General features: G+C 73.7%; 48 protein-coding genes and 1 pseudogene (2 of these 49 running past the window's edge). 22 read left to right on the top strand and 27 right to left on the bottom strand.

The window, feature by feature from the left end:
• Together ACZ7HQ_RS13160 and ACZ7HQ_RS13155 are read right to left on the bottom strand one after the other, a co-directional pair.
• Positions 1 to 1,057: the 5' portion of a S1 family peptidase gene (locus ACZ7HQ_RS13160; RefSeq protein WP_470988039.1), read on the bottom strand. The gene continues 326 nt to the left of window position 1, outside the view; the window shows 1,057 of its 1,383 coding nt (coding positions 1–1,057); its start codon is at positions 1,055 to 1,057; the stop codon falls past the left edge of the window.
• A 140-nt stretch (positions 1,058 to 1,197) separates the two neighbouring features.
• Positions 1,198 to 2,028 carry an SAM-dependent methyltransferase gene (locus tag ACZ7HQ_RS13155; RefSeq protein ID WP_470988952.1) on the bottom strand — a complete coding sequence of 277 codons (831 nt, stop codon included), beginning with the start codon at positions 2,026 to 2,028 and terminating at the stop codon, positions 1,198 to 1,200.
• Positions 2,029 to 2,173: 145 nt separating this feature from the next.
• On the opposite strand from ACZ7HQ_RS13155, the gene ACZ7HQ_RS13150 reads away from it, so the two are divergent.
• Positions 2,174 to 3,352, top strand: a complete 1,179-nt coding sequence (locus ACZ7HQ_RS13150) for a MalY/PatB family protein (RefSeq protein WP_470988037.1) — start codon at positions 2,174 to 2,176, stop codon at positions 3,350 to 3,352.
• A 43-nt stretch (positions 3,353 to 3,395) separates the two neighbouring features.
• Positions 3,396 to 3,782: a PPOX class F420-dependent oxidoreductase gene (locus ACZ7HQ_RS13145; protein WP_470988034.1), complete on the top strand. Its 387-nt coding sequence runs from the start codon at positions 3,396 to 3,398 to the stop codon at positions 3,780 to 3,782.
• A gap of 97 nt (positions 3,783 to 3,879) precedes the next feature.
• Here ACZ7HQ_RS13145 and ACZ7HQ_RS13140 read toward each other — a convergent pair whose 3' ends face one another.
• Both ACZ7HQ_RS13140 and ACZ7HQ_RS13135 read right to left on the bottom strand, forming a co-directional pair.
• Positions 3,880 to 4,299, bottom strand: a complete 420-nt coding sequence (locus ACZ7HQ_RS13140) for a Zn-ribbon domain-containing OB-fold protein (protein ID WP_470988032.1) — start codon at positions 4,297 to 4,299, stop codon at positions 3,880 to 3,882.
• Positions 4,300 to 4,459: 160 nt separating this feature from the next.
• A complete protein-coding gene (locus ACZ7HQ_RS13135; RefSeq protein ID WP_470988029.1) occupies positions 4,460 to 5,227 on the bottom strand; it encodes a TetR family transcriptional regulator in 768 nt (255 codons plus the stop codon).
• Positions 5,228 to 5,564: 337 nt separating this feature from the next.
• On the opposite strand from ACZ7HQ_RS13135, the gene ACZ7HQ_RS13130 reads away from it, so the two are divergent.
• The 4 genes from ACZ7HQ_RS13130 (at position 5,565) to ACZ7HQ_RS13115 (ending at position 8,118) form a co-directional block, all read left to right on the top strand.
• Positions 5,565 to 6,407 carry an ATP-grasp domain-containing protein gene (locus tag ACZ7HQ_RS13130; RefSeq protein WP_470988027.1) on the top strand — a complete coding sequence of 281 codons (843 nt, stop codon included), beginning with the start codon at positions 5,565 to 5,567 and terminating at the stop codon, positions 6,405 to 6,407.
• 154 nt (positions 6,408 to 6,561) lie between these two features.
• Complete coding sequence (locus ACZ7HQ_RS13125) at positions 6,562 to 7,206, top strand: peptidoglycan-binding domain-containing protein (RefSeq protein ID WP_470988024.1); 645 nt, start codon at positions 6,562 to 6,564, stop codon at positions 7,204 to 7,206.
• A gap of 212 nt (positions 7,207 to 7,418) precedes the next feature.
• Positions 7,419 to 7,892, top strand: coding sequence for a flavin reductase family protein (locus ACZ7HQ_RS13120; protein ID WP_470988947.1), 474 nt, complete (start codon positions 7,419 to 7,421; stop codon positions 7,890 to 7,892).
• Between the two features lie 61 nt (positions 7,893 to 7,953).
• Positions 7,954 to 8,118, top strand: a complete 165-nt coding sequence (locus ACZ7HQ_RS13115) for a hypothetical protein (protein ID WP_470988021.1) — start codon at positions 7,954 to 7,956, stop codon at positions 8,116 to 8,118.
• Positions 8,119 to 8,194: 76 nt separating this feature from the next.
• Here the strand turns inward: ACZ7HQ_RS13115 and ACZ7HQ_RS13110 are convergent, their stop codons facing one another.
• The 5 genes from ACZ7HQ_RS13110 to ACZ7HQ_RS13090 form a co-directional block, all read right to left on the bottom strand.
• Positions 8,195 to 10,630 (bottom strand): SpoIIE family protein phosphatase, encoded by a 2,436-nt coding sequence (locus ACZ7HQ_RS13110; RefSeq protein WP_470988018.1) that lies wholly within the window; start codon positions 10,628 to 10,630, stop codon positions 8,195 to 8,197.
• Between the two features lie 178 nt (positions 10,631 to 10,808).
• A complete protein-coding gene (locus ACZ7HQ_RS13105) occupies positions 10,809 to 11,189 on the bottom strand; it encodes a hypothetical protein (RefSeq protein WP_470988015.1) in 381 nt (126 codons plus the stop codon).
• A 448-nt stretch (positions 11,190 to 11,637) separates the two neighbouring features.
• Positions 11,638 to 12,555: a MurR/RpiR family transcriptional regulator gene (locus tag ACZ7HQ_RS13100; RefSeq protein ID WP_470988012.1), complete on the bottom strand. Its 918-nt coding sequence runs from the start codon at positions 12,553 to 12,555 to the stop codon at positions 11,638 to 11,640.
• A 78-nt stretch (positions 12,556 to 12,633) separates the two neighbouring features.
• Positions 12,634 to 14,361, bottom strand: coding sequence for an ArnT family glycosyltransferase (locus ACZ7HQ_RS13095; protein ID WP_470988009.1), 1,728 nt, complete (start codon positions 14,359 to 14,361; stop codon positions 12,634 to 12,636).
• 92 nt (positions 14,362 to 14,453) lie between these two features.
• Positions 14,454 to 14,822, bottom strand: coding sequence for a hypothetical protein (locus ACZ7HQ_RS13090; RefSeq protein WP_470988006.1), 369 nt, complete (start codon positions 14,820 to 14,822; stop codon positions 14,454 to 14,456).
• Here ACZ7HQ_RS13090 and ACZ7HQ_RS13085 point away from each other — a divergent pair.
• Positions 14,784 to 15,658: pseudogene (locus ACZ7HQ_RS13085) on the top strand (hypothetical protein); the annotation flags it as partial. The gene ACZ7HQ_RS13090 and the pseudogene ACZ7HQ_RS13085 overlap by 39 nt on opposite strands.
• A 6-nt stretch (positions 15,659 to 15,664) precedes the next feature.
• Here the strand turns inward: ACZ7HQ_RS13085 and ACZ7HQ_RS13080 are convergent.
• On the bottom strand, positions 15,665 to 16,327 hold the full coding sequence (locus ACZ7HQ_RS13080) for a nucleoside/nucleotide kinase family protein (RefSeq protein WP_470988003.1): 663 nt from the start codon (positions 16,325 to 16,327) through the stop codon (positions 15,665 to 15,667).
• An 85-nt stretch (positions 16,328 to 16,412) separates the two neighbouring features.
• On the opposite strand from ACZ7HQ_RS13080, the gene ACZ7HQ_RS13075 reads away from it, so the two are divergent.
• Positions 16,413 to 17,153 carry an HAD family hydrolase gene (locus ACZ7HQ_RS13075; protein ID WP_470987999.1) on the top strand — a complete coding sequence of 247 codons (741 nt, stop codon included), beginning with the start codon at positions 16,413 to 16,415 and terminating at the stop codon, positions 17,151 to 17,153.
• A complete protein-coding gene (locus tag ACZ7HQ_RS13070; protein WP_470987996.1) occupies positions 17,150 to 19,504 on the top strand; it encodes a glycoside hydrolase family 65 protein in 2,355 nt (784 codons plus the stop codon). The genes ACZ7HQ_RS13075 and ACZ7HQ_RS13070 overlap by 4 nt, the downstream gene beginning before the upstream one ends.
• 37 nt (positions 19,505 to 19,541) lie before the next feature.
• Here ACZ7HQ_RS13070 and ACZ7HQ_RS13065 read toward each other — a convergent pair whose 3' ends face one another.
• Positions 19,542 to 20,435, bottom strand: coding sequence for a M48 family metalloprotease (locus tag ACZ7HQ_RS13065; RefSeq protein WP_470987993.1), 894 nt, complete (start codon positions 20,433 to 20,435; stop codon positions 19,542 to 19,544).
• Positions 20,432 to 20,815 (bottom strand): BlaI/MecI/CopY family transcriptional regulator, encoded by a 384-nt coding sequence (locus ACZ7HQ_RS13060; protein WP_470987990.1) that lies wholly within the window; start codon positions 20,813 to 20,815, stop codon positions 20,432 to 20,434. Before ACZ7HQ_RS13060 ends, ACZ7HQ_RS13065 begins: the two co-directional genes overlap by 4 nt.
• A 211-nt stretch (positions 20,816 to 21,026) precedes the next feature.
• Between ACZ7HQ_RS13060 and ACZ7HQ_RS13055 the strand changes: the two genes are divergently transcribed.
• The 3 genes from ACZ7HQ_RS13055 (at position 21,027) to prcB (ending at position 24,385) form a co-directional block, all read left to right on the top strand.
• Positions 21,027 to 22,511, top strand: a complete 1,485-nt coding sequence (locus ACZ7HQ_RS13055; RefSeq protein ID WP_470987987.1) for a hypothetical protein — start codon at positions 21,027 to 21,029, stop codon at positions 22,509 to 22,511.
• Complete coding sequence (locus tag ACZ7HQ_RS13050; protein WP_470987984.1) at positions 22,508 to 23,455, top strand: lysylphosphatidylglycerol synthase domain-containing protein; 948 nt, start codon at positions 22,508 to 22,510, stop codon at positions 23,453 to 23,455. Before ACZ7HQ_RS13055 ends, ACZ7HQ_RS13050 begins: the two co-directional genes overlap by 4 nt.
• 75 nt (positions 23,456 to 23,530) lie before the next feature.
• Positions 23,531 to 24,385, top strand: coding sequence for a proteasome subunit beta (gene prcB, locus ACZ7HQ_RS13045; protein ID WP_470987981.1), 855 nt, complete (start codon positions 23,531 to 23,533; stop codon positions 24,383 to 24,385).
• 95 nt (positions 24,386 to 24,480) lie between these two features.
• Here the strand turns inward: prcB and ACZ7HQ_RS13040 are convergent, their stop codons facing one another.
• The 5 genes from ACZ7HQ_RS13040 to ACZ7HQ_RS13020 all read right to left on the bottom strand — a co-directional run bounded on the left by ACZ7HQ_RS13040 (position 24,481) and on the right by ACZ7HQ_RS13020 (position 28,558).
• Positions 24,481 to 25,812, bottom strand: a complete 1,332-nt coding sequence (locus tag ACZ7HQ_RS13040; protein WP_470988944.1) for a sensor histidine kinase — start codon at positions 25,810 to 25,812, stop codon at positions 24,481 to 24,483.
• Between the two features lie 101 nt (positions 25,813 to 25,913).
• Positions 25,914 to 26,579 carry a response regulator transcription factor gene (locus tag ACZ7HQ_RS13035; RefSeq protein ID WP_470987978.1) on the bottom strand — a complete coding sequence of 222 codons (666 nt, stop codon included), beginning with the start codon at positions 26,577 to 26,579 and terminating at the stop codon, positions 25,914 to 25,916.
• Positions 26,533 to 27,288 carry a phosphatase PAP2 family protein gene (locus ACZ7HQ_RS13030; protein ID WP_470987975.1) on the bottom strand — a complete coding sequence of 252 codons (756 nt, stop codon included), beginning with the start codon at positions 27,286 to 27,288 and terminating at the stop codon, positions 26,533 to 26,535. The genes ACZ7HQ_RS13035 and ACZ7HQ_RS13030 overlap by 47 nt, the downstream gene beginning before the upstream one ends.
• Positions 27,285 to 27,896: a phosphatase PAP2 family protein gene (locus ACZ7HQ_RS13025; RefSeq protein ID WP_470987972.1), complete on the bottom strand. Its 612-nt coding sequence runs from the start codon at positions 27,894 to 27,896 to the stop codon at positions 27,285 to 27,287. Before ACZ7HQ_RS13025 ends, ACZ7HQ_RS13030 begins: the two co-directional genes overlap by 4 nt.
• Positions 27,893 to 28,558: a DedA family protein gene (locus tag ACZ7HQ_RS13020; protein ID WP_470987969.1), complete on the bottom strand. Its 666-nt coding sequence runs from the start codon at positions 28,556 to 28,558 to the stop codon at positions 27,893 to 27,895. Before ACZ7HQ_RS13020 ends, ACZ7HQ_RS13025 begins: the two co-directional genes overlap by 4 nt.
• Positions 28,559 to 28,803: 245 nt before the next feature.
• Here ACZ7HQ_RS13020 and efeU point away from each other — a divergent pair, with 245 nt between their 5' ends.
• The 4 genes from efeU (at position 28,804) to ACZ7HQ_RS13000 (ending at position 33,996) form a co-directional block, all read left to right on the top strand.
• Positions 28,804 to 30,834, top strand: coding sequence for an iron uptake transporter permease EfeU (efeU, locus tag ACZ7HQ_RS13015; RefSeq protein ID WP_470988941.1), 2,031 nt, complete (start codon positions 28,804 to 28,806; stop codon positions 30,832 to 30,834).
• A 56-nt stretch (positions 30,835 to 30,890) separates the two neighbouring features.
• On the top strand, positions 30,891 to 32,162 hold the full coding sequence (efeB, locus tag ACZ7HQ_RS13010; RefSeq protein WP_470987966.1) for an iron uptake transporter deferrochelatase/peroxidase subunit: 1,272 nt from the start codon (positions 30,891 to 30,893) through the stop codon (positions 32,160 to 32,162).
• 206 nt (positions 32,163 to 32,368) lie between these two features.
• Positions 32,369 to 33,436, top strand: a complete 1,068-nt coding sequence (gene nicT, locus ACZ7HQ_RS13005; protein ID WP_470988938.1) for a Nickel transporter NicT — start codon at positions 32,369 to 32,371, stop codon at positions 33,434 to 33,436.
• A gap of 83 nt (positions 33,437 to 33,519) precedes the next feature.
• Positions 33,520 to 33,996, top strand: a complete 477-nt coding sequence (locus tag ACZ7HQ_RS13000; RefSeq protein WP_470987963.1) for a DUF5709 domain-containing protein — start codon at positions 33,520 to 33,522, stop codon at positions 33,994 to 33,996.
• 58 nt (positions 33,997 to 34,054) lie between these two features.
• On the opposite strand, the gene sthA is transcribed toward ACZ7HQ_RS13000, so the two are convergent.
• Positions 34,055 to 35,440, bottom strand: a complete 1,386-nt coding sequence (gene sthA, locus ACZ7HQ_RS12995; protein ID WP_470988934.1) for a Si-specific NAD(P)(+) transhydrogenase — start codon at positions 35,438 to 35,440, stop codon at positions 34,055 to 34,057.
• Between the two features lie 154 nt (positions 35,441 to 35,594).
• On the opposite strand from sthA, the gene ACZ7HQ_RS12990 reads away from it, so the two are divergent.
• Positions 35,595 to 36,725 (top strand): molybdopterin-dependent oxidoreductase, encoded by a 1,131-nt coding sequence (locus ACZ7HQ_RS12990; protein ID WP_470987961.1) that lies wholly within the window; start codon positions 35,595 to 35,597, stop codon positions 36,723 to 36,725.
• A 102-nt stretch (positions 36,726 to 36,827) separates the two neighbouring features.
• On the opposite strand, the gene ACZ7HQ_RS12985 is transcribed toward ACZ7HQ_RS12990, so the two are convergent.
• Positions 36,828 to 37,034 carry a hypothetical protein gene (locus ACZ7HQ_RS12985; RefSeq protein ID WP_191874455.1) on the bottom strand — a complete coding sequence of 69 codons (207 nt, stop codon included), beginning with the start codon at positions 37,032 to 37,034 and terminating at the stop codon, positions 36,828 to 36,830.
• Between the two features lie 153 nt (positions 37,035 to 37,187).
• On the opposite strand from ACZ7HQ_RS12985, the gene ACZ7HQ_RS12980 reads away from it, so the two are divergent.
• Both ACZ7HQ_RS12980 and ACZ7HQ_RS12975 read left to right on the top strand, forming a co-directional pair.
• A complete protein-coding gene (locus ACZ7HQ_RS12980) occupies positions 37,188 to 39,035 on the top strand; it encodes a glycoside hydrolase family 15 protein (RefSeq protein WP_470987958.1) in 1,848 nt (615 codons plus the stop codon).
• 90 nt (positions 39,036 to 39,125) lie between these two features.
• Positions 39,126 to 39,359 (top strand): hypothetical protein, encoded by a 234-nt coding sequence (locus ACZ7HQ_RS12975; protein WP_470987956.1) that lies wholly within the window; start codon positions 39,126 to 39,128, stop codon positions 39,357 to 39,359.
• 15 nt (positions 39,360 to 39,374) lie between these two features.
• On the opposite strand, the gene ACZ7HQ_RS12970 is transcribed toward ACZ7HQ_RS12975, so the two are convergent.
• From ACZ7HQ_RS12970 to ACZ7HQ_RS12960, 3 genes are all read right to left on the bottom strand, one after another.
• Entirely contained in the window at positions 39,375 to 40,694 is a 1,320-nt protein-coding gene (locus ACZ7HQ_RS12970; protein ID WP_470987954.1) for a tetratricopeptide repeat protein, read from the bottom strand.
• 52 nt (positions 40,695 to 40,746) lie between these two features.
• Positions 40,747 to 43,485 (bottom strand): SpoIIE family protein phosphatase, encoded by a 2,739-nt coding sequence (locus ACZ7HQ_RS12965; RefSeq protein ID WP_470987951.1) that lies wholly within the window; start codon positions 43,483 to 43,485, stop codon positions 40,747 to 40,749.
• Positions 43,486 to 43,568: 83 nt separating this feature from the next.
• Positions 43,569 to 46,076, bottom strand: a complete 2,508-nt coding sequence (locus ACZ7HQ_RS12960) for a SpoIIE family protein phosphatase (RefSeq protein ID WP_470987948.1) — start codon at positions 46,074 to 46,076, stop codon at positions 43,569 to 43,571.
• A gap of 228 nt (positions 46,077 to 46,304) precedes the next feature.
• On the opposite strand from ACZ7HQ_RS12960, the gene ACZ7HQ_RS12955 reads away from it, so the two are divergent.
• Positions 46,305 to 47,663, top strand: a complete 1,359-nt coding sequence (locus tag ACZ7HQ_RS12955) for a hypothetical protein (protein WP_470987946.1) — start codon at positions 46,305 to 46,307, stop codon at positions 47,661 to 47,663.
• A gap of 1 nt (position 47,664) precedes the next feature.
• On the opposite strand, the gene ACZ7HQ_RS12950 is transcribed toward ACZ7HQ_RS12955, so the two are convergent.
• The 3 genes from ACZ7HQ_RS12950 to ACZ7HQ_RS12940 form a co-directional block, all read right to left on the bottom strand.
• Positions 47,665 to 48,393, bottom strand: coding sequence for a 2-phosphosulfolactate phosphatase (locus tag ACZ7HQ_RS12950; protein WP_470987943.1), 729 nt, complete (start codon positions 48,391 to 48,393; stop codon positions 47,665 to 47,667).
• A gap of 29 nt (positions 48,394 to 48,422) precedes the next feature.
• On the bottom strand, positions 48,423 to 48,719 hold the full coding sequence (locus tag ACZ7HQ_RS12945; protein WP_470987940.1) for a DUF1232 domain-containing protein: 297 nt from the start codon (positions 48,717 to 48,719) through the stop codon (positions 48,423 to 48,425).
• Positions 48,720 to 48,823: 104 nt separating this feature from the next.
• Positions 48,824 to 50,059 (bottom strand): hypothetical protein, encoded by a 1,236-nt coding sequence (locus ACZ7HQ_RS12940; protein WP_470987938.1) that lies wholly within the window; start codon positions 50,057 to 50,059, stop codon positions 48,824 to 48,826.
• Positions 50,060 to 50,374: 315 nt separating this feature from the next.
• Between ACZ7HQ_RS12940 and ACZ7HQ_RS12935 the strand changes: the two genes are divergently transcribed.
• Complete coding sequence (locus ACZ7HQ_RS12935; RefSeq protein WP_470988930.1) at positions 50,375 to 50,764, top strand: PadR family transcriptional regulator; 390 nt, start codon at positions 50,375 to 50,377, stop codon at positions 50,762 to 50,764.
• Entirely contained in the window at positions 50,761 to 51,762 is a 1,002-nt protein-coding gene (locus ACZ7HQ_RS12930) for a hypothetical protein (RefSeq protein ID WP_470987935.1), read from the top strand. Before ACZ7HQ_RS12935 ends, ACZ7HQ_RS12930 begins: the two co-directional genes overlap by 4 nt.
• 109 nt (positions 51,763 to 51,871) lie before the next feature.
• Here ACZ7HQ_RS12930 and ACZ7HQ_RS12925 read toward each other — a convergent pair whose 3' ends face one another.
• Both ACZ7HQ_RS12925 and ACZ7HQ_RS12920 read right to left on the bottom strand, forming a co-directional pair.
• Positions 51,872 to 53,236, bottom strand: a complete 1,365-nt coding sequence (locus ACZ7HQ_RS12925) for an FAD-dependent oxidoreductase (protein WP_470987932.1) — start codon at positions 53,234 to 53,236, stop codon at positions 51,872 to 51,874.
• 399 nt (positions 53,237 to 53,635) lie between these two features.
• Positions 53,636 to 55,118, bottom strand: partial view of a C40 family peptidase gene (locus ACZ7HQ_RS12920; protein WP_470987930.1) — the 3' portion only. Its footprint extends 173 nt past the window's final position; 1,483 of the gene's 1,656 nt are visible here — the last part of the coding sequence; the start codon falls outside the window, past its right edge — the gene reads right to left on this strand; its stop codon occupies positions 53,636 to 53,638.

Here is a 55,118-nt window from a genome sequence, read left to right as displayed (position 1 = left end):
TCGTCAGCGGCTGGAAGAACGTCGTCCCGCCCGCCGTGCAGTCACCGCTGCCGCCGGAGGTGACACCGAGCGCGATCCCGTCGGAGAACAACGGCCCGCCGCTGTCGCCGGGTTCGGCGCAGACATTGGTCTGGATGAGTCCGGTGACCGTGCCCTCGGGATAGTTGACGGTCGCGTTCAGCGCGGTGACCGTCCCGTCGTGCAGGCCGCTGGTGCTGCCGCTGCGGAACACCCGCTGCCCCACCGCCGCATCGGCCACCCCCGTGATCCGTACCCCGTTGCCGCCACCGATCGCGACCACGTCGGCGCCGTCACCGGCCTTGCCGGAGGCGTACTGGACGAGAGAGAAGTCATTGCCCGGGAAGGTGCTGCTGACCGTCCGGCCCAGCTGCTGGTTGCCCTGGTTGTCGGCGAACCAGGTGGATCCCGCGGGACCGCAGTGACCGGCCGTGAGAATGAAGTCGCTCTGCCCGTTGGTCACATTGAACCCCGCCGAGCAGCGTCCGCCGGTCGAAAGGATCGGCTGGGCGCCGTTCAACCGCGTGGTGAACGTCCCCTTCATGCGCTCCATCCGCACAAAGCCGCCGATCTTCGCGGCGACATGGCTCATCCGGGACCAGTCGCCCGTGGACACCGTGCTGTCCGCGCGTACCACCACCCGGTTGGTGCGGTAGTCCACCGCCCACGCGGTGCCCGCCACACGCGGCGCCGCACGCAGAGCGGCCGTGGCCGACCTCAACTCGTTCATGCTGTGCGACACGATCTTCGGCTCGGCCCCCGCGCGCCGTACCTCCCGCGCCGCCCCCGCGTCGGTCACCGCCACGACCGGCCGGCCGTCGGTGCCGATCCAGTCGCCCGCCGTCCGTGCCGTGCCGAGCCGCGCCACCAGCGCGCCGCCGGTGTCCTCGCCGCCGGCCGCGGCGAACGGTCTCGCGGCAGCCGGAGGCGTCTCACTCGCCATGGCCGCCTGGGCGACCATCGCGCCCCCCAGGAGGAGTCCGCCGACCGCCGCCAGGCGTGTCACCCGCCTGACGATCCGTCGTCGTGCGTGCCGCATGCAGGGCTCCCGAAGCCGAACCGAACGCGCCCCGCCGGTCACCGGCGGCGCGAGACCCTCGGGTCGTCGAGGGCCCGCACCTCCATACGCGGCCAACGGCCGCGGCGTTCAGCTTCGGCGGTGATCCCCGCCGACCGGGCTCAGTTCTTGCGGGCCACCCCGCCGAACATCGCGACCTCCTCCGGCTCGGCCCCGTGGCCGTGCTCGGGGCGCCAGCGCGAGCAGGACACGACCCCCGGCTCCAGCAGTTCCAGTCCGTCGAAGAATCGTGCCACGTCCTCGGGGGTGCGCTGGGTCAGCCTCGGCGTGCCGTGCTCGTTCCAGAACTTCACCGCCTCGTCCACGTCCGGCATCGACGGGTGGGTGACGGTGTGCGACAGCACCAGGTGACTGCCCGAGGGCAGCCGGTCCGTCAACTGCCGTACCAGGCTGTACGGGTCCTCGTCGTCACCGATGAAGATGACCACCCCGAGCAGCATCAGGGCCACCGGCTCACTGAAGTCCAGGCTCTTCGCCGCGTGTTCGAGGATCGCGTCGACGTTGCGCAGATCCTCGTCCAGGTAGTCCGTGCGGCCCTCGGGCGTGCTCGTCAGCAGGGCGCGCGCGTGCGCGAGGACCAGCGGGTCGTTGTCGACGTACACGATCCGTGCCTCGGGCGCGATGCGCTGGGCTACCTCGTGCGTGTTGTCGGCCGTGGGCAGCCCGGTGCCGATGTCCAGGAACTGCCGGATGCCGACCTCACCGGCCAGGTGGCGTACGGCCCGGCCGAGGAACAGCCGGTCGGCGCGCGCGTACTCCCCGATGCCCGGGTGCAGTTGGCGTATCTGGTCGCCGGCCGCGCGGTCGACCTCGTAGTTGTCCTTGCCGCCGAGCCAGTAGTTCCAGATCCGGGCGGTGTGCGGCTGGCTGGTGTTGATACGGGCACGCAGCGACACGGCCACGTCGTCGGTGGCTGCCGGGTTGTCGGTCACGTGGGTCAGCTCCTGGTTGCGGATGGGGTGCCGGACGAGGGATACACCGTGCAAGACGCAATCTAGACGCCCGAGTTGACCTCCGCCGCGCCTCTCCGGTTTTCCGGCCGCACCCGCTGCCGCCACAGCCCTTATCGTGAGCCCCATGACCAGCATCCCGCACGACACCCCCGGCGGACCCGACCCGCTGCGCGCCCTCGGTCTGGAGCAGCTGCGCCGTCGTACGAGCATGAAGTGGCGCACCTACCCCGAGGACGTGCTGCCGCTGTGGGTGGCCGAGATGGACGTACCGCTCGCCGCGCCCGTGGTCCGCGCCGTGACCGACGCCCTCGCCCTCGGCGACACCGGCTACCCCGCCGGCACCGCCTACGCCGAGGCGCTCGCCGCGTTCGCCGCCGAACGCTGGAAATGGGACGGGCTCGCCGTCGAGCGCACCGCGATCGTGCCGGACGTGATGCTCGGCGTGGTCGAGATGATCAAACTGGTCACCGGTCCGGGCGATCCGGTGATCGTCAACCCGCCGGTGTACCCGCCGTTCTTCCAGTTCATCACCCACATGGACCGCCGGGTGGTCGAAGCCCCGCTCGGCGCCGGCCTGCGCCTCGACCCGGCCGCGCTGGAGGAGGCGTTCCGGCAGGCGACCGAGGGCTTTGGCCGCGCGGCCTTCCTGCTGTGCAGCCCGCACAACCCCACCGGCACCGTCCACACCGCGGCTGAACTGGCCGCCGTGGCCGTCCTCGCCGAGCGGTACGGCGTCCGGGTCGTCGCGGACGAGATCCACGCCCCGCTCGTCGCCCCCGGCGTCACCTTCGTGCCGTACCTGAGCGTGCCCGGCGCCGACCGCGGCCTGTCCCTGATGTCGGCCTCCAAGGGCTGGAACCTGGCCGGTCTCAAGGCCGCCCTCGCCCTCGCCGGACCGGGTGCCGCCGCCGACCTCGACCGGCTCCCCGAAGAGGTCGGCCACGGGCCCAGCCACGTCGGCGTCATCGCCCACACCGCCGCCCTGCGCGAGGGCACCGGCTGGCTGGACGCCCTGCTGGCCGGGCTGCGGGCCAACCGGACCCTGCTCGCCGGCCTGCTCGCCGAGCACCTGCCCGCGATCCGCCCACAGCCCGCCGAGGCCACCTATCTGGCCTGGCTCGACTGCCGCGCCCTCGGCCTCGGCGACGACCCCGCGCAGGTCTTCCTGGACCGCGGCCGGGTCGCCCTCAGCTCGGGCCTGCCCTTCGGCACCGGCGGCGCGGGGCACGTACGGCTGAACCTGGCGACCTCGCCCGAGATCCTCACCGAGGGCGTACGGCGCATGGCGGCGGCCCTCACCTGACCGGGCCGGTGCCGCCGGCGGACGGCCTCCTACACTGCCGGACATGGACGACACGCGGCTGGACCGGCTCGGCTCTGGGAAGTACCTGCTGGTGACCAGCTACCGCAAGAACGGCACCCCGGTCGCCACCCCGGTGTGGGTGGTCCGCGACGGCGGCGGCCTCGGTGTCTGGACCGCCGCCGACAGCTTCAAGGTCAAGCGGATCCGGCGCCGCCCCGACATCCTCGCCGGCCCCTGCGACCTGCGCGGCAACCCCACCGGCGAGCAACTGCCGGCCACCGCGGAGATCGCCGACGCCGCCACCACCGCCCGCTACCGGGACCTGATCGCCCGCAAGTACGGCGTCGTCGGCCGCCTCACCCTGCTGGGCAGCCGGCTGCGGCGCGGCGTGGACGGAACGGTCGGGATCCGGGTGACCCTCGCCGACTGACCGGGCACGGACCGCGGGACAGGCGATCGCACACGCGCTGCGACCGGGCAACGGCGGCCGGAGTCAGCCCAGTTGCGTGGCGGGGCGCCGGGTGGCCTCAGGTCCAGGCGCCCCGGTACGACTCGTCCAGCAGCTGGAAGACCGGCTCGCCGCGCACCGGGTCCTGGGCGGTGGACAGCCTGACCCGGTCGCCGCTGTGGATGCCGACCGGCGGACCCATGACCCGGCCCCGCACGACGAACCCCTCGGCCATCTCCACCAGCGAGACATTGCGTGCCGCGGGAGTGTTGCGGTGCACCACGGTGGAGTGCCGGACCGTACCGACGCCCTCGCTGCACTCGGTGCGCAGCTCGCTGCCCTGGCACACCGGACACAGCAGCCGGTGGTACATCGCGGTGCCGCACCACGTGCACCGCTGGAAGAGGATGGCGTCCCTGGAGTCCGCGGAGACGGGATCGAGAACTCCCGCCGCGGAGCCGGCCGCCGGATGCGAGGCGTTTGCTGAGTGGTGGTACACGCTGGTCAACTCCCTGCGCTCGGCCGGAATCCCGTGTGTCCGGCGCGCACCGTGCACACGAGTGCGCGGCAGCCGTGCCACCGTGCACGCCGACAGAGTATGGCACTGAGTGTCACTCGTAAAGGCACTCCGTACCCCTATTTCGTGGACCCGTGCCCCGTCAGGCGCGACCGAGTGCCGCCTCCAGCTCCTGCACCACCCGCCACAGCGGGGCGTCCCGGCGGGAGACCAGCACCACGACGTCGTCGGGACGGCCCTCCGGCTCACCGGCCGCCGGCGCAGCGGTCCGGGCGGGGGCCGTGGCGATCCGGGCAGGCGCCGCGGCCGGCTCGGCCCCGTGCCCGAACGCCCTCTGTACGTAGCCCAGCGCGTGGTCCACCGCCGCGCCCGCGTCCCCCAGCCCGTCCGAACGCAGCCAGGAGCGCAGGGCGTTGTTGTGCGCGGCGACGACCGCGGCGGCGACGACGTCGGCCCGCAGCGTCCCGTCGGGCCGGCCCGCGAACCGCCCGCGCAGATACTCGGCGAGCGCGCGCTCGTAGCGCCACACCACGGACAGTTCGTAGGCCCGCAGGCCCGGCACCTGCTTGGTGAGGCGGTAGCGCTGCACGGAGAACGTCGGGTTCTCCGCGTACATCCCCAGCACCAGACGGGCCGCGTCGCACACCCTGCGCACCGGTTCGTGCTCCTCGCCGCTCGCGGCGAGTAAGGCGGTCATGTCGGCCAGGCAGCGCTCGTGGTCGGGGAAGACCACGTCCTCCTTGGAGGGGAAGTAGCGGAAGAACGAACGCCGGCCGACCCCGGCCAGGGCCACGATGTCGTCCACGGTGGTCTGCTCGTACCCGCGTTCCAGGAAGAGCTGGAAGGCCGCCGCGACGAGGGCCTCCCGCATCGGCGGCTTCGCGGCCGGCGCCGCGCTGCTGGAGCTCATGGAGGGGAACGTAGCACCCGGACGGGCAGGGTGACACTCAGTGCAGCGTGAGTGGGCTAGTGGGGGAACTGAGTGCTTTGTGAGTACGCTCCGAACACCGGAGCGATCGAACTACGGGGAGCCCCATGCGACTGCGGCACATCGCCGGTTCCCTCGGCACCGAGGAACGGTGGGCGGCCGGCCTCCGACACCGCTCCGGACCCCTCCGGCACCGCGCGCCCCAGGCGGCGTAACCTTTTTCCACCGTGCCGGGACCGGCCCGCGTCGGCAGGCCCCCGCCTCCGGGCGTCGGGGGACCGGCCACCCCGACACCGGCGCACCGTCCGAGGAGACCTCCATGCCCGCCGCCCGCCCCCGCCTGCTCTACGTCACCGACCTGGCGTACGAGGCGCGCGGGCGCCGCTACTGCGACGAGGACATCTTCCTCACCTCCCGGCTCCGCGCCCGCTTCGACCTCGCCCTGTGCCATCCGCGGGACGCCGTGGCGCTGATGGACGGCTTCGACGCCGTCGTCGTCCGCAACAGCGGGCCCGTCCTCGCCCACCAGGGCGCGTACGACGCCTTCCGCGCGCGAGCGCTCAGCACCGGGGCCCGTGTGTACAACCCGCTCACCGGCAAGGCGGACATGGCCGGCAAGCAGTACCTGCTCGACCTGAGCGCCGCCGGCTTCCCCGTGATCCCGACGGTCGGCCGCGCCGAGGACCTGCACCTGCTGCCGGCCGCCGAGCGGTATGTCGTCAAGCCGATGCTCGGCGCGGACTCCGTCGGCCTGCGGATCGTCCCCGCCGGTCAGGTCGCCGCGCGCGCCACCGGCCGGGTACTGATCCAGCCCTGCGTCGACTTCGTCCACGAGGTGTCCTTCTATTTCGTCGACGACGACTTCCAGTACGCCCTGTACGCGCCCGACCCGGAGCGCCGCTGGGAGCTCGAACCCCATGCGGCGACCGCCGCCGACCTGGAGTTCGCCCGTCGCTTCATCGACTGGAACGACCTCGGCACCGGCATCCAGCGCGTCGACGCCTGCCGCACCCGCGACGGCGGCCTGCTGCTGGTCGAACTGGAGGACCTGAACCCCTACCTGTCCCTCCAGGCCCTTCCGGAGGAGGGCCGGGACGCCTTCGTCACCGCGTTCACGGCGTCCCTGGGCCGGTTCGTGCAGGGAACGCTCAACCCAGCCTGACGGTGACGCGCTGGGACGCGCCCGCGGTGCCCGTGAACCCGAGCGACGTCATGACGGCGCTTTCTGGCATGCGCTTGCGGTGGGCGCGGTCACGCCTGAACGGCGCCGCGCCGACCGTCGTATCTCAGCACGGGGACGACGGAAGGAGAGCCAGGTGCCGACACCGCCCGATCGCGAACGGCCACACTCCGGGCCGGTTCTGGAACCCGTCCGGGTTCTCAGGCCCCGCCGTTTCGACGCGCTCGCCGACCTGATGCGCGAGATGGAAACCGCCCCGGCACCAGCGGCGCACCCGGACGAGGACGAGACACAGGAACTGCCGACCGTACCGGCGCCACCCCGGACCACTTCCGTGCTGCGCCGGACGGCTGTCGCCGGGGCCGTGGCCGCCGCCGCGCTCCTCGGCTTCGGCTGCGCCCTGCTGCTCCCCGCACGTCAGGAGGCCGCCGCGACCGAGCGTCCGTCCCGGCCGGCGGCCACCGCCCCACCGCCCGCCACCACGCCGGCCCCGGCCCCCACCCCGTCCCTCACACCCACCGCGACCACCGATCCCGACGGGCCCGGTACCCTCCGCCAGGGCGACACCGGACCCGAAGTCACCGAGTTGCAGCAACGCCTGCAGCGCGTCCCGGACGTCTACCCCGGCGGCTCGGTCGACGGCACCTACGACGCGACCCTCACCGCGGCCGTGGCCCGGTACCAGCTCTGGTACGGCATCAGCGGCGACGAGACCGGCGTGTACGGCGACGACACGCGCCGCGCGCTTGAGTCGCGGACCGGCCCCGGCGACGATTCGTGAGCGGCACGCGGGGAACACCGGGGAGGCGCGGGCCGCAACGGGCCTCCCGGCGTGCGCCGGGGCCGGGCCGGAACGGCGGACGGGAGCGCGGTGCGATGACGGACGAGGACGGTACGGCGAACAGCGGTCAGGACGCGGACGGCGGTGCAGGCCCGGCGAGCGGGGGCCCGGAGACCGGGGCGAGCCCGGCGAGCGGCTCCCCCAAGCCCGGCATGGACGGCTTCTTCGTGCGGCTGGACCCCGACATGTGCGTGGTCACGGCCGTGGCCGACGGTGAGCGGGCCGGGTGTCTGGTCGGTTTCGCCTCCCAGTGCTCGATCCGGCCGCCCCGGTTCGCCGTCTGGCTGTCCAAGGTCAACCACACCTACCGGGTCGCCCGAGCCGCACAGCACCTCGCCGTCCACCTGCTCACCCGCGACCAGTCGCAGCTCGCGGAACTCTTCGGCGGTGAGACCGGCGACGAGATCGACAAGTTCGCGGGTCTGGACTGGGCCGAGGGGTACGGCGGCGCGGTGGTCCTGCGGGACGCGGCGGCCTGGTTCGTGGGCACCATCCTGCACCGCACCGACGGTGGCGACCACGTCGGCTTCGTCCTGGACCCGGTGGAGTGGGGCGAGGAGCGGGGCGGCCCGCTGCTGCGGCTGTCCGACGCGGCCGGCATCGACGCCGGTCACCCCGTGGACTGAACGGGATCGAACGCCGGGCAATGTTTCAGAAAGTCGCTGGCGCGAGCGGGGCCCCGGCCGCATGCTGATCAGCCCGCGGCCGACGGTCGCGGGCCGCACCGCACCACGACCGAAGGCCAGCCCGATGACCGGCTCCCGCATCCCGGGCCTGCTCGTGCCCGCCGTGTTCCTGTTGGCCCTCGTCGTCGGCGTGTGGTGGTACTGGCGGCACCGGGACGACGACTGACGCGGCCCGGTTGCCCCGCGACCGGTCCCGCCCACCCCTGACGCCGGGCAGACGCCGCGCGGACCGTCCCCGCGCCCTACGCCTCCGTGTCCGCCTCGTCCGCCCCGTCGGCCACGCCCTCCAGCGGCATCCTGATGTCCAGTACGCACACGTCGTCCCGCCGCTCGTCCGCGAGCAGCGTGGCGAGCAGCGCGTCCAGGGAGCCCGACTCGCCGCAGCCGTGCGAGCGCGCCGCCTCGGCCAGTCGCTCCAGGCCCACATCGAGGCTCTCGCCGGGGCGTTCGACCAGGCCGTCGGTGTACAGCAGCAGCCGGTCCCCCGGCTCCAGGCGGAGCTCCGCCGACTCGTAGGAGGGAGCCGCGGTCGCGCCGAGCAGCATGCCGCCGGGCCGGTCGAGGTAGCGCGCCTCGCCGCCGCGTACGAGCAGCGGCGGCAGATGACCGGCCTGCGCCCAGGCGAACACCCGCCGGCCGGGGTGGTAGCGGGCGAGCACGATGGTGGCGGTGGTCTGGCTGTCGCGGGAGTGCAGCAACAGGTAGTTGAGCCGCGCCAGCGCCCCGGTCAGCGAGGAGCCGGTGGTGACCATGCCCTTCGCCGTGAATCTGAGCTGGGCCATCGTGGCCACGGCGTCGATGCCGTGGCCCGCCACGTCACCGACCACGAACAGCGCGTCGTCGTCGGGCAGTTCGATGGCGCTGAACCAGTCGCCGCCGACATGGATGCCGGCCTGCGCGGGCAGATAGGCGACCTCGATGCGCAGCCCGGCCAGCCGCCGGGGCTTGCGGGGCAGGGGCAGCAGGGCGTGCTGCAGCCGGGTGGCCAGGGCCCGTTCGGCCTGCAGGATCCCGCGCTGCAGCAGCATCGCCCGCTCGCTCTCCACCAGCGCCAGTTCCGCGCTGCGCTGCGGGGTGAGGTCCTGGACGAAGCCGTGCACCTCGACGGTGGTGCCGTCCGGCGCGGTGCCGGCCTCCGCGACCAGCCGCAGGTGCCGTACACCCGCGGGCGCCTCGATGCGGAACGGCACGTCCAACGGCCGGGCGTGGCTGATCAGTTTGCCGATCGCGTGGGCGAGCGGGCCCGCGTCCTCCGGCAGGGCGAGGTCCGGCAGCTCTTCGAGACCGAGCGGCCGCCCGGCGCCGCTCCGGCCGAGCACGGCGTACGTCTGCTCGGACCAGGAGATCTCCTGGGTGGTCAGGTTCCAGTTGGCCCAGCCGAGGTTGCCGAGCCGCTGCACGTCGGACAGGCGCTGCTCCTGCCGGTCCGCCGGGTCGTGCCGCAGCCAGGTGACCAGCAGGCCCTCGCCCAGCCGCGCGGCCCGCACCGAGTAGACGGCGGTCACCGGCACCTCGTCGGCCATGTCCTGGTAGACGAACGGCTCGCTCTCGTACGGCCTCCCGGTCTCCAGGGCCTCGAGGTAGCCGTGCCACAGCGGCTCGCCCGCCACGGACGGGTAGCTCTCCAGGACCTGTCTGCCGACCATCTCCCGGCCGGTCCGGCCGAACACGTCGACCGTCTCGGCGGTGGCGGCCTCGATGCGGTAGTCCTCCACCTCGCCGGAGGCGGCGCGCAGCGGAGTCAGCAGGATCGCCGCGCCCGGCAGCGCGTCGAACACCGCCTGGACGGTCCGGGCGATCCCCTCGGCGGCCTGATCCTGGGAGGAGTCGAAGGCGCGCAGCCGGCCCGCGCACAGCCGGGCCACGGCCCGCAGCAGCTCGCGTTCTCGCGGCACGAACGGCCCGCCGCGCCGGCGCAGCACGCCGAGGGCGACGCGGGCGGTGTCCCCGGCCGGAACGGGCAGCCAGGCCCGGCTGGGCCAGCGCTCGGGCGACTCCCCGAACAACAGGAACCGGTCGCCCTCCGCGGCGAGGTCCTCCAGCCACCGGGGCTCGCGCGAGAGCAGGGCGTCGAGCGGGACCATTCCGGTCACCGGGGGCACGTACCGCCACTGGGCGGCGAGGGTCGCGTCGACGCCGGCGTGTCCGATCAGTTCGAGGCCGCCCTCGGGCAGCCGCTCGTAGAGCATCACGGCGTCGGCGTCCGTCTCGGGCGCCACGTGGTCCAGCAGGCACTGGGCCAGCTCGTGCGGTGTCCCGACGCGGAGCAGGTCGCGGCCGATGCGCCCGAGTATCTTCGCCAGCTCCCTCGTGCCGGCGGGCGCGGTCTGAGGGATCCCGGCAGCCGGCGGTCCGGCGGGGGCCGGCGGGTCGGCGAGTGGCTGCTCGCTCGGCGGCAGCAGGGCGCCCAGGGTGAGCCAGCACTGTTCGAGGAGCGTGCGGTTGCCGTCCTCGGCGCGGTGCAGCAGCTCGTCGTGCGCTGCTTGCGCGGTGCACCCGGTGACGGCCATCAGCACGCCCTTGGCCCGCTCCAGGACCGCCGACGTGGCGGCCAGATCCCGAAGCCGTTCCATTTCCGCGCGCTGCCGGGCCACGACCTTGGCCAGCGCCGCCAGATCGGCGCCGGCGGGGTCAAGCGGGTGCACGGGCTCGCTCGTCACGCGACGAGCATGGCACATTCGGGTCCGTTCGATCACTCGTCTGCCGGGTCAGGATTCATCTGAGCTTGACACGGGACCCGTACCGACCGTTCACACGACGCCGCGGTGAACGCCGGTCGGCGCCCCGCAGCCGTCCGCCCGAAAGGAGGCGGACCGTGCCGCGCCGTTGACCGGCGGGCCGGGACGGGCGGGCGGATCAGCGGCCCGCGCCCCGGCCGGCGAGGGCCTCGCTGACCGCGCGGACACTGCGGGCGATGTGCTGCAGCTGCATGATCTCGGCGGCGTAGAGCTTGATCGTGTGCTCGATGACCGACTCGGGCAGGCCGAGCATCGGCAGCTCGGCCCGTGCGGTCTGCAGCGCGGTCCGGGCCACCCGGATCTCCTGCTGGACCTGCAGCTGTGCGTGCCGGGCGAGCAGGACGGGGTGCCGGATGAGGGCCGGATAGCTGGCGTAGCGCGAGGGGATCAGCTCGCGCAGCCACTTGGCAGCCGAGCGCTCCCAGTCGTACGAGCCCGGCGTCTTGACCTGGCAGGGCCAGTCGGGGCTGATGCGCGTACTGGTCAGAGGCATGTTCATCGCTTCCGTGGGCGGCGTCGTGAGGGTGTCCGACGGGTGCGGGGCGGCCCCGGCCTAGGGGATGGCCGGGGCCGCCACGGGCGCGTCGCGCAGACGACGCGCCCCGGTACACCCCGCGCGCCGACGTGGGTAGGGGACGGCGGCTGGGGGTGTCCGTGCGGGAGCCCCGGGCGTCGGGAACCGGCATTGCGTGAGGACGTGCGTACGCATGGGCGGTCCGTCGGCTTTCTCGGGGCGTTGTGCGAGCGGTGAGTCCGCAGGTGCGGAACGTGCCTGGAGTGGGCCGGGCGCGATCCGTGAGCAGTATTTATATATGCCGTCCGCTTTGCAAGACGTATGAAAACATTCATGCGTGATTTGTCGTGGATGATCCCTGTCCATGGCAGGGACGACCGCAGAATTTTCACGTGCCCGGCGTACGGGCGCGCGAACCTGGCGGATTCGGGCCTCAATCCCTCATGAAGAACTGGTGCTGCTCGGAGAGCTGCTCGTACTTCTCCAGGCGGCCCTGGGTGCGCTCCGGATCGGCGTCGGTCATGGCCTGCAGCAGTGCGGCGGCCATCATGCCCGGCGCGGCGTAGGAGTCGAACACCAGCCGTGAGCCGGTGCCGGTGGCGAAGGTGACGTCGGCCTCGTCGGCCAGCGGCCCGAGCGCCAGGTCGGTCACCAGGGCGACCTTCAGACCGGCACCGCGCGCCACCCGGACGGCCTGCAGCGTCTCCTGGGAGTGCCGGGGCATGGCGAAGGCCAGCACCCAGGTGCCGCCGGCCTCACGGCACTGCAGCAGCGCGTCGTAGGCCACGCTGCCGCCCCGGGTGACCAGCCGCACGTCGGGGTGGATCCGGCGGGCGGCGTAGCCGAAGTACTCGGCGAGCGACTCCGAGATGCGCAGGCCCAGCACCGTCAGCGGGGTGGAGCGGGACAGCGCGCGGCCGACCCGGATGACCCGGTCGGGGTCGGCGAAGTCGCGCCGCAGGTTCTCCAGGTTCTCGATCTCGGCGTCGACGGCCGCCTGCAGCTCGTTGGCCCGGTTCTCCTCGCCCGGCCCGCCGGCGAGCGTGCTCAGCGCTATCGACTGGAGCTTCTCGCGCAGCGCGGGGTAGCCGCTGAAGCCGACGGCGCCGGCGAAGCGGGTGACGGAGGGCTGGCTGACCCCGACCCGGTCGGCCAGTTCGGTGATGGACAGGAACGCGGCCTCGGTGATGTGCTCGATCAGGTACTGGGCGATGCGCCGCTGCCCCGGCGACAGACGCGGGCCGTCGAACAGTTCCCTGAGCCGGGAGGTCGGTGCGGCCTCGGCCTCGGGCACGGCCTTGCCCGAGGTGATCGCCGACGCCTGTGCGCGGGCCTGCTGCGGCGAGGGCACCCCTTCGCCTCCTTTGTCTGCCACAAGCACTCAACATAGCTCACCCACCGTGGTGAACAGGGGCGTGAGCAGGAGGTTTCAACGGCGGAAGAGGCTGATGGAACGGCCCACGTCACCGGCCGGACGGCTGCTCCGGACCAGCTCGGCGAGCCGTCCGCGGGCCTTCGCCAGCGCGGAGTCGGACACCACCAGCAGCCCGTGCACCCGCTCCGGCGGCACCGTGCGCGGATCGGCGGCATGGATGCCGTAGTACGACGGCACGCCGCTGCCCTTGTACACCAGCCACACCCGCTCGCCCGGGTACCGCTGCCGGAGCCGGTCGGAGAGCCGGCCCAGGTCCTGTCCCCAGTCGACGTTGGAGTCGTGCAGCAGCCGGTGGGTGTGCGCCGGGCCGCCGAACGCCTCGTTGGAGTACGGCAGGTAGTACGGGAACGTCCGCACCGAACTCACGGCCGTGAACAGCACCAGCGCGGCCGTCGCGGGTGCCGTCCACCGCCGGCCGGGCCGTGGCACACAGGCCGCCGCCACCGCGAGGAACATCGGCACGAACAGCGCGTACCTCGTGCCGAAGTCCCGGGAGCCCGTCATGGCCGCCGCGAGCAGCACAGCCGGCGGCAGCAGCAGATACGGCGCGGCGGGCCGCAGCCGGCGCACCACCACGGCCGTGACGGCACCGGCCACGCCCAGCGCGAGCAGACCGAGCGGTGTCTTCACCAGCAGGGCGGCCGGCAGGTAGTACCAGAGCGCGCCGGTGTACAGGTGCCCGAACAGATAGCCCTGCCACGGCTGGTTCTCCAGCCCGAACTGCACCCGCATCCCGGCCCGGTACGCGTCGGGCACCGGCAGCAGGTCCACCAGGCGACCGCGCAGCCCGTGGAGGGCCGGCACGGGCTCGGCCGGGGTGAACCGCAGACGCGGATCGACGGCCAGGTACACGGCCCACACGACCCCGACCGCCACCAGCCCCACGACAGCGGCCCCGGCGAACGCCGACAGCGCTTTCCGGCGCCGGCCACCGACCGGTCCCGTGAGCGCGCGCGGAGCGTCGCGCGTGCGGTGCGCCGCGAGGACGGACAGCGCGGCCAGTGCCATCAGCACGGCAACCGCCGGCAGTGCGCTCATCTTGGTGGCCACGGCCGCGCCGAGAAACGCCCCGGCGAGCGGCAGGTGCGGCAGGGGGCGCCGTCGTGCCCGCCACACCAGCCAGGCCGACGTGAGCACGAACCCGGCCATCGGCACGTCGAGCGTGGCCAGCGAACCGTGCGCGATCAGGTCGGGTGAGAAGGCGTACAGCGCGAGCGCGACCAGACCGCCCGCCGTGCCCGTCAGCTCGCGTGCGAACGCGAACGCGACCAGCCCGAACAGCAGTGTCAGCACGATCACCGGGAGCCGTGCCCACAGCATCACACGCCAGGGATCGTTGCCCGATTCGTACAGCAGGTGCCGGCCCACGTCCCCCTGTGTGCCGGTGTACGACGGGTCGTAGTGCGGGCCGGCCACCGCCACACCGGCGGCGATCAGCAGCTTGCCGAGCGGCGGATGCTCGGGGTTGTAGCGGATCCGGTGCTCGTGCAGATAGTCGGTGGCCGTCGCGACGTACACCGGCTCGTCGATGGTCGGCGTCTGCTGGACGGCCGTTGTGACCATCGCCGTGGCCATCTGCGCGAGCAGCAGCGCGGCCAGCAGGGGCACCAGCCACCGCCGGTGGCGGCGCAGCCCGGCGTACGGGCGGCCGGGGACCGGCCGTGGCGGCGCCTCGGCGGGGGCCGCACGGGTGAGGACCTGGTGCTGTGCGCGCGCCATCATCCGCCCCGCGGTGACACCGGCCGGGGCACGGCGGGAACGGTCGCGGGCCGGATCATGGCCCTACTGTCGCACCGCTCCCGCCGCCGGGGGAGTCACCGCTGCTCGAGTCGTACCGACAGACCTTCTGCCGTGTACACGGGTACGGCCCGCAGCCCGCCGGGGTTCAGCTCGATCCGGGTGAACCGGCCGCGCAGCCGCGGCACGTCCAGCACCGGCAGCACGCTGCCCGCCGTCGGCGGTCGCTCGGTGTCGAGCCGCAGCGACAGCACCGCCGAACCGAGCACGGCCGGCTGCCGGACCGTCAGCGGCGCTTTGCGGCCGGCGCGCAGGGTGACCTGGAGCGTGCCCGCGTCCTGGGCGTACCCGCCGCGCACCCGCAGCCGCTCGGTCACCGTCAGCGTGCCGCCCGCGACCCGCACGTCCGGCACGCGGTCCAACGGGACGGCCGGATCGACGGGCACTTCGCCTTCATGCTGGTCTGGCAGATCCAGAACGGCACCCGCTGGCACCGCACCCCGGCACCGGCTCCCGTCCGTCACCAACTGCGCTCCGGCACGGTCTCGGTGGCGTTCGACAGCCGGATGACCCCCTCGCTGATCGAGGCGGCCGGCACCTACTACCTGCCCGCGGCCGTGCACGCCGGCATGGCTTCGGCCCGGTCACGGACGGCTTCCTGCTGTGCCGCCCGATCGGAGAGGTCCGGGTCGCCGACGTCCGCGCCGACGGGCTCGCGGCGAAGCTGGTGACCAAACCGGTCGTCGGCCAGGACCATGTCCTGCGCCATGTGCGCTCGCTGTACGTCACCGACGGCACCGGCCTGTGGGTGACGGTCGCCGTGGAGCGGCTCGACGGGGCGCCGTACCTGCTGTGCGGGCTGCCGTACGCCGCCGACGACGGGGACCGGGTGCGCCGCGTCGCCGAGGGCGAGGTCACCTCGGCGGGCGGTCTGCGGCTCACCCACCCCGCGGCCACCGGCCCCGACCACTTCGACGCGCGTGCCGAACTCACCCAGGAGCAGGCGGCGTTCGCCCTCGCCGCCGACCCGCGGGGCTACGGCGACCCCGACGAGGGCTGGCGCCACCTGGTGTCCTCCACCGCCCTGGAGGCCGGCCCGGCACCGGGCGCGCCGGACGGGCTGCACGTGTTCGCCGTGCGGTACGGGCCGGGCGGGGCGTTCGAGCCGGCGTTCGAGGAGGGCGCGGACGGGCTCACGGTACGCACGGAGGCGTTCACGGCCACCCTCGGCGCGGTGGCGGGCGACAGCCGTGGGGAGCCCACCCTCACCCTCCACCGCTGAGCGTCGTCAGCGCTCGGGGAGCACCGGTGCCGGCAGCACACCCGCCGGCACCACCAGGTCCGCCCGCCCCCGTGTCGCCGCCACCAGCTCGGCGTTGCGCTGGTCCGTGCCCCGCACCCAGGCCACGGCCGTGGCGTGGTCCTTGCCGAACTCCTCGTGCCGGGCGATCAGCCGGCGGATCCGCTCGTCCTCGTCCGCCACACAGAACCACACCTCGTCCAGACACGGCCGCACCCGCGCCCACGAACCCTCCGTCACCAGCAGGTAGTTGCCCTCGGTCACCACCAGCCGGGCGGCCGGCGGCACCGGGATCGCGCCCGCGACCGGCTGCTCCAGCACGCGCTCGAACCCGGGCGCGTACACCACCTCGTCGCTGTCCTCACGCAGCCGCCGCAGCAACGCCGCGTACCCGGCGGCGTCGAAGGTGTCCGGCGCGCCCTTGCGGTCCCGGCGGCCGAGCCGGTCCAGCTCGGCGTCCGCGAGGTGGAAGCCGTCCATGGGGACGTGCGCGGCCCAGGGCGGCCCGTCGGCGTTCAGGGCCCGCACCAGATGCTCGGCGAGGGTCGTCTTGCCCGCACCCGGGCTGCCCGCGACACCCAGCACGGCACGCCGGCCGTCCCGGACGAGGCCACGGGCACGCGCGAGGAGGTCGTCGAAAGTCAGCGGCACACAGGAGAGTGTGTCACCCGTAGTTTGCAAAACGTGTGGCGTGCGCCACCCACTGGAGTGCGTCTCCCGGGGAAGAGTGCAGGGTATGACTCAGCTCGGTCTTCCCGACGGAATCCAGGCCTGTCTCTTCGACCTCGACGGGGTCGTCACCAAGACGGCCGTCGTACACGCGGCCGCCTGGAAGGAGACCTTCGACGCGTTCCTGCGGGACTACGCGGGAGAGCAGGGCCGGCCCTTCGACCCGGTCGCCGACTACGACGAATACGTCGACGGCCGCCCCCGCGCCGACGGCGTCCGCGCCTTCCTCGGCTCACGCGGCATCCACCTGCCCGAGGGCAGTCCCGGCGACCCGCCGGACGCCCGCAGTGTGCACGGCCTCGGCAACCGCAAGAACGTCCTGCTGCTGGAGAAGATCCGCACCGGCGGCGTCGAGGCCTACGACGGCACGCTGCGCTATCTGGAGGCGGTTCGCGCCGCGGGCCTGCGCACGGCGATCGTCTCCTCCAGCGCCAACTGCAGGGACGTGCTGCGCTCCGTCGGCGCCGAGCACTTCTTCGACGTACGGATCGACGGCGTGGTCGCCGTGGAACGGAACCTACCGGGCAAGCCGCACCCCGACACCTTCCTCGCCGCCGCCCACGAACTGGGCGTGGCGGCGTCCCGGGCGGCCGTCTTCGAGGACGCGCTGGCCGGCATGGACGCGGGCCGCGCGGGCGGCTTCGGGTATGTCGTCGGCGTGGACCGCGTGGGCCAGAGCGACGCGTTGTACGCGCACGGCGCGAGCACGGTCGTGAAGGACCTCGCCGAGCTGGGAGGCAAGCAGTGATCACCGACCGGTCGTACGCCGTCGAGCCCTGGGCCGTCCGCGAGACCGCCCTCGACCTCGACGTCCTCGCCCAGAGCGAGTCGGTGTTCGCGCTGTCCAACGGGCACGTCGGCTGGCGCGGCAACCTCGACGAGGGCGAACCGCACGGCCTGCCCGGCAGCTACCTCAACGGCGTGCACGAGGTGCACCCGCTGCCGTACGCCGAGGCGGGCTACGGCTATCCGGAGTCGGGCCAGACGGTCATCGACGTCACCAACGGCAAGATCGTCCGGCTGCTGGTGGACGACGAGCCGTTCGACCTGCGCTACGGGCGGCTCGTCTCGCACGAGCGGGTCCTGGACCTGCGCCGCGGCGTGCTCGAGCGGACCTGCGAGTGGACCTCACCGGCGGGCTCCACGGTCCGGGTGCGCTCCACCCGGCTGGTGTCGCTGACCCAGCGCGCGGTGGCCGCGATCGCCTACGAGGTGGAGGCCGTCGGCGACCGCAGCCGGGTGGTGATCCAGTCCGAGCTGGTCGCCAACGAGTCCCTGCCGGAGTCGAACGGCGACCCCCGCGCGGCCATGGCGCTGCAGTCGCCGCTGGAGCAGGAGGACCACCTCGCCTCCGGCAGCCGGCTGCGGCTGGTGCACCGCACCAGGCGCAGCGGTCTCCGGGTGGCCGTGGCCGCCGACCACGTGGTCAGCGGCCCCGAGCGCACCACCACCCGCAGCGAGAGCGGCACCGATGTGGCCCGCCTCACGGTCACCTCGGTCCTGGAGCCCGGGCAGACGCTGCGGGTGGAGAAGCTGGTCGCCCACGGCTGGTCGGGCACCCGCTCGCTGCCCGCGATGGCCGACCAGGTCGACGCCGCGCTCGCCGCCGCCGCGCACGACGGCTGGCAGGGCCTGCTGACCGACCAGCGGACCTGCCTCGACGACTTCTGGGCCCGCGCGGACGTCGAGGTGGAGGGCGACGAGGAGGTTCAGCAGGCGGTCCGCTTCGCCCTGTTCCACGTCCTGCAGGCCGGCACCCGCGCCGAGCAGCGCGCCATCCCGGCGAAGGGCCTGACCGGCTCCGGCTACGACGGGCACGCCTTCTGGGACACCGAGATGTTCGTGCTGCCGGTGCTCACGCACACCGCACCGGCGGCCGTCGCCGAGGCGCTGCGCTGGCGGTACAACACCCTGGACGAGGCCCGGGAACGCGCCGCCCAGCTGGGGCTCGGCGGTGCCGCCTTCCCCTGGCGGACCATCGCCGGGCCCGAGGGCTCGGCGTACTGGCCGGCCGGCACCGCCGCCTTCCATGTGAACGCGGGCATAGCCGACGCCGTGACCCGGTACGTCGAGGCCACCGACGACACCGTCTTCGAGCGCGAGGTCGGCGTGGAACTGCTGGTGGAGACGGCCCGGCTGTGGCGCTCGCTGGGTCACCACGACACCCGGGGCGTCTTCCACGTCGACGGGGTCACCGGCCCCGACGAGTACAGCGCGGTCGCCGATGACAACACCTACACCAACCTCATGGCCCGGAAGAACCTGCTCGCCGCGGCCGACGCCGTCGAACGCCATCCGCGCGAGGCGGCTCGGCTGGGCGTGGACGAGGAGGAGACCGCGTCCTGGCGGGACGCCGCCGAGGCCATGCACATCCCGTACAACGACGAACTGCGCGTCCACGAACAGCACGCCGGTTTCACCCGCTACCAGCGCTGGGACTTCGCCGGCACCCGCGCCGACCAGTACCCGCTGCTGCTGCACTTCCCCTACTTCGACCTCTACCGCAAGCAGGTCGTCAAGCAGGCCGACCTGGTACTGGCCATGTACACCTGCGGTGACTATTTCGAAGCGGAGCACGACGAGGAGCAGATCGCCCGGAACTTCGCCTACTACGAGCCGCTGACCGTCCGGGACTCGTCCCTGTCGGCCTGCTGCCAGGCCGTCATCGCCGCGCAGGCGGGACATCTGGACCTCGCCTGGGCCTACACCACCGAGGCGGCCCTGATGGACCTGCAGGACCTGGAGCACAACACCCGCGACGGGCTGCACATCGCCTCGCTGGCCGGTACCTGGATGGCACTGGTGGCGGGCTTCGGCGGGATGCGCCGCGACGGCGAACGCCTGAGGTTCGCGCCGCGCCTGCCCGAGCGGCTCAGCAGGCTCGCCTTCAACGTCGAGTTCCGGGGCCGCCGGCTGCGGGTGGACATCGGCGCGGACAAGACGACGTACGCGCTGCTGGACGGGCCGGCACTGACCCTGCGCCACCATGGTGAACCGGTCACCGTGAGTACGGACGGCCCGGCCGTACGGGCGGTGCCACCGGTCGTTCGCCGCCCTGACCCCGAGCAGCCGCTCCATCGCGCGCCGAACGGCGGCTGACCGCTCTGTCTGCGGGGCGCTGTGCGGTCGGTGCCGTTCAGTCCAGGACGCCTGACAGTTGCCGCAGCAGGTCGCCCGTCGCGTCGGCGGCGAGGAGGGCGGAGAGGGTGCCCAGGAGGAGGACGGCCAGAGCGACCGGCCACAGCTGCGGGGGCGGGCTGGTCTGCAGGGCCGCGATCCGCCGCGTGACCGCCCGGTCGGTGAAGTGCAGGGCGCAGGCGGTGGCCGAGCGGCCCGCGGTGAGGGCGGCCCGGGCCAGCGCCCGCGCGGTGGCCCGACGGTCACCGACCGTGGCCGCCGCCTGCTCGTCGGCCCACCGCTCCACCAGGAAACCGACGGCCGTGCGCACCGGGCCGAGCAGCGGGTTGGCAGCGACGGCGAGCGTCGCCGCCGTGACCAGCGGACCGTGCCGGTGGGCCAGATGGGCCCGCTCGTGCGCGAGGAGCACCCGCCGCTCGGCGGGCTCAAGGGCGCTCAGCATGGCGGAGGTGACCAGGATCCGGCCCGGCCGGCCCGGTATCGCGAACGCCTGCGGGGTGTCGGACGCGGCGACGATCAGCTCGGTGTCCGCCGGGTGCCCCGCGCACAGCCGGCGCAGGGCCCGCCGGGTGCACCGTTCGGCGCGCACGGCCCGCCACAGCCGCAGGGCGATCGCCGCCAGCGCCAGGCACGCGGCGAGCCCGATCGCCTCGGGCACCGGAGCGGTGACCGGATGCCCGTCCTCGCGGGCCTCGCGGATCACCGGCGGCACGTCTCCGAGGAGCGTGGCGGCCAGCAGGACCAGCGACCACGTGGTGGCCACGGCGGTCAGTACGGCGGCCGAGGTCAGCACGCGGGCCGCGAGCGCGGGAGCGACCCGCCGGGCGATCACCGGGCCGGCCGCCGACAGCAGCAGCGACAGCACCAGCGGGCTGTACACGTCGAACTTCATGAGCCGCCTCCGGCGAGCAACTCGCGCAGCGCCCGCTCCTCCTCGGGGCTCAGGCCGGTCACGAACTGCTGGAGCGTGGCGATCGGGTCCGGGCCCCGGTCCAGGGCCTCGTGCATCGCCTGGGCGGTCAGCTCGGCCGCGTTCTTCGCCGGCCGGTACGCGCCGCGCCGCCCGTCGGCGTCGCGCAGCACCAGTCCCTTGTCGTAGAGGCGTTTGAGGATCGTGTGCACCGTGTTGTAGGCGAGTGCGCCGTCGATCTCGGCCTGGATCTCCGCCGGCGTCAGTGGCCGCTCGGTTGCCCAGAGAGCGGCCAGTACCTCGCTCTCCAGCGCACCGGCGCTGCGCCGCTCCGCCCTGCCGCGGGCCCCTGTGCCAGCCATACCCCAACCTTACAGCGCGTAGTGCCGTCGGCCGGATGGCCCCGTCCGCTCGGCAGAGCGGAGAGATTTGGGATAGTTTGGCCGCGTTTCCCGTCCATATGGACGACTTGACGGCGTATCACCGTGCTCGGCAGGGTCTGCCGCACTCCGCTCGGCCCTACAGGCTGTAGGGTGGCAGGGGTCCGCACGCCGAGGGGGCAGAGGGGTGACGATGGCCGGCAGCGCGCACGCCGCACCCGCCGGACTGCGGCGCGAACGCCCCCACCGCGCGCCCGGCGGCGCCCGGCGCACGCGGGGCACGGCCGCGCTCGCGGCCGTGGCGGCGGCCTTCACCCTGGCCCAACTGCTCCTGGTCCGGCCCGGCATGGGCCTCGGCTGGGACGAGGTGGTGTACGTCAGCCAGGTCAGCGCGCACGCCCCCGCGGCCTTCTTCAGCGCACCCCGCGCCCGGGGCGTCTCCCTGCTCGTCGCGCCCGTGGCCTCCTGGTCGTCCTCCACCGCACTGCTGCGGATCTACCTCGCGGTCCTGTCCGGCCTCGCCCTCTTCCTGGCCCTGCGCGCCTGGCACGGCCTGTTCCGGGACCGCGTCCTCGCTCTCGCCGGCGCCCTGTTCGCCTCCCTGTGGGTGACCCTGTTCTACGGCCCGCAGGCCATGCCCAACTACTGGGTCGCCGTGGGCGCCCTGAGCGCCGTCGGCTGCTTCCTGCGCGCAGCCGCCGGCCGGGGACGTTCGGCCTACCGGGGCTTGGCGGCCAGTGCCGCGCTCATGGCCTGGATGCGGCCCATGGACGCGGTCTGGGCGGTGCTGCCCCTGCTTGTCCTCGGCCTCGCGCACCGCCGCCGCCGGCCACTGGCGGTGCTGCTCGCCGGGCTCACGGCCGGCGCCGCCGAGTGGGTGGTCGAGGCGTACCTCCGCTACGGCGGCCTGGTGCACCGCCTGGCCGAGGGCGCGGCGATCCAGGGCGGCCTCGGCGGGCACCTCGCCGTCGTCGACCAGCTGCGCAGTCTCGGCGGCCGCACCCTGTGCCGGCCCTGCACCGGCGACCTGCCCCACCCGGTGGTCACCGTCTGGTGGTTCGTCCTGCCCCTGCTCGCCGCGCTCGGTCTCACCGTCGCCGTACGCGCCCGACGCACGGCGGCCACGCTGCTGCCGCTCGCCTGCGCGGCGACCGCCGCGTTCCCCTACCTGTTCCTGATCGACTACGCGGCCCCGCGCTTCCTGCTGCCCGCCTACGCCCTGCTCGTGCTCCCGGCCGCCGACGCGCTGGTGTACCTGGTCGGCGCCCCGCCCCCGCGCCGGCGCCCGGCCGTCGCGACGCTGGTCTGCCTCGGGCTCGCCGCCCACCTCACGGTGCAACTGGCCGTCCTGGTCCACACGGTGGACGCCACCACCGCGCAACACCGCGGCTGGTCCCGTACGGCCGCCGCCCTGCACCGGCTCGGCGTCCGCCCGCCCTGTCTGCTCACCGGGGACGAGGCCATCCCGATCGCCTTCTACACCGGCTGCGCCTCGGCCGCGACGAGCGGGCACAACGCCAACAGCACCGAGCACGGCATCGCCGGCACCGCCCGGCGGATCCCGGTCGCCGTACTGGTGACCGCCGGCTCCCGGCCGCCCGGTTACGCCCACGACTGGCCGGCCCGGTCCTACGACGGCGGGCGGCTGTACTACTCCGTGCCGGGGAGCGGCCGATGACGTCACCGGCGGACCTCACCGCCTCCCTCGGCCGGCGCCGCGCCTGCTGGCACGCCGGCGTTCTCCTCGCCGTCCTGCTCGGCGGGCTGTACCTGGCCCGCCGGCACTGGCCCGCGGTCGAGAGCGGAGCCTGGCGGCTGGCCGGCGCCGACCAGGGCTGGCTGCTGGCCGGCGCGGCAGCGGCCGTCGGCACCTGGGCGGCCTCCGCGGTCGCCCAACAGGGCGCGGTCGTACGAAGGCTGCCCGGACCCCGGCTGGTCGCCGCCCAGTTCGCCGCCTCCGCCGCGGGCCACCTGCTGCCCGCGGGGCTCGGCGCGGGCGCGGTGAACCTCAGGTTCCTGATGCGCTGCGGACTGCCCGCGGGCCGCTCGGCCAGCGCCGTCGCCGTCAAGGCCGCCGCCGGCGCCACCGTCCGCCTGGCGCTGATCGCGGTGCTCACCCCGGCCTGCCCGGGACTGCTGCGCCTGCCGCGCCCGACACCGGCGACCCTCGCCGCCGCCCTGGGCGGTCTCGTCCTGCTCGCGGCCCTGTCGGCGACCCCCTGGTGGGGACGCTTCCGGCGGGCCCTGTCGGCCGTGCTGAGCGACATCCGCGCCGTGCACCTCAGCCCCGGGCGGGCCGCGGCCCTGTGGGGCGGCTCCCTCGCCTTCGCCGCACTGCACAGTCTGGTGCTCATCGCCGTCACCCGGGCGGTCTGTCTGCCGCTGCCCCCGCTCCAGGTGGCCCTGCTGTACCTCGCCGCGAGCAGCGCCGCCGCCCTGCTGCCGACCCCGGGTGGCCTCGGCTCCCTGGACGCGGCACTCGCCCTCGCGCTCACCGCCTCCGGCGCCCCCGCGGCGGCCGCCGCATCCGCCGTGCTCGGCTACCGGCTGCTGACCGTGTGGCTGCCGCTGCTTCCCGGGCTGCTCGTGCTCGGGATGCTGGTGCGCCGCAAAGCCCTGTGAGGGACGGGGAGTTTCCCGCGCGCCCGGCCCAGGTAGGAGTCGGATGTCAGGTGCCGCGACACGAGGGGGAGAGCCATGCCGGGGAACGACACAGCGGGGCTGCCGAGCGAGGCGTTCTTCACGCCGGGGACGTCGTCCTTCACGGAGTTCCTGGCCGCGCACCGACCCGGTCTGCTGCCCACCGCGCGTTCGCTGCCCGACGGCGTACGGATGGCCCCCGACCGGTTCCCGCACGGCACCACCGTGCTGGCCCTCACCTACCGCGACGGTGTGCTCATAGCCGGCGACCGCCGGGCCACCATGGGCAACCTCATCGCCCAGCGCGACCTGGAGAAGGTGCATCCCGCCGACGACTTCACCGCCGTCGCCTTCGCCGGCACCGTCGGCCTGGCCGTCGACATGGTGCGGCTCTACCAAGTCGAACTCACGCACTTCGAGAAGATCGAGGGCACCCCGATGACCCTGGCCGGCAAGGCGACGCGCCTCGCGGCCATGATCCGGCAGAACCTCGCCCAGGCCATGCAGGGCCTCGCCGTCGTCCCGCTGCTCGCCGGGTACGACCTCACGGCACCCGAGGGCGGCCGCGGCCGCGTCTTCGGCTTCGACGCGGCCGGCGGTCTCTACGAGAAACAGGACTTCTACGCCGAGGGCTCCGGCTCCCCGTACGCCCGGGGCGCCCTGAAGAAGCTGTACCGCACGGGCCTCACCCGCCGCGAGGCCGCCCTGACCGCGCTCCAGGCGCTGTACGACGCGGCGGACGACGACTCGGCCACCGGCGGCCCCGATCTGAACCGCCGTATCTTCCCGGTCCTCTGCGTCATCACCGAGGACGGCTTCGAGCGGCTGCCGGAGCCGGAGACCGAGGAACTCAGCCGGGAGATGCTCGAACAGCGCACCGGCCGCCCGGACGGACCGTACGCCACGCCCTGATCCCCTCCCACGCGGCGCGCTCCCCGGCCGGCGGCCACCTCACCGACAACATGGGCGTGGCCGCCGGCCGAGGTGACCGCCTGACAGCAGTCGCCTCACCCGGTGGGCAGGGTGACCACGAACCGCGCACCGGGCCCGTGCCCGGGATCGTGGGCCACCTCGCCGCCCGCGGAGCGGGCCAGGCGCCGCGCGAGCGGCAGCCCGAGGCCCGCACCGCCGTGTCCGTCGTCGGGCTCGGCCCGCCGGCCGGGCTGGAAGAGCTGGTCCATGAAGGCCTCGGGCACGCCCGGGCCGTCGTCGGTGACGTCGACCCGTATGCCGTCGGCCGCACGGCGGGCGGTGAGCGTGACCGTCGTACGGGCGTAGCGGACGGCGTTGGCCAGCAGCGGGCTGACGATCCGTTCCAGGAGCGCCGGCTGGACCCCGGCCGTGAGCGGCGCGGGACCGGTCGCGACGACGACCCGCACTACGTCCGGGGCGTCCAGGGCAGTGGACAGGTGGTGCAGCACCGCCGGTATGTCGGCGGTGCCCGGCGCCGTCGGGACGCCCTCGCGGGCCTCGTCCAGCAGGGTGTCGCAGATGGTGCGCATCGACTGCGCGGCCTCGGCCACGACCTCGTGACAGGCCCGGGTCTCGGCGTCGGAGCGCGGGCGGGAGTGCCACCAGTCCAGTTCGGCGACGATCCGGCTGAGCGGGGTGCGCAGTTCGTGCGACAGTTCGCCGGTGAGCTGCCGCTCGTGCCGCAGCACCGCCCGGATCCGGTCCAGCAGGGCGTCCAACGAGACGCCGAGCGCGGCCAGTTCGGCGGGCCGGCCGCGGTCGGCGAAGCGCTCCTCGGAACCCACGGCACTCCACTGCGTCGCCTGGTCCGTCATCGTGCGCACCGGCCGCAGCGCCCGGCCCACCGCCAGCCGGGTCAGCGCATAGGTGCAGGCCAGCATCACCGCGTCCAGCGCGAACGAGCCCAGCAACAGCGTCCGGGCCGAGCTTTGGTAGGGGCCGAGGTCCAGCGCCGTGACCACGGTGGCCCGCGTCGTCGCCCCGGGCACCGGCTGGGCACACAGCCGGACCGCGTCGGGGCCGTGCACCGTGACACAGCCGCGCCGGCCGCGGGCGGCCAGGGCATCGGCGGCGCGGGTGAGCGCACCGGCCCCGGACGGAGGCCGCTCCAGCAGCCTGCCACCGGTGTAGATCCACGCGTTGGTGTCCAGGAGCCGGTCGCCGGAGGTCTCCAGCACCCGCACCCGGCCGTTCCGGGTGTCGATGGTCGTGGCTACGGCCGCCGCGCGGGTGCGCAGCTCGTCGTCGGCCTCCCGCTGCAGACTGTGGCGGGCCACGCCGTTGAACGCCACGGTGAGGATCACCATCAGCAGCGCGGCCGTGGTCAGGGCGACCAGCGAGAGCCGGCCGCGCAGGGTGCGCGGCATGAGACGGGCGAGGAGCGACGGGGTCCGGATGCGGGACGTGCCCGTGCGATCGGGCAGCCGTCGTCCGCGGCCCAGCGGTGATCGGGTGCGGTCGGCGAAGGTCATGCGAGGCGGTGGCCGATCCCGCGTGCGGTGGCGATGGTCAGCTCGCTGCCGGCGCTGCGCAGCTTGCGCCGCAGCCGGGTCAGGTACTGGTCCAGGGTGTTGTCGCTGACCTGGGCCCCCTCAGGCCAGCCGGCGCGCAGCAGATCGCGGCGCCGCACCAGCTCCCCGCCGGCCGCGCTGAGCGACGCGAGCAGCCGGAACTCCGTCGGGGTGAGATCGACGCGGCTTCCCCGCACGGTGGCGCTGTGCCGGACGGCGTCCAGCACCAGCTCGCCGGCGGCGGCGAACGGGGCGGGCGGCGCGGCCCGGCGCAGGGCCGCGCGCAGCCGCGCGGCGAGCTCGGCGAGGTGGAACGGCTTGGGCAGATAGTCGTCACCGCCGGCCGAGAAGCCCGACAGCCGGTCCGTGAGCCCCTGTCGCGCGGTCAGGAAGACGACCGGGGCGAGGAAGCCGCTCGCGCGCATCGCCTGGCAGACGTCACGGCCGTCGGCGTCGGGCAGGCCGACGTCCAGCACGACGGCGGACACCTCCGGTGTCGCCAGCCGCAGCGCGGTGGCACCGTCACCGGCGCAGACCGTGTCGAACTCCTCGTCGTGCAGTCCACGGCGCAGCACGTCACGCAGCGCGTGATCGTCCTCGACGATGAGGATCCTGGGGCGCATGTCTCTCCACCGGCCCGTCGGCCGTGTCACTCGGCTGGGATGTGCCCGCCTCGGGGGCACGGGGGACGGAACGCGCGGGCAGCCACCGGGCCCCCGCGCAGACGCACACACCGAGCCAGCCGGCCGCGAACAGCCAGCCGCCGGCCACGTCGGTGAACCAGTGCACGCCCAGGAACACACGGGTCAGCCCGACCCCCGCCCCCCAGCACGCGACCAGCACACACAGCGCGGTCCGGCCGCGCGGGGCGCGCAGGCACAGGGCGATGACCAGCAGGCCGGCCGTCAGCGCGGCCGTGGTGGTGTGACCGGACGGGAACGACCAGCCGGAGGCGTGGGTCTGCCAGTCGTACCCCGGCGGGCGGGCCCTGCCGACCCCCTCCATCACGCCGTACCGGACCGCCTGGCCCGCGCCGAGGCACACGAGGCCGAGCGGCACCGCGACCAGCCGCTGCCGCAGGGTGCGCCCCGCGATCAGCCCGGCCAGGACCGCCAGGACGTACGGCACCACGCCGGTGCCCGTGGCGGTCAGCCCGCGGGCCACCGCCACCGCCACCGGCGGGCGGTGCCCCACGGACCAGGACAGCAGACCCCGGTCCACGGAGAGCGGGTCGCCCTGGGCGCTCACCACCACCGCGGTCAGCGCCGCGAACGCGATCCAGGCGCCCAGGGCCACGGAACCGGCCGACTCCGCGAGGTCCCTGGGCCTCATGCGGTTCCCGACCTCAGCAGCGGGCGCAGCCAGGTCGCCGACAGCCGGGCCGCGAGTCCCGTCGGCCACCGCCGCAGGGCGAGCATCGAGAGGTAGCCGGCCAGCCCGCCGAGCGCCGCCCCCGCGACGACGTCGTGCGGGTAGTGCACCCCGACCCACACCCGGGACGCCGCCATGGCGAGCGCGCACACCGACGCCACCGCGCCCAGGCGCCGGGAGACGAAGAACAGGGCGACCGCCGCGGCGAAGGCGACCGCGGTGTGATTGCTCGGGAACGACCAGTCGCCCCGCGCCGGACACGCCTCCAGCGTGCGGAAGCCGAGGTGTCGGCACGGCCGGTCCTCGGCCACCAGCGGTTTCACGGCGCTGTTCACCCCGAACGCCACCACCACCGCCAGCGGCACCATGAGCGCCGTCATGGCCGCGGCCGCCCCGTCCCGGCGGGCCCGCCACCAGCCCACGAGCATGAGCAGCGCGAACACCGCCAGACCGTAGGCCGACCAGACGGCGATCGTGTCGTCCAGCCAGCCGGGGGTGCGGTGGGCGAGGTCGACCACGTCGGTGTAGAGCGGCCCGTCCGCCGGCGGGCCCGCGAGGGCGTACGTCATCCGCCGGCCTCCTCTTTGGCCGCCCTGCGGGAGCGCAGCACCTCGGCGGCGAGGGGGGCGAGGGAGAGGAGCACGATCAGCGCGATCAGCGGCAGCAGGTACTTGTCGACGTTCGGGATCGAGGAGCCCAGCGCGTAGCCGCCGAGGGTGAGACCGAGGCTCCACACCAGGCCGCCCGCCACCTGCCAGAGGGTGAAGGTCCGCGCCGGCACGCCGAGCGCGCCCGCCATCGGGTTGAGCACCGTGCGCACCACCGGGACGAAGCGGGCGAGCACGATCGCCTTCGCGTGGCCGTAGCGCTCCAGCAGTTCCTCGGCGCGGTGCGCGCCCTCGCGCAGCTTCGCCGACCGGGTGCGGGCCAGCAGCGCGCCGCCCGCCTTCCGGCCGATCAGGAACCCGCACTGAGAGCCGGCGAGGGCGCCGACGGCCGCCGCCACGAGCAGCGGACCGAGCGACAGGTGCACCCCGCGGTCGGACGTGCCCGTGCACAGCAGACCCGCCGTGAACAGCAGGGAGTCGCCGGGCAGGAAGAACCCGATCAGCAGGCCGGTCTCGGCGAAGAGCACGACGCCGACGCCGAGCACGCCGAAGGCGGCGAGCAGCGAGTGGGCGTCGAGCACGTTGACCGCGAGCTGCGACGCCAGGTGTGGGGGAGTGGCCATCGCCGTACGCCCTTTCCTTCGACTTGCGTGGAGAACGACTTGCGTGGAGAACGACTTGCCTCGGGAAGATCCGACTACACATTTGTAGACGGTCTACCGACCTGTAGACGAACGGAGAGTGGCGAACGTTCCCGGACTTTGCCCGCCCATTGCCACTTCATGACCGATCGACTACACGGCCATGGTCATGATGGTCCGCGAAGGTAAGGCATGCCTTCACTAACTAAGTGGGAGGGCAGCAGGGCATGTGGGACGACGCGTTTCCGAGTTTCCTGATCGGACTCAGGGAAGGGCTCGAAGCCGGACTGATCGTCTCCATCCTGGTCGCCACCCTGGTGCGGGCCGGGGCGCGCGCCCGGCTGCCCCAGGTGTGGACGGGTGTGCTGGCCGCCGTCGCCGTGGCGATGAGCTTCGGCGCGGTGCTCACCTTCACCGCCGCGTCCATGCCGCAGACCGCCCAGGAGGCGTTCGGCGGCACCCTCAGCGTGATCGCCGTCGCGTTCGTCACCGCCATGGTGTTCTGGATGCGCCGCTCGGCCCGCAGCCTCTCCGGTGAGCTGAAGGAGAAGGTGACCGGCGCCCTCGCCATGGGCTCCGGCGTGCTGATCCTCACCTCCTTCCTCGCGGTCGGCCGTGAGGGCCTGGAGACGGCCCTGTTCCTGTGGACCACCGCGCAGGCGGCCGGCGAGTCGGCCGGACCGCTGACCGGCGCCGGCATCGGCCTCGTCCTCGCGACGGGCCTGTGCTGGGGCCTGTACCGGCGCGTCCTGAAGATCAACCTGACGAGGTTCTTCACCGCCACCGGCGCCGTACTGATCGTCATCGCCGCCGGCGTCCTCGGCTACGGCCTGCGCGACCTGCAGGAGGGCGGCGTGCTGCCCGGCAAGTCCGCCTACGCGGTCGACCTGGCGAGCAGCGTCGACGCCGGCTCCTGGTACAGCACCCTCGTGCAGGGCGTCCTCAACCTCACCCCGACCATGACCTGGCTGCAGGTGGTGGCCTACGTCGCCTACCTGGCCGTCGTGATGACCCTGTTCGTGCGCGGCGTGCGGGCCACCGCCCCCAAGCCCGCCGGTGAACGCCCCGCGGCACAGCCGAAGACCACCCGGACCGAGCGCCGCCGCCCGGTCTGGGTGGTTCCGGCCGCCGTGGTCGCCGTGCCCGCCGTGCTCGCCGGACTCGTCGTCGCCCTCTCCCGGCCCAAGCCCGCCGGCGACCAGACCGTCGCCGTCTCCGAGACCGAGTGCGGCAAGGGCTTCACCGCGCCCCGGCCGGGCCGGCAGACCTTCCAGATGCGCAACACCGGCGGCAAGACCTCCGAGGTGTACCTCATCGACCCCTCCACCAGCGCGGTCTACGGCGAGATCGAGGGCCTCGCCCCCGGCACCACCCGCGACCTGGTCGCCACCGTCGCCGGCGGCACCTACGCCTGGCGCTGCGTTCCCACCGGCGGCAAGGCCGTGACCTCCACGTCGGTGACCGTGAGCGGCGGCGGCGCGGCCAAGCCGGTCGTCCCCGTCTCCGAACAGGACCTCGCCGCACCCCTGAAGGCGTACAAGGCGTACGTCGAGCAGGGCCTCGCCACGCTCGTCACGCAGACCCGCACCCTCGACGACGACATCGAGCACGGCCACCTGGACAGGGCCCGCACCGACTGGCTCACCGCCCACCGCACCTACGCCTCCCTCGGCGCCGCCTACGGCACCTTCGAGAACTTCGACCAGAAGATCGACGGCCGCGCCGACGGACTGCCGGACGGTGAACGGGACAAGGACTTCTCCGGCTTCCTGCGGATCGAGTACGGCCTGTGGCACGGCCAGTCCGCCGCCGACCTGCGGGCCCCCGCCCGGCAGCTCGTCACCGACACCGACGGTCTGCGGAAGGCCTTCCCGAGCCAGGACTTCGACCCCGGTGACCTGCCGCTGCGCGCGCACGAGATCCTGGAGAACACCCTCCAGTTCGAGCTGACCGGCGACACCGACGAGGGCAGCGGCACCAATCTCGCCACCGCCGACGCCAACCTCGCCGGCACCCGTGAACTGCTCACCGTTCTCAAGCCGCTGCTCACCAGCCGCGCGCCGAAGCTGCTCCCGACGGTCGACGCGGACATCGCCCGCGTGCAGAACCTCCTGGACGCCGCCCACCACGGCGGCGACTGGACCCCCGTCGACCGGCTCGGAGAGTCCGGCAAGCAGCGCCTCGACGGCGCCACCGGGCAGCTGCTGGAAGACCTCGCCCCGATCCCGGACCTCCTCGAGATCCGGAAGTCCGCGTGATGACCGAAGCCTGCCCGATGACGTCCGCGCACCCGCACCCCGAAGGGACCCCTGCGATGTCCACTGCCGAACCGTCGGCCTGCCCCGCCGGCCCCGCCCGCCGCTCCTTCGTACGGACGGCCCTGGGCGCCGGTGCCGCCGGAGCGGTCCTGGCCGGCGGCGGCTTCGCCCTCGGCGAGAGCGGCGGCACGGCCCAGGCGCAGACCACCGACGCGGACGGCAACGCGCAGGTCCCCTTCCACGGCGCCCACCAGGCCGGCATCGTCACCCCGGCCCCGGCCGCCGCCACCTTCGTCTCCCTCGATGTCATCGCCGACGACCGCAAGGGCCTGGCCGACCTGCTGAGGACCATCACCGAGCGGGCCCGCTTCCTCACCTCCGGCGGCACCCCCACCGACCTGGGCGTCGGCGCGCCGCCCTCGGACAACGGCATCCTCGGTCCCGAGGTCCCCTCCGACGGCCTCACCGTCACCGTCGGCGTCGGCGCCTCCCTCTTCGACGACCGCTACGGTCTCGCCAGGGCCCGGCCCGCCCGGCTCACCCCGATGCGGACCTTCCCCAACGACAACCTGAACGCCGCCGAGTGCCACGGCGACCTGTCCCTGCAGATCTGCGCCCAGAGCACGGACACCGTGCTGCACGCGCTGCGCGACATAGCCCGGCACACCCGCGGCGCCATGCAGATCAAGTGGCGCATCGACGGCTTCCAGAACGCCCCGCGCCCCACCGGCGCCCAGCGCAACCTGCTGGGGTTCAAGGACGGCATCGCCAACCCGGACGTCACCTCCGCCCGTGAGACGGACAAGCTGATCTGGGTCGGCGACGGCCAGGGCGAGCCCGCCTGGACCAGGGGCGGCAGTTACCAGGTCATCCGGATCATCCGGATGCTGGTCGAGTTCTGGGACCGGGTCTCGCTCACCGAGCAGGAGAAGATGTTCGGCCGCCGCAAGGACACCGGCGCCCCGCTCGACGGCGCCAAGGAGACCGACATCCCCCAGTACGCCAAGGACCCGCACGGCACCGCGATCCCGCTCGACGCCCACATCCGCCTCGCCAACCCGCGCAAGCCCGAGACCGACAGCTCCCGCATCCTGCGCCGCGGCTACAACTACGACCGCGGTGTGGACAACGTCGGCAACCTCGACATGGGCCTGGTCTTCTGCTGCTACAACCAGGACGTCAAGCGCCAGTTCGAGGCCGTGCAGACCCGGCTGATCGACGAGCCCCTGGTGGACTACATCTCCCCGACGGGCGGCGGCTACTTCTTCGCCCTGCCCGGCGTCCGGGACACTCGGGACTGGCTGGGCCGGGGCATGCTCTCCGCCTGACGGCAGCCGGCGAACCCCGGCATCCACGGCGGGCCTTTCCCTCCGCATGGGAAAGGCCTGCCGTTGCCTTTGCCGCGCACTTACTGCACGCGATGTGCAAGTACGGCATGATGGCACGAGGCTGCGCTGTGCAGTCGTACCCGCACCACCGAAGGACGGCACTCCTGATGACGGCACGCTCGGCCTGGCGCCGCGTCCTGGGCTCGATGACCCGGCAGGAGTGGATCAGGGTCGGTGGGATGGCCGGCTTCGTCCTCGCGCTGCACGTCATCGGCTGGGGCACCCTGGTCGGCATCATCGCGCCGCAGCACTTCAGCGTCGGCAAGCAGTCCTTCGGTGTCGGCATCGGCGTGACCGCCTACACGCTGGGCATGCGGCACGCCTTCGACGCCGACCACATCGCGGCGATCGACAACACCACCCGCAAGCTGATGGGCGAGGGACAGCGGCCGCTGTCGGTCGGCTTCTGGTTCTCGCTCGGCCACTCCAGCATCGTCTTCGGCCTCGCCCTGCTGCTCTCGCTGGGCATGAAGACCGTGGCCGCACCGGTCCGCGACGGCAACTCGCACCTGCACGAGGTGACCGGCCTGATCGGTACGACGGTCTCCGGCACCTTCCTCTACCTCATCGCCGGCATCAACCTCGTCGTCCTGGCCGGCATCTGGAAGGTCTTCCGCCAGATGCGCTCCGGCGCCTACGACGAGGCCGCGCTGGAGATCCGGCTGAACAACCGCGGCTTCATGAACCGCCTGCTCGGCCGGGTCACCGGCTCGATCAGCAAGCCGTGGCAGATGTACCCGCTGGGCCTGCTGTTCGGCCTCGGCTTCGACACCGCGACGGAGATCGCCCTGCTCGTCCTCGCCGGCTCCGGCGCCGCCTCCGGCCTGCCCTGGTACGCCATCCTGTGCCTGCCGGTCCTGTTCGCCGCCGGCATGTCGCTGCTGGACACCATCGACGGCTCGTTCATGAACTTCGCCTACGAGTGGGCGTTCTCCAAGCCGGTCCGCAAGGTCTACTACAACCTCACCATCACCGGCCTGTCCGTGGCCGTCGCCCTCATCATCGGCACGGTCGAACTCCTCGGCCTTCTCGCCGACCGGCTGGACCTCCACGGTGCCTTCTGGGACTGGATCTCCGGCCTCGACCTCAACACCGTCGGATTCGTCATCGTCGGCCTGTTCGTCGCCACCTGGGCGGTCGCCCTGCTGGTGTGGAAGTCGGGTCGTATCGAGGAGAAGTGGACGGCCGGCCTGGCCGAACAGTCCGCCGAGTGATCCGGTCGCGCGCCGACGGGATTGACGACCCCGCTGCGGGAAACGCGGACGAGGACCGCCCGCGAGCCGTGCAGGAGGCGACCATGAGCGACCAGCAGTCCGAGCAGACCCCGATGGCGGACGACGCCTACCAGCCCACCGGTACCAACGAGGAACAGGAGGACGCCGGTCCCCTGGACCTCCAGGACGCGGTCGACGAGCGTACCTACGACGACGTCCTCGACGAGGGCTACTCGCCGCCCGAACGCCCCCTGGGCGTCACCAGGAAGGGCACCACCGCCGCCGAGCAGCACGCGGGGGAGACCCTGGAGGAACGGCTCGCCCAGGAGGTCCCGGACGCCCAGCCGGCAGCCGGCGACGAGATCGGCGACCTGCCGGGCGGCGAGGGCGAGCCGCTCGACCCCGAGGCGGGCGCATCCCGCGCGGGCCGGCTGGTCGCACCGGACGAGGGCGCCCACCCCGACACGGTCAAGGAGGAGGTCGCCCGGGACGTGGGCATCGACGGCGGAGCGGCCGGCGCGGAAGAGGCCGCGGTGCACGTGGTGGAGGAGGAAACCTGAACCACCGGGACGACGCACCACAAACAGACCAACGACGCCGACACTTTGCGGACATGCCCTAGTCCAACCGGTCCACCTGGCGGAGCCGATTCGTCGCATCCAGCGCGGCGACCTTGTACGACTCCGCCAGCGTCGGATAGTTGAACACCGCGTTGACCAGATAGTCCACGGTCCCCCCGCACCCCATCACGGCCTGCCCGATGTGAATCAACTCCGTCGCACCCGAACCGAAACAGTGCACCCCGAGCAGCGTCCGGTCCTGCGGCGAGACCAGCAGCTTCAGCACGCCGTGCGAGTCCCCGATGATCTGCCCCCGAGCCAGCTCCCGGTACCGGGCCACGCCCACCTCGAACGGCACCCGGTCCTCCGTGAGCTGGTCCTCGGTACGGCCGACGAAGCTGATCTCCGGGATCGTGTAGATCCCGATCGGCTGCAGCCGGTGCATCCGCCCGGCCGGCTCCCCGCACGCGTGGTAGGCAGCCGCGCGGCCCTGCTCCATCGAGGTCGCGGCGAGCGCCGGGAACCCGATGACGTCACCGACGGCGTAGATGTGCGGCACCTCGGTGCGGTAGTTCTCGTCCACCGTGATCCGGCCCCGCGCGTCCGCCGCAAGCCCGGCCCTGTCCAGGTCGAGTCCGCCGGTCAGGCCCTGCCGGCCCGCCGAGTACATCACCGTGTCCGCGGGGATCTTCTTGCCGCTCTCCAGCACGGTCAGCGTGCCCCGCGGATGACGTTCGACGGCGGCGACGGTCTCGCCGAACCGGAAGGTGACCGCCAGGTCCCGCAGGTGGTACTTGAGCGACTCGACGATCTCCACGTCGCACAGGTCCAGCATCCCGGGGCGCTTCTCCACGACGGTCACCTTGCTGCCCAGCGCGGCGAACATCGAGGCGTACTCCATGCCGATGACTCCCGCCCCGACGATCACCATGGACCGCGGCACCCGCTCCAGCGAGAGCACGTTGTCGGAGTCCATGATCGTCCGCCCGTCGAACTCCACGCTGTCCGGGCGGGCCGGCCTCGTACCGGTGGCGATGACGATGTGCCGGGCGCTCAGCAGCCGTTCCCGTCCGGACAGCTCGGACAGGGCGACGGTGTGCGGGTCGGCGAAGCGGGCCGTACCGGAGTGGAGGGTGACGTGGTTACGGGCGAGCTGGCTGCGGACGACGTCCACCTCGCGGGCGACGACGTGCCGGGTGCGCGCGGTGAGATCGGCGACGGTGATGTCGTCCTTCAGCCGGTAGCTCTGCCCGTACAGATCGCGCTGGGTGAGACCCGTCAGGTACAACACCGCTTCGCGCAGGGTCTTGGAAGGGATGGTCCCGGTGTGCAGGGAGACCCCGCCGAGCATGTCGGGGCGGTCGACGACGGCGACCCGGCGCCCCAGCTTGGCCGCGGCGATGGCGGCCTTCTGACCGCCGGGTCCGGATCCGATGACGAGCATGTCGAAGTCGAAGTCGGGCACCCTCGGGAGTCTGACAGCCCCTCGGCGCGCTCCGGAAGGGATCGCCACCGACGAAATCCCCTGAGCCGTGCGGGAGTTGCCGTCGGCTATCGCTCTCCTCGCCGCACGGGTCCGCCGGGAGGACAATGACGCCATGGGTGAGCGACCCGCCGATCTGAGCGCTCCCGCCCGGCAGGCCGGCCCCGACGAGGGGATCGGCGCCGACGAACTCGCGCTCGCCACCCGCAACCACGGGCTGCCCCTGGAAGCCCTCCGCCACGACGTCACCCCGCCCGGACTGCACTACGTCCTCACGCACTACGACATCCCGTACGTGCCGCACGCCGGTGCCTGGCGGCTCACCGTCGACGGACACGTGCGTACCACGCTCGATCTGTCCCTCGCCGACCTGCTGGCGTTCCCGCAGGTCACCGCCCGGGTGACCCTGGAGTGCGCGGGCAACGGCCGGGCCCTGCTCAGCCCCCGGCCGGTCAGCCAGCCGTGGCTGGTGGAGGCCGTGGGCACCGCGGACTGGACCGGCGTGCCGCTCAGGCTGCTGCTCGCCGAGGCGGGGGCCGACCCGGCGGCCGTGGACGTCGTCTTCACCGGCGCCGACCACGGGGTCGAGCGTGGCGTCGAACAGGACTACCAGCGCGCCCTGCCCCTCGCCGTGGCCCTCGGCGACGACCCCGAAGTGCTGGTCGCCACCGCCATGAACGGCGCGCTACTGCCACCGCAGCACGGCCGGCCGCTGCGGCTGATCGTGCCCGGCTGGTACGGCATGGCCCAGGTGAAGTGGCTGCGTTCGGTCACCGTCAGCGACGAACCGTTCACGGGCTTCCAGCAGTCGGTCGCCTACCGGATCCGGCGCACCGCCGGCGAGGCGGGCGAGCCGGTCACCCGGATCGCACCCCGTGCGTTGCTCGTGCCGCCGGGGTTCCCCGACTTCATGTCCAGGACGCGGGTGGTGCGGCCGGGGCCGCTGAGGCTGGACGGGCGAGCCTGGTCAGGACAGGCACCGGTGACCTCGGTGGAGGTCAGCACCGATCACGGCGGCAACTGGGTCCGGGCCTGGCTCCGCCCTGCGCCGGACGGACACCCGTGGGCGTGGCGGGCGTGGCACTGCGACTGGGACGCGTCGCCCGGCGAGTACGCCGTGGGCGCGCGTGCGACCGACCTCGGCGGTCACACCCAGCCCCTCGATCAGCGCTGGAACCGAGGTGGCTTCGCCAACAACGCGGTGTGCTGGGTGCGGGTCGTCTGTGCGGACGCTTCTTCGCCGTAGAGCCGGAGGGGTGCGGGTGTGCGGACACGCGCAGTCCCCGCGCCCCTTCGGGCCGGCTCTCGTGCCCCCGTTTGACGTGAGCCCCTGATTCCCCGGACCGCCCTACGGCAGCAGCCTCTCGATGGCTGTCGGGCCCTCCTTCTCCATCTTGCGGCGTGCCCAGTCGAGATTCTTCGGTGTGACGTCCCTGCCCGCCGCCATCACCAGGTCCTCCGGGGTGATGTCCCTGGAGGGAGCGGAGTGGAGCAGGGCGTCCGGGGTGCAGTGGTCGTCGGACGACCGGGACTCGTCAGGTGTGGATGTCGACATGATGCCTCCTCCTCGGTCCGGATGACCGCATCCGTGCCGGTGCCGCCGAACGGGGCACACTCTCACCATTCCCCGCAGCGCCTTCCCACGCCACCGGAGAGCACTCGCTCCTAAGCTGGAAAACATCGCGCACCACTCACCGGGAGGCCGCCGATGGCCGAGACCCCGTTTCCGGAGGACGTCCGCCCCAGCCCCCGCTATCTGCCGATCGCCGAGCACGGACTCATCGGCGACCTGCGCAGTGTCGCCCTGGTCGGCACGGACGGCACGATCGACTGGTACTGCTGTCCGTCCTTCGACGCGCCCAGCGTCTTCGCGGCCATCCTCGACGCCGAGCGCGGCGGCTGCTTCGAACTGGCCGCCGCCGTACCCGCGCGGACCAAACAGTTCTACTTCCCCGACACCAACGTACTGATCACCCGGTTCTTCACCGAGGACGGCGTGGGCGAGGTCCAGGACTTCATGCCGGTGACCTCGGACAACGTGGTCGGCACGGGCGAGGCGGGGCGGCACCGGCTGATCCGGCGCGTGGTCTGCGTCCGCGGCACCGTGCCGTTCCGGGTGCTGGTCGCCCCGCGTTTCGGTTACGGCGCCGTACCGCACACCCTGCGCACCGCCGACGGCACGGTCGTCTTCGAGGCCGCCGACATGTCCCTGTCGCTCACCTCCACCGTCGTCCTGGAGTGCGACGCCCGGGACGCGCGCGCCGACTTCAAGCTCGCCGAGGGCGAGACGGCGGTGTTCGCCCTCGACCAGCTCGGTGCCCGGGTGGCCCCCCGCGGCTGCGCCCATGCCGAGGCCGAGCACCAGTTCAACGCCACGGTCGCCTACTGGCGCCGCTGGCTGCACCAGTCCCGCTACCGGGGCCGCTGGCGCGAGATGGTGCACCGCTCCGCCCTCACGCTGAAGCTGCTCACCTACGCCCCCACCGGTGCCATCGTCGCCGCTCCCACCACCAGCCTGCCCGAGCAGCTCGGCGGCGAGCGCAACTGGGACTACCGGTACGTGTGGGTCCGCGACGCCGCCTTCGCCGTGTACGCGCTGCTGCGGCTCGGCTTCACCGGCGAGGCCGAGGCCTTCATGCGGTTCCTGACCACGCACATCACGCCCTGCGACGGCTCCGCCTCGGCCCCGCTGCAGATCATGTACGGCATCGACGGCCGCACCGATCTGCCCGAGTTCGTACTGCCGCACCTGGAGGGTCATCTGGGCTCCGCGCCGGTCCGGGTCGGCAACGCCGCCGCCGGACAGCTCCAGCTGGACATCTACGGCGCCCTGATCGACTCGATCTACCTGTACGACAAGTGGGCCCAGCCCATCTCCAGCGGCCAGTGGGACGACGTGTGCCACCTCGTCGACTGGGTGTGCGACCACTGGGACCAGCCCGACGAGGGCGTGTGGGAGACCCGCGGCGGCCGCAGGAACTTCCTGTACTCGCGGCTGATGTGCTGGGTCGCGATCGAGCGGGCCATCCGCCTCGCCAACCGGCGCGGACTGCCCGCCGAGCTGCCCCGCTGGCGGCAGGCCCGCGACACCATCTACCGGCGGATCATGGACCGCGGCTGGTCCGAGCGGCGCGGCGCCTTCGTGCAGTACGAGGGCGGCGACGTCCTGGACGCCTCCCTGCTGATGATGCCGCTCGCCAAGTTCGTCGCCCCCACCGACCCGAAGTGGCTGTCCACCCTGGACGCCCTCACCGAGGACCTGGTCTCCGACTCCCTCGTCTACCGCTACGACCCGCAGGCCAGCCCCGACGGACTGCGGGGTGACGAGGGCACCTTCTCCATCTGCTCCTTCTGGTACGTCGAGGCGATGGTGCGGGCCGGCCGGCTCGACGAGGCCCGGCTGGCCTTCGAGAAGATGCTGACCTACGCCAACCACCTCGGCCTGTTCGCGGAGGAGATCGGCCGCACCGGCGAGCAGCAGGGCAACTTCCCGCAGGCGTTCACCCATCTGTCCCTGATCAGTGCGGCGTTCAACCTCGACCGCGCCCTCGGCTGACCAACGGGGTGGTGTGTCCGCAGGTCGCACGGGTACCCGGGAGTCTCCGGAAGGAGAACGCCCCAGGGTCCACAGAAGGAGGAGACCCGGATGACCAGCACCAGCGAGACCGGCCACGTCACCGGTACCCGCGACAAGAACTACGACCTGATCTGGTACGTCGAGGCGTGCCTGGACAACGCTCTGCGCCTGGAGACCTACATCCAGGACGCCGAACGCGAGCACGACACCGAGCTCGTGGACCTGTTCCACAAGGCCCAGTCCGACAGCCGCAAGGGCGCGGAGATGGGGAAGCAGCTGCTGCGCTCGCGGCTCAGCGCCTGACCCCCTCTCCTCCGCTCAGGCGAACCGGGAACTCGGGACGGGCCCGGCGGACCGCACACGCGCCCGGTCACCGCGCAGCCAGGTGCCCTTGACGGCCCCGGCGAACGCGGCGAACCGAGCGTCGTGGTCCGCCGGGCCCTCGCCGTCCCCGGGGTCGGCGGCCGGGTCGGCCGCGGTCACCTCGGCGGCGATCTCCGCCTCCGGACGGTCGTCCGCCGGACCCTGCTCGACGCCGCCGTCCGCGCCCTGGCGCAGGTGGCCACCCCAGGGCGGCACCACCGACTGGTGCAGCAGCCCGACGCTGTCCGCGGTGACAGCGGGCGGATCGGTCCAGCAGCTCGCGTGCGCGTGCAGCACCTGCCCGGGCACCCGCTCGAAGAGCTGCCCGATCACCTGCGGGCCGCCCTCGTGCGCCGCGAGACGGTCGAGGTCGTACGCCACGACCACCGTGTCCGTCCGCCCGGCCGTGAACGGCTCGGCCGGCAGGTCCAGCAGCTCGGCCGCGGCGAGACCGAGGATCCGCGAGTCCCGGTCGGGCAGCAGCGACACCGAGCGGGGCCGCAGCTCGGCCGCCTCCAGGAGGACGCGCAGCCGCAGCAGCCCCCGCAGACAGCCGTCGGGGGTGTCCTGCAGCCAGGCGTAGCGTCCGTGCATGCCCGCCTCGAAACCGTACGGCGACAGGGTGCCGAGGACCGTGCCGGCGATCACGTACTGCCAGCCGCGCAGATCCGTCAGGTCCAGCGAGGACACCGCCTCGGCCGCGGCCGCGCGCTCCAGCACCCGGTTCTGCCGCTCCCGCGCCGGCCGCCACTGCGCGTCCTGCGGGTCGGACAGCAGCGCGTGCTGGCGCCGGGCCAGGGTCAGGTCGCCCGCCAGGACGGCGTTGAACACCAGCAGATAGCGGTCCGGCCAGTCCTCGAACGTCCCTTCGTGTCGGGCGAGTTCAGCGACCGCCTCGCGGTGGCGGCCCTCGCGCTCATAGGCCGACACCAGCTCCCGCAGGGCCACCGGCGAGCCGTCGCTGCGGCGCAGCGCCTCGCGGAGCGCGGGGACCGCCAGGTGGGCCACGCCCCGTTCGATGCACCAGTACCCGAAGTCGTAGAGGACCTTGGGGCGTTCGGGCTCGGCGACGAGAGCGGCGGCGGCCTTCGCGAGGTCGTCGAAGCCCGCCGACTGCGCGGCCCGCCCCACCACCAGCGCCACCTCGGCGAGCGGCTGGTCCTCGCCGGCCGCCCGCAACTGCCGTAGCGCACCGGGCACATCGCCACGGTCCAGGGCCTCCCAGGCCGTGCGGAGGCCGGCGGACTTCGGGCGGTGATTCCTGCGCGAGAACATGCCGGAGATCATCACCCGCCGACTGATGTGTCCTCAACAGGTTTACCCCTGCTCAGGGCAGCGGCTGCTCCGCCCAGATGATCTTGCCGTTCGGGGTGTAGCGGGTACCCCAGCGCTCGGCGAGCTGAGCGACCAGGAACAGGCCCCGGCCGCCCTCGTCGGTGCTCGCCGCGTACCGCAGATGCGGCGAGGTCGTGCTGCGGTCGGAGACCTCGCAGATCAGCGTGCGGTCACGCAGCAGCCGTACGCCGATCGGGCCGCGCCCGTAGCGGATCGCGTTGGTGACCAGCTCGCTCAGGATCAGTTCCGTCGTGAAGTCCAGTTCGACCAGGCCCCAGTCGGCGAGCCGCTGTGTCACCGCGGACCGGACCTCCGACACCGCCGCCGGGTCCGACGGCACCTGCCACTCGGCGACCCGGTCGGCGCCCAGCACCCGGGTGCGGGCGACGATCAGCGCCACGTCGTCGCTCGGCCGGGCCGGCAGCCGCCCCAGCACGGCGCGGCAGGTCTCCTCCGGCGAGGCGCCCGGCGTGCCGCGCAGGGCGTCGCTCAGCAGCTCGAGCCCTTCGTCGATGTCCCGCTCGCGGTCCTCGACCAGCCCGTCCGTGTACAGCACCAGCCTGCTGCCCTCCGCCAGCTCCAGCTCGGCCGTCTCGAACGGCAGCCCGCCCAGCCCCAGCGGCGGCCCCGCGGGCACCTCCGGGAACTCCACCCGGCCGTCGGGATGCGCCAGCGCGGGCGGCGGATGGCCGGCCCGGGCGAGGGTGCAGCGCCGTGCGACCGGGTCGTACACCGCGTACAGACAGGTCGCGCCCGTGATCGCCGCGGCGCCGTCCGAGGCGGTCTCGTCCTGGTCGATCCGGCCGACCAACTCGTCCAGCAGCGAAAGGAGTTCGTCGGGCGGAAGGTCCAGCGCGGAGAAGTTGTGCACCGCCGTACGCAGCCGGCCCATGGTGGCCGCCGCATGCAGCCCGTGCCCCACCACGTCCCCCACCACCAGCGCCACCCGGGCACCGGACAGCGGCAGCACGTCGAACCAGTCGCCGCCCACCCCGGCCTGCGCCGGCAGATAGCGGTAGGCGATCTCCAGCGCGCCCTGCTCGGGCAGACTGCGCGGCAGCAGACTGCGCTGCAGGGTGACCGCCATGCTGTGCTCGCGCGTGTACCGGCGGGCGTTGTCGATGGAGACGGCCGCCCGGGCGACCAGCTCCTCGGCCAGGGCCAGCTCCTCGGCGTCGAACGGCTGCGGCTTCTCCGAACGCCAGAAGTTCGCCACGCCCAGCACCAGGTTGCCCGCCCGGAGCGGCACGGTGATCAGCGAGTGGATGCCGTATGCCAGGACCTGGTCGGTGCGCTCCGGGCTCTGCGCGCGCCAGCCGGGCGCCTCCCGCAGCCGGGTCACCAGCACCGACTGCCCCGTCGTCAGACTGCGCGCCTGCGGCGAGGTGGCCACCCACCGGATCCGCTCGCCGACCGGGTACAGCGGTGCGTCCTTGCGGACACCGGCGCAGGCGGCGCGGCGCAGCGCCGTGCCCGGCCTCGGCTCCTCACCCTGCAGCACCGCGTCGAACAGGTCGACGGTCGCGAAGTCCGCGAACCGGGGCACCGCCAGCCCGGCCAGCTCCTCGGCGGTACGGCCCACGTCCAGGCTGGTGCCGATGCCCACCCCGGCGTCGTACAGCATGTTCAGCCGCTCCCGCGCCACCTCCGCACGGCCGGACAGGGCGCGCAGTTCGGTGGAGTCACGCAGCGTGGTGACACTGCCGGCCGGGCCGCCGCGCAGATCGGTGGGGCGCTGGTTGATCGCCAGCAACCGGTCCTTGACCAGGTGCACCTCGTCCGTGGCCACCCGGCCCGAGGCCAGCAGCGCCGCCATCTCGCCGTCGAGCCCCAGCTCCAGCACGCTGTTCAGCTCGGCGTCCTGCGGCAGGTCCAGCAGCCGGTGCGCCTCGTCGTTCGCGAGCAGCAGCCGGCCGTCACCGCCGACGATCAGCACACCTTCCCGGACCGCGTGCAGCACCGCGTCGTGGTGCTCGTACATCCGCGTCATCTCGTACGGTCCGAGTCCGTGCGTCTGGCGCAGCAGTCGTCTGCTGACCAGCGCCGTGCCCCCGGTCGCCAGCGCGAGCGCCACCGCTGCCGCCGCGAGCAGCAGCGGAAGCTGCTGGGCGGCGGCCCCGCCCACGTGCGCGGTGGTGACCCCGGCCGACACCAGGCCCACCACCTTGCCGCCCGCGTCCTTCACCGGCACCACGACCTGCACCAGCGGGCCTATCGTGCCGTTGACGTGCTCGGTGACCGTGCCCCCGGCCAGCGCCGGCGCGATGGTGCCGACGAACTTCTTGCCGATCCGGTCCGGCTTGGGGTGCGTGTAGCGGATGCCGTCGGTGTTCATCACGACGACGAAGTCCACCCCGCTCGCCTTGCGCGCCGCCTCCGCGCGCGGCTGCAGCACGGCCGTGGGATCGGGTGAGCGCAGCGCGGCGACCGTGCCGGGCGCGTGCGCGAACGTCTGGGCAACGGCGAGCGACCGGTTCTGCGCCTCCTGAACGGTGTCGTGCCGCACCTGCAACACCTGCGCCACCACCGCCGAGACGATCAGCAGCAGCACGATCACCACCTGGAGCACGAACACCTGCCCGGCCACGCTGCGCCCGGTCACCGCCGACCGCAGCATCCCGGGCCGGCTGCCGTCCCCGCCCGGGCCCTCGGGCCGCGGACCCTGCGCTGCGCGCGGGCGCCCGAAAGGACGGGGCGGCCGGGTCGCAGGCCGGCCGGGCAGTCGCACCATGTGCCCATGTCTACACTGCCCGGCCCCGTCAGGCGAGACTCCGGTCCGTGGCGACGGCCGCCGATCGGCCCGGCGCGATCCGGTCACCGCGGGCGCAGGGGGGTCGAACGGCGGGCCGCGAGCAGCAGGGCCACGTCGTCGGGGCGGTCGGGGGCGTGCCGGGCGGTCGCCGTGAGCCGGTCGGCGACCCCGGCCAGCGACCGCCCGCCCCGCCGCCCGGCGGCGGCCCCGGCCCTGTTCAACGCCAGCCGCAGCGCCGTGATGCCGTCGTCGATGTCCGCGCCCGGCCGCTCCACCAGCCCGTCCGTGTACAGGGCGAGGATCGCGTCCGGCTCCAGCACCAGCTCGGTCACCGGGTAGCGGGCCTGGGGGTCAACGCCGAGGACGACACCACCCGGGACGTCCAGCACCCGGGTCGGTCCGCGGGGCGGGCGCAGCAGCGGCGGCGGGTGCCCCGCCCGGGCGATCCGGGCGCGGCCGGTGGCGGGGTCCAGCCGCAGGTAGCAGCAACTGGCGAACTGACCGGGGTCGAGGTCGATCAGCAGGTGGTTGGTGCCGCTCATCACCTCGTCGGGCGGCCGGTCGCCGAGCGCGAACGCGCGCACCGCGCTGCGCAACTGCCCCATGGTGGCCGCCGCCTGCACCCCGTGCCCCTGCACATCACCGATCACCAGCGCGAGACCGTCACCGGCCTCGACCACGTCGTACCAGTCGCCGCCCACGTCCATGCCCTGCGTGCCCGGCAGATACCGGCCCGCGGTCTCCACCCGCGGATGCGCCGACAGCCGGCGGGGCAGCAGGGCCTGTTGCAGACCGCGGGCGAGCGCCGCCTCGCTGTCGTAGCGCTGCGCCCGCTCCATGGCGTGCGCGATCAGCCCGGCGAGCGCGGTCAGGACGGTGCGCTCCTCGGTGCTGAAGCTGCGCTGCCGCTCGAAGCCGAGGATGCAGGAGCCGACCGGCCGGCCGGAGGCGATCAGCGGCAGGAAGGCCCTGGCACCCTCCTCGGCGTCCAGCGGGATGCCCGGGTAGGTGGCCGCGATCTGCTCCATGGACTCGAAGAACAGCGGCCGGCCCGTGGTGAGGGTCTCCACGCCGGGCACGCGCGCGTCGAGGCCGATGCCCTCGAACGGGGCGAGGAAGCCCTGCGGGAAGCCGGTCTCCCAGGCGAGGTACAGATGCCGCTCCTGGAGCAGGTAGATGGCGAGCCGCCGGCCGCCGAACGCGGGCAGCAGCTCCTGCATGACCACCGCCGACACCTGACGGGCGGTCACCGCGTCGGTCAGCGCGATGGCCAGGGCGATCGGCCGGTACAGCGGGGTCATCGAGTGGTCGGCCGCCGTGTCCTGCGCAAAATGCGGCTCGATGACCGGCTCGACCGGCGTGTCCATGCGGCTGGCCGGGACGAGTGTGCAGGTCAGCAGTTCTTCGCCGGGATGCACCGACACGGCGAGCCATTCGACCGCCGCGGGCTCGGCGCCGTCGCAGGCAGGCCGCCGGGCATGGAAGTGCACCGGCTCCGGCGCCAGCAGCGCGCCGCGCAGATGGTCGTCGTACGGCGGACCGGCCAGCCACGGCATCGCCTCCCACAGCGGCCGCCCGAGCAGCCACGCCCGCTCCCGGCCGGCGAGCCGGGCCGCGGCCTCGTTGGCGTACACGACCAGCCCCACCCGGTCCACGCAGAACACGCCCTGCGGCAGCACGTCGGCCGCGCCCTCCGCGAAGACGCCGGGGCCGGGCTCGAACACCAGCCCGCCGACCCGCTCCGCGGGCCCCTCCTCGGCGGCCGGCCACAGGTGCAGCAGCCGCGGTGTGCCGTCCGGCGCCCGCAGGTACAGGGGCGCCGCGGGCGGCTTCCCGGCGGCGGTGTCGCGCAGCGCGGCCAGGATCTCGTGCGCGTCGTGCGGGGCGACCGCGTCGGCGAGCGCCTCGTCCGTCCCCGCGAAGTCGGCCGGGGGCAGGCCGAGGAGGTCGTACAGCCGGTCGTCCGCGCGTACCGCGCAGCTCTCGGGATCCCAGTCGAACCGCGCCACGAGAGCCTCCCCGCGCCGGGTCGCCGGCGGCCGTACGCACAGCGGCTCGCCGTCCCAGACGACCGTGCCGGCGTCCCCGTCGGCGAGCGCGAGCAGTTCGGCGCCCAGTCCTTCGGCCAGCCGGCCGAGCAGCTCCAGGTCCAGCAGCTCGTCCACCGTGTCCGCGACCGCAGGGCGCAGCACCGTGAGCACCCCGAGCGGCTCGCTCCCGCCCGGCACCGGCAGGTGCACCGACCCGAACGGGAAGGGCAGACCCGCGGCGAACTGCGGATACCGGCGCACCGTCTCGGCGGCGTTCGGCAGCACCACCTGGACGCCGAGGCGGTAGGCGTCGGCGACGGGGAAGGGGCGGCCGACCTGCAGCCGCCACCAGGGCCGGAACAGCGGACCGGGCAGCCCCGCGAGCACCGCGAGGCGCAGCAGCCCGGGGGTGCCGGACCGCAGGTACACCCCCGCCACCCGGCCGCCGGCCGCGCCGAGCGCGCCGGTCGAGGTCTCCGCGAGCAGCGTGGCCAGCCGGGTCCGCGCGCGGACCGTCTGCTCGCCACCGCTCCCAGCCATCGCCCCTGCCTCGTCCCATGCGCCTTCGGGTGGATGACACAGCAAGAATGCGCCTGGAGGACCACGCGACGCACCTGGGAGGTGGCATGTCCGGGTCGCCCGGCCGTCCCACACAAGCACACCGGTGCCCCGTCCAAGTGGCGGGGCCACCGGACGGCTCCTAGTAATGGACTGCGTAACGCCGCGGTCACTGTGCGGGACGCAGCCCCACCTTCGACTGGAGCCGAGATGACCACCCACTCTTCGTCCCCCCGTCCCGACGACGCACTCATATCCTCCGCGCCGGTCGCCACCCCGTACCCCCCGCTCCTGACGTGGCCGGCGGTGCCCCCGAAGCCGGTCCCCGTGACCCCCGGCGAGAGCCCTCCGGAGCCCCCTCCCGGGCTGCCCGGCGGCCTCACGCACCCCGGCATCCCGCAGGACGTCACTCCGCACGACCCCGAATCCGGCTCCGTCCCGCGCCCCGGCGATCTCCCGTACGACGACCCGTTGCACGGCCTGCTCCGCGCAGCCGTCGCCGACCGCCCGCTGGAGGACGTCGTCCGGCTCATCACACTGCTGGAGAACTCGCCCGAGCATCCCCGGGCCACGGCCGACGCGCTGCGGGCGATCGGAGTCGACCGGCCCGTGGAGGACCTCGCCCGCCTGGTGGCCCTGCTGACCGAGCCGCCGCGGAACACCGACAGCGCCGTCGAGGCGATCCGTGCCGCCGCCGCACGCAGGCCCCTGGACGACGTCGCCCGGCTGGTGCAGCTGCTGCACCACACAGCCGTGGAATCCCACTGCAGGGACGCCGTACAGACCGCGGCCGCCAACCGGCCCATCGAGGAACTCGCCGACCTGATCGCCCGGCTGGCCGCGGACCGCCCCGGCCACGACCTCTTCCTGTCCGAGACCGCGCTGCCGGACTCCGCGTCGCCGCAGTCCTCGTTGCCCAAGGAACCGTGGCCCGACACCCCAGCGCCCGACGCCCCGCTGCCCGAGGCTCCGCCGCCCGAGCCGTCGCGCCCCGGCCCCGCCGGCCCCACACCCGCCGGGCCCGTCTGCGCTCCTGGCCGTCCGGCCCCGGCGCCCACCGACCGAAGGGGCAGTCAGGGGGCGGACCAGCCGGTGAACGGCAGCCCCGCCAGGGACCGGACGGTGCGGCCCGGCTCGGCGAAGGACGGGAACCGGGCCGGCCCGAGGCTCATGACTGCCCCGTGGGGTGTCCGGAGCGCCGCGCTGCTGGTCTTCCTGTGCGGCGCGGCCCACGCCCCGCGCTTGTGGCCCGCCCCGTCCCACGACGCCCTCGCGGCCACCGTCCTCGCCTCGGTCCTGTGCGTCCTGCCGGCCCTCGCGCTGCCCGCCCGGTCGCCCCAGGCCCGGCTCGTCGCGGCGACCGCCGCGCTCGGTGCCACGGCGGCGCTCGCCGCCGGACAGGTGCTCGACAGGTGGTTCGGCGTGTCCGACCCGTCCCGGCTGAGGAATGCGACGCTGGCCCCGCCGTGGCTCGCCGACACGGCGGCAGCCGTCGCCGCGCTCGCGGCCCTCGCGGTGCTGCTCGTCACTCTGGTCGCGGGCTACGCCCGCCGTGAGGGCACGGGCTGACTCACACCGCCGGGCGTGCCGGTCCCGTACGGCCCGGCACCGCGCTCCGGGCGTCCACCGGACGCAGCACCAGACGACCGTCGGCCAGGGTGGCGGCCATGGCGAACGGGAAGGCGTCCGCTTGCAGGCACATGTCCACGTCGTCGGCGTGGACACCGGCCCAGCCGCGCCGCACGCCGTCCGCGAGCCGCCCGGCGGCGTCGGAACACCGGGCCCGCGCGAGGTAGGGGGCCGGGTCGGCGTCGGCCGTGTGCACGCGGTCCGCGATGTAATCGGCACAGGCGCGATCCTCCTCGGCCCGGCCACCGTCCCCGGTGACGACGAACGTCACCGTCTCCGGCCGGGCCCGCCGCAGCACCTCGGCGGTCGCGGCGGCCACCACGAAACTCGCGCACAGCAGCAGCCCGGCCTCCGCCACGGCCAGCGCCCCGGCCGTCCCGGCGGTCGTCTTCTGTACGACCGTACGCCCCCGCACGTCCAGCGAACGCAGCCGGGCGGGGGAATTGGCCAGGTCGAACCCCGGTACGGGCTCGCCGTCCTGGAAGGCCAGCCAGCCCGGGTGACGGGCCTTCAGATCCAGGGCCTCCTGCTGCGTGCCGGCGAAGACGATCCGCTCGGCGCCGCGCCGGAACGCCCAGGCAGCCACGGTGAACGCGCGCATGACGTCGATGACCACGGCCACGTCCGGGGCCGTGGGCGTACCGGGTATACCGGTGAACTCAGTCCGCATCGCTCCATGATGAGGCGTGCGGCGGCCGGTCAGGGCTCGGTCGGACCGGTTGAACCGGGCGGCAGCGGCCGGCCGGCGCGCAGGCTGCGCAGCGCCAGCAGGAGGACGGCGATGTCGTCCAGGTAGACCGGGTCGGGCAGCAGGTCGGTGGGGAGCAGCAGGTAGACGACCGCGCCCCAGAACACCCAGCGCGGACCCGTCGGCAGCCCGGCGCGCAGCAGCGTGCGCCGGGTCCGCACCAGCCGTACCAGGAGGCCGAGCGCGACGACGAGCAGCACCGCCGCGACGACGGCGCCGATCACCAGCAGGGCGGTGGTGGAATCCATGGGGCTCCCCTCGGCTTGCTTCCGGCTTCCGGCTCACTTTCGGCTTTCGCTTTCGGCCTCCGGCTTCCGGGCACGGCCAGACGGTCGGATACCCCCTCCGACCGCTACGACGCCCGGTCCGTTCCGTCGGTGGTGTCCGTGCCGTCGTGCCCCGCCGCGGGTCCGGCCGGCGCCGGCGAGACCGGGGGGCCGCCCGGTGGGGCCTCGTCCGGGCCCTGCGGGCCGCGCGTCGGCCGACGCCGGCTCCTGGCCGTGGACCTCAGCCGCTCGAACGTCCGCGCAAGGGGCCGAAGGGCACCCGGTGCACGGAACTCCGGCCGCTGCTGCGGCAGGGTGGGCGCGGGAACGTCACGGTAGGCGGCGAGGGCCTCCAGGGCCTGCTCGGCGGCCTCCTTGTACAGGTCCCGGGACTTCGTCATCGCCTCCAGCGCCTCGGCGTACACGGCGACCAGCCGCCGCTCACGCTCCAGCTCCTCCTGGAGGGTCATCAGGGTCCAGTTCTCCCGCAGGTCGGTCAGCGCCTCCTCGGCCTCGCGCGGCAGCGGCCGGGGCAGGGCGGCGAAGTGCCGCAGGGCCGCGAGGAGTTCGGTGGGCTCGGAACCGTCCAGGAAGACGCTGCGCACCCGGTGCTCACGGCCGTCGTAGCCGCCCGGTGCCGGGTCCGGGGGCAGCAGCACGGCGCCGCCGCGCGGCACCTCGACACCGAGGTCCTTCAGCGCCCAGTTGACGGCACGGAACTGGTGCGGCGCCGCCCGGTGCTCGACGACTCGGTGCCTGAGGCCCGGCGGCAGCAGCCGGACCAGCGGCAGCCGGCCCTGCTCGTCCGGGGTCATGGCCTCGTGCACGACGACGTTGAGGCACCATGCCTCGCGCGCCGCGTCCCGCAGTCTGCGCCGCATCTCCTTGTCGTCCGCGGGCAGCGCGTTGACCTGCTGGAAGCGCAGTCCGGCGACGGTGGCGTGGTGGTCCCAGGAGCCGTCCTCACCCGTGCCGGCCGCAGGCCAGAACAGTGTCGCGGGCGAGGGCCACGCCTCGTCCCAGGGGCGCTCGGCCTCCGCGACGAGCCGCCACTCGTGCCCCTGCGGCCGGCCCTCGCGCGGGACAAGGGTGAGCCGGGCCCGCACGGTGACCGTGCCGCCGGCTCGCCAGCGCGCCTCGAAGACCCGTCGGTCCGAGTCCTCGGACACGGGGGGTTCGGCGAAGTCGTCGACGTCCCCGCTCTCCTTGTGCCGGCGCAGGGTGCGGCGGACGACCTCCTCGGGGGCGGGACCGGTGTGGCGGCCGTGGGCCGCCCAGACGGTCTGCGGGATGCTGGCGCGGTCGGTGGCGGAGTTCGACATGAGCCAATCTGCTGATGGGGGCGGGTGAGTCTCCCAGTATCACCGCTCGGTCGGGCACGACGTCGTCCGGGGCAGCAAGGCGGCGCGTGGCGGCGGCCGCACGCCCCCGCGCACGGGACGCGCGCTGTACACCCGGGGCACGTGCGACATGCGTCGAGCGGTCGTCGTTCACACGTGGTCCTGCCCGCGGACGGCGCCCACAATGGTCCGGCGAACGGGGTCCGCTCGTCCATCCGCTCAGGGGCGGACCCCGTTCGGCAGGCACTCGATATATATCGGCAGCCGATATATTCTGGCTCCATGACAGCGAAGAGCATGACCCGGGCGGCGTTCTTCGTCCTCACGGCGCTCGCCGACCAGCCACGGCACGGCTACGGCATCCTGCGCGAGGCGGAGGAACTGTCCGGCGGAGAGGTGCGGTTGCGGGTCGGCACGTTGTACGGGGTGCTGGACCGGCTCACCGCGGACGGCCTGATCGCGCTGGACCGGGAAGAGGTCCAGCAGGGCCGGCTGCGGCGCTACTACCGGCTCACCGACGACGGAGTCGCGGCCCTGGACGCGGAGGCCGAGCGGATGGCCGCCGGTGCCGGGGCCGCCAAGCGGCGCATCGCCGAGGGCCGCCGTGCCGCAGCCCGCCCTGCCTCCGCGGGCCCGGCCGGCCTGGAACCCCCCACCGCACCCGGACTCGCGGGAGGTTACGCATGACCACGCTGCTGGAGGCCCGTTACCGCGCCGTCCTGCGCCTGCTCCCCGCCTACTACCGGCGCGAGCGGGAGGAGGAGATGGTCGAGACGTACCTGGGCGACCTCGACCGTGACACACAGGACCAGAGCCGGCCCACGTTCGGCGAGGTGGCGAGCATCGCCGCCCTGGCGGTGCGCAGCCGCCTCGGCGCCGCGGGGGCGCCGCGTCCCTACGTCCTGCTCGGTTCCGGTGCCCGGATCTTCGCGCCGGCGGCCGTCCTGCTGCTGGCGGCGTCCGCCGTCGTCGAGCCGGTCCTGCAGCTGACCCGGGCGTTCACCGGGGCAGGTGCGGAACGGCAGCTGTTCTTCTCGGAGTTCACCGACCACGGACTCCTCACCGGCACGGTCACCGTCGCCCAGTGGATCCTGCCGCTGGGCTGGGTGGCCGCCTACTTCGGCCTCCTGTACGACCGTCGCCGCCTCGCCCGGATCGGCGTCCTGGCGGCCGCGCTGCCCACCCTGTGGCCGCTGCTGCCCTCGCTGACGGGCACGGCCTTCCCCTCACAGCCCGCGTTCGTCGTGACGCTGGCGCTCCTCGCGTGGCTGCCGGCGCTCGTGCTGTGCGCGGCCCATCACCGCGACGCGCCGCCGGCCCGGCTGCCGGCCGGCACTCCCGGTCTGGTCTTCATGGCGGCGTGCGTGGTGACGGGTGCGTCCCTGGTGCTGCTGCCCGCCGCCTCCGACCTGGTGTGGGGTCCCGCCAACTGCTTCGTCGTGGGAGCCCTCGGCTGGCTGCTGTGGAGTCTTGGCCACACGGAGCGGGCCGTGCCGGGCGGCGCGCTCGCGCTCGCCGTGCTCGGCCTGCTTCTGCTGGCCGTGCGCCTCGCCGCCCTCTACCCGTGGCTCGGGCTGCCCGAGGCCGCCCCTTACACCCGCGGCGGCCTCGCTCAGTCAGCCGTGCTCGCCCTGCTGACCGTGGTCCTGGCGGTGGCCGGCCGCCGCGAGATCGCGGCGCGCTGAACCGCCCACCGCCTCACCGCCGCGCGCCGGGAACGACCGCACAGGCCACCGCGTCGGGCGAGGGGGCCGGCGCCGTGACGCCTGCCCCCGAGCCCTGTGGGACGAGGGCTTACGCCCCGCTCGACCGCAGCATGTCCTCCCGCTCGACGATCTTCACGCGCTCGCGGCCCTGCGGCTCGCCCAGGGCCCGCTCGGCGGCGTCCAGCTTGTACCAGCCCTCCCAGGTGGTGAAGCGGATCTCGCGCTCGGCGAGGAAGGCGTCCACGGCCTTGGGGTCCGGCGAGACGGGGGTCTGCAGCCGGCCGTTCGCGTGGTCGTCCAGCAGGTTGGCGACCGTCTCGTTGGCGTCGCCCTTGGTGTGGCCGATCAGACCGATGGGGCCACGCCGGATCCAGCCGGTGACGTACGTGGACTGCAGGTGGGCGCCGCCCTCCTCGATCACCCGGCCGCCCTCGTCCGGGACGGTGCCCGACTCGATGTCCCAGGGCAGCTTGGGCAGCTTCTCGGAGAGGTAGCCGACCGCGCGGTAGACCGCCGTGATGTCCCAGTCCTTGAACTCACCGGTGCCCTTGACGTTGCCGGTGCCGTCGAGGGCGGTGCGCTCGGTGCGCAGGCCGACGACCTTGCCGTCCTCGCCGAGGATCTCCACCGGCGACTCGAAGAAGTGCAGGAACAGCTTGTGCGGCCGGTCGCCGGCGTCACGGATCGCCCAGTTCTCCAGCGTCTTGGCGACCATGTCGGCCTGCTTGTTGCCGCGCCGGGTCTCGATCGAGCCCTCGTCGTAGTCGATGTCCTCGGGGTCGACGATGACCTCGATGTTCGGCGAGTGGTCCAGCTCGCGCAGCTCCATCGGGCTGAACTTCGCCTGGGCGGGGCCGCGGCGGCCGAAGACGTGGATCTCCAGGGCTTTGTTGGCCTTCAGACCGTCGTAGACGTTCGGCGGGATCTCGGTCGGCAGCAGCTCGTCCGCGGTCTTGGCGAGGATGCGGGCCACGTCGAGCGCGACGTTGCCGACGCCGAGCACGGCGACCTTCTCGGCCTGAAGCGGCCAGGTGCGCGGCACGTCCGGGTGGCCGTCGTACCAGGAGACGAAGTCGGCCGCGCCGTGGGAGCCGTCCAGGTCGATCCCGGGTATGGACAGCTCGCGGTCGGCCATCGCGCCGGTGGAGAAGATCACCGCGTCGTAGAAGGCGCGCAGGTCGTCGAGGCTGATGTCGGTCGGGTAGTCGACGTTGCCGAACAGGCGGATCTGCGGCTTGTCGAGAACCTGGTGCAGGGCGGTGATGATGCCCTTGATGCGCGGGTGGTCGGGCGCGACGCCGTAGCGGATCAGGCCGAACGGGGCGGGCATGCGCTCGAAGAGGTCGATGGACACGCCGGGGTCGGCGGCCACTTCGGACTTGAGCAGGGCGTCGGCGGCGTAGATCCCGGCGGGGCCGGCTCCGACGATGGCTACCCGCAGGGGGCGCGGCATGATCAGGTTCCCTTCGAGTGAGCGTGAATGGCGACTCGATCAAGAAGCCTAAACTAAGGCAGACCTAAGTTGGTACGCGGGTCCGGTCTATGACCTCATAAGCGGATCTTATGGCTTCCCTGCTGATCTCTTATGTTCGGGGTGTGTTCCCCTCGAGCAGGCACTGTCCGGCCCTGTCCTTGGGCGGGGGTCGGACGGGGCTTGAGGACGAAGGTCCGCCCCTGCCCTGCCGGTCACCCGCAACGTGCCGGCCTCGACCGGGCGGACCGCGCCGCACGAGAGGCCGAGCCGGCGCAGGACGGCTGGCGCACGGTGTCGCCCAACCCCGGTCCGGTCCTCGGGCCCTCGTTCACCCCTGCGTCCGGCGCGCACACCGGCGCCGCGGCTGACCCCGGTCTTTCAGTTGGGCCGCACGATCCGGTGGATCGCGGACTCCCCGGCGCCGTAGATCGACTCCTCGCGTATCGACGACCCCGGGCCCGGCGCGTGCACCATCATGCCGCCGCCGACATGGAGGCCCACGTGCCGGTCGTCGTCGAAGAAGAGGACCAGGTCGCCGGGCTCAAGCCCGTCGAGGGTGACCGGGGTTCCGGCGAGCGCCTGCTGGTGCGCGGCCCGCGGCAGCGTGACCCCGGCGGCCTTCCAGGCGGCCTGGGTGAGACTGGAGCAGTCGTACGAGTCCGGGCCGGTCGCACCCCACACACAGGGCTTCCCGATCTGCGCGCGGGCGAACGCGATGGCCCTGGCGGCCCGCACCGCCCGGGGCGACTCGGGAAGAGGGGTGAGGGAGCCGGTGCCGGTCACGGCGGACCCCGGGGCGGACCAGGCGTCCCCGGCCGGCATCACCGTCACCGCCTCGCCGGGCGACGCCCACTGCGGCTGCTGCCACTGGCCGGTTCCCGGGTCCGAGAGGAGCGGTGCGGGCGCCGCCGGCACAACGGGCGTGGGCGGCGCGGTCGTCACCGGGCCGAAGGCAAGGGGATCGGGTGGTGCGGGCGCGACGGAAGCGGCCGGCTCGGGCGTGAGGGGCATGGGCGGTGGGGCGGCGACCGCCACGGACGGTGTGGTGGTCAGGGGCGCGGCCGGTACGGCCTGAGCGGACGTGGAGGGCGGGGTCCCGGCGGACGTGGGCGGTGACACGGGCGCGGCGGCCGTCGCCGCGACGAGCCGGGCCGCGTACCGGGAGATCACGTCGCTCGCGGCGGCGAGCTTGCGCTGGTTGTTCGTCTTGGACGCGGCGGGGGAGGGGCGGCCGGGAGCGGTGGGGCCGGGGAGGGCCGCCGGTTCCTGGGCCGGGGTGCCCGGGGCGGTGAACGGTCCGGGCGCCGGGAGGACGGCCGTCTCGACGGGGCCTGGATCGGCCGGCTCCACCACTCCGAGGCCGGGGAAGCCCGGCATCGGTCGCGCCGCCTCCAGACCGGCCGGTGCCCCCGGCGTACCCAGGAGGGCTGTGGCGTCCGGCAGTGCGCGTTCCGGCGCGCTCGCGCCACCCGCTCCCGCTGGGACCAGGCCGATCGACTCGCCGCCCGCACCGGGTAGTTCGGGGAGTCGCGGCCCCGGCAACGCCGCGCGTCCACTCTCGCGCGCGGCGAGGGCCGGACGCGTCGCGTCCGGCGCCGGGCCGGCCGTCAGCTCGGCCACGGCGCGGTCGGCGGCCCCTTCCAGGGCGAGCCGTCGAGCGGACGGACCTGTGCCCAGCGCGTCGGGTCCGCCGTCCGGAGGAAGGCCGCCGTCCGTCCGGCCCCGGGAGCGCCCCGGAGGCGCCGGTCGGTCGGGCAGCCGGTCGGCGGGCAGTACGGCGGGGACGGTCGGACCCAGCTTGGCGCGCGCCCCCTCGAACCAGGGCCGGGCGACCTCGTCGAGAGCCGGATCCGGGCGCCGG

This window comes from Streptomyces sp. NPDC037290 (assembly GCF_055603245.1).
This window is presented reverse-complemented; position numbering and strand designations above follow the sequence as displayed.

Excerpts from the sequence above, each read along its gene's own strand:
- ACZ7HQ_RS13150 (WP_470988037.1), top strand. The coding sequence starts at position 2,174 with ATGACCAGCATCCCGCACGACACCCCCGGCGGACCCGACCCGCTGCGC.
- ACZ7HQ_RS13145 (WP_470988034.1), top strand. The coding sequence starts at position 3,396 with ATGGACGACACGCGGCTGGACCGGCTCGGCTCTGGGAAGTACCTGCTG.
- ACZ7HQ_RS13135 (WP_470988029.1), bottom strand. The coding sequence starts at position 5,227 with ATGAGCTCCAGCAGCGCGGCGCCGGCCGCGAAGCCGCCGATGCGGGAG.
- ACZ7HQ_RS13130 (WP_470988027.1), top strand. The coding sequence starts at position 5,565 with ATGCCCGCCGCCCGCCCCCGCCTGCTCTACGTCACCGACCTGGCGTAC.
- ACZ7HQ_RS13120 (WP_470988947.1), top strand. The coding sequence starts at position 7,419 with ATGGACGGCTTCTTCGTGCGGCTGGACCCCGACATGTGCGTGGTCACG.
- ACZ7HQ_RS13115 (WP_470988021.1), top strand. The coding sequence starts at position 7,954 with ATGCTGATCAGCCCGCGGCCGACGGTCGCGGGCCGCACCGCACCACGA.
- ACZ7HQ_RS13110 (WP_470988018.1), bottom strand. The coding sequence starts at position 10,630 with ATGTGCCATGCTCGTCGCGTGACGAGCGAGCCCGTGCACCCGCTTGAC.
- ACZ7HQ_RS13105 (WP_470988015.1), bottom strand. The coding sequence starts at position 11,189 with ATGAACATGCCTCTGACCAGTACGCGCATCAGCCCCGACTGGCCCTGC.
- ACZ7HQ_RS13095 (WP_470988009.1), bottom strand. The coding sequence starts at position 14,361 with ATGATGGCGCGCGCACAGCACCAGGTCCTCACCCGTGCGGCCCCCGCC.
- ACZ7HQ_RS13075 (WP_470987999.1), top strand. The coding sequence starts at position 16,413 with ATGACTCAGCTCGGTCTTCCCGACGGAATCCAGGCCTGTCTCTTCGAC.
- ACZ7HQ_RS13065 (WP_470987993.1), bottom strand. The coding sequence starts at position 20,435 with ATGAAGTTCGACGTGTACAGCCCGCTGGTGCTGTCGCTGCTGCTGTCG.
- ACZ7HQ_RS13060 (WP_470987990.1), bottom strand. The coding sequence starts at position 20,815 with ATGGCTGGCACAGGGGCCCGCGGCAGGGCGGAGCGGCGCAGCGCCGGT.
- ACZ7HQ_RS13055 (WP_470987987.1), top strand. The coding sequence starts at position 21,027 with ATGGCCGGCAGCGCGCACGCCGCACCCGCCGGACTGCGGCGCGAACGC.
- ACZ7HQ_RS13050 (WP_470987984.1), top strand. The coding sequence starts at position 22,508 with ATGACGTCACCGGCGGACCTCACCGCCTCCCTCGGCCGGCGCCGCGCC.
- prcB (WP_470987981.1), top strand. The coding sequence starts at position 23,531 with ATGCCGGGGAACGACACAGCGGGGCTGCCGAGCGAGGCGTTCTTCACG.
- ACZ7HQ_RS13040 (WP_470988944.1), bottom strand. The coding sequence starts at position 25,812 with ATGCCGCGCACCCTGCGCGGCCGGCTCTCGCTGGTCGCCCTGACCACG.
- ACZ7HQ_RS13035 (WP_470987978.1), bottom strand. The coding sequence starts at position 26,579 with ATGCGCCCCAGGATCCTCATCGTCGAGGACGATCACGCGCTGCGTGAC.
- ACZ7HQ_RS13030 (WP_470987975.1), bottom strand. The coding sequence starts at position 27,288 with ATGAGGCCCAGGGACCTCGCGGAGTCGGCCGGTTCCGTGGCCCTGGGC.
- ACZ7HQ_RS13025 (WP_470987972.1), bottom strand. The coding sequence starts at position 27,896 with ATGACGTACGCCCTCGCGGGCCCGCCGGCGGACGGGCCGCTCTACACC.
- ACZ7HQ_RS13020 (WP_470987969.1), bottom strand. The coding sequence starts at position 28,558 with ATGGCCACTCCCCCACACCTGGCGTCGCAGCTCGCGGTCAACGTGCTC.
- efeU (WP_470988941.1), top strand. The coding sequence starts at position 28,804 with ATGTGGGACGACGCGTTTCCGAGTTTCCTGATCGGACTCAGGGAAGGG.
- efeB (WP_470987966.1), top strand. The coding sequence starts at position 30,891 with ATGTCCACTGCCGAACCGTCGGCCTGCCCCGCCGGCCCCGCCCGCCGC.
- nicT (WP_470988938.1), top strand. The coding sequence starts at position 32,369 with ATGACCCGGCAGGAGTGGATCAGGGTCGGTGGGATGGCCGGCTTCGTC.
- ACZ7HQ_RS13000 (WP_470987963.1), top strand. The coding sequence starts at position 33,520 with ATGAGCGACCAGCAGTCCGAGCAGACCCCGATGGCGGACGACGCCTAC.
- sthA (WP_470988934.1), bottom strand. The coding sequence starts at position 35,440 with ATGCTCGTCATCGGATCCGGACCCGGCGGTCAGAAGGCCGCCATCGCC.
- ACZ7HQ_RS12990 (WP_470987961.1), top strand. The coding sequence starts at position 35,595 with ATGGGTGAGCGACCCGCCGATCTGAGCGCTCCCGCCCGGCAGGCCGGC.
- ACZ7HQ_RS12985 (WP_191874455.1), bottom strand. The coding sequence starts at position 37,034 with ATGTCGACATCCACACCTGACGAGTCCCGGTCGTCCGACGACCACTGC.
- ACZ7HQ_RS12980 (WP_470987958.1), top strand. The coding sequence starts at position 37,188 with ATGGCCGAGACCCCGTTTCCGGAGGACGTCCGCCCCAGCCCCCGCTAT.
- ACZ7HQ_RS12975 (WP_470987956.1), top strand. The coding sequence starts at position 39,126 with ATGACCAGCACCAGCGAGACCGGCCACGTCACCGGTACCCGCGACAAG.
- ACZ7HQ_RS12970 (WP_470987954.1), bottom strand. The coding sequence starts at position 40,694 with ATGTTCTCGCGCAGGAATCACCGCCCGAAGTCCGCCGGCCTCCGCACG.
- ACZ7HQ_RS12965 (WP_470987951.1), bottom strand. The coding sequence starts at position 43,485 with ATGGTGCGACTGCCCGGCCGGCCTGCGACCCGGCCGCCCCGTCCTTTC.
- ACZ7HQ_RS12960 (WP_470987948.1), bottom strand. The coding sequence starts at position 46,076 with ATGGCTGGGAGCGGTGGCGAGCAGACGGTCCGCGCGCGGACCCGGCTG.
- ACZ7HQ_RS12955 (WP_470987946.1), top strand. The coding sequence starts at position 46,305 with ATGACCACCCACTCTTCGTCCCCCCGTCCCGACGACGCACTCATATCC.
- ACZ7HQ_RS12950 (WP_470987943.1), bottom strand. The coding sequence starts at position 48,393 with ATGCGGACTGAGTTCACCGGTATACCCGGTACGCCCACGGCCCCGGAC.
- ACZ7HQ_RS12945 (WP_470987940.1), bottom strand. The coding sequence starts at position 48,719 with ATGGATTCCACCACCGCCCTGCTGGTGATCGGCGCCGTCGTCGCGGCG.
- ACZ7HQ_RS12940 (WP_470987938.1), bottom strand. The coding sequence starts at position 50,059 with ATGTCGAACTCCGCCACCGACCGCGCCAGCATCCCGCAGACCGTCTGG.
- ACZ7HQ_RS12935 (WP_470988930.1), top strand. The coding sequence starts at position 50,375 with ATGACCCGGGCGGCGTTCTTCGTCCTCACGGCGCTCGCCGACCAGCCA.
- ACZ7HQ_RS12930 (WP_470987935.1), top strand. The coding sequence starts at position 50,761 with ATGACCACGCTGCTGGAGGCCCGTTACCGCGCCGTCCTGCGCCTGCTC.
- ACZ7HQ_RS12925 (WP_470987932.1), bottom strand. The coding sequence starts at position 53,236 with ATGCCGCGCCCCCTGCGGGTAGCCATCGTCGGAGCCGGCCCCGCCGGG.